This window comes from uncultured Eudoraea sp. (genome assembly GCF_947490415.1).
In the GTDB taxonomy this organism is placed as follows: domain Bacteria; phylum Bacteroidota; class Bacteroidia; order Flavobacteriales; family Flavobacteriaceae; genus Eudoraea.
In genome coordinates this window covers 57672-115342 of the sequence record NZ_CANLGX010000005.1, presented here as the reverse complement: position 1 = coordinate 115342, position 57671 = coordinate 57672, and the positions used below count along the sequence as shown (strand labels likewise).

At 37.4% G+C, this 57671-nt stretch carries 56 protein-coding genes, 1 tRNA gene and 1 riboswitch (2 of these 58 cut by a window edge); of the genes, 44 read left to right on the top strand and 13 right to left on the bottom strand.

Features of this window, described 5'->3' with window-relative positions; all coding sequences use genetic code 11:
- From Q0874_RS14200 to Q0874_RS14165, 8 genes are all read left to right on the top strand, one after another.
- On the top strand, positions 1 to 1573 hold the 3' portion of the coding sequence (locus Q0874_RS14200) for a nitrite/sulfite reductase (RefSeq protein WP_299164143.1). 518 nt of this gene lie to the left of the window's left edge; only the last 1573 of its 2091 coding nucleotides appear in the window; its start codon lies off the left edge, out of view; the stop codon is at positions 1571 to 1573.
- Positions 1566 to 2330: a uroporphyrinogen-III C-methyltransferase gene (gene cobA, locus Q0874_RS14195; RefSeq protein ID WP_299164142.1), complete on the top strand. Its 765-nt coding sequence runs from the start codon at positions 1566 to 1568 to the stop codon at positions 2328 to 2330. The genes Q0874_RS14200 and cobA overlap by 8 nt, the downstream gene beginning before the upstream one ends.
- Positions 2330 to 2914 carry a bifunctional precorrin-2 dehydrogenase/sirohydrochlorin ferrochelatase gene (locus Q0874_RS14190; RefSeq protein ID WP_299164140.1) on the top strand — a complete coding sequence of 195 codons (585 nt, stop codon included), beginning with the start codon at positions 2330 to 2332 and terminating at the stop codon, positions 2912 to 2914. The genes cobA and Q0874_RS14190 overlap by 1 nt, the downstream gene beginning before the upstream one ends.
- A gap of 260 nt (positions 2915 to 3174) precedes the next feature.
- A riboswitch (SAM riboswitch) is annotated at positions 3175 to 3296 on the top strand.
- Positions 3297 to 3464: 168 nt separating this feature from the next.
- Positions 3465 to 4484: a homocysteine S-methyltransferase family protein gene (locus Q0874_RS14185; protein WP_299164139.1), complete on the top strand. Its 1020-nt coding sequence runs from the start codon at positions 3465 to 3467 to the stop codon at positions 4482 to 4484.
- 3 nt (positions 4485 to 4487) lie between these two features.
- Positions 4488 to 7256 (top strand): methionine synthase, encoded by a 2769-nt coding sequence (metH, locus tag Q0874_RS14180; protein WP_299164138.1) that lies wholly within the window; start codon positions 4488 to 4490, stop codon positions 7254 to 7256.
- A 105-nt stretch (positions 7257 to 7361) separates the two neighbouring features.
- A complete protein-coding gene (gene metF, locus Q0874_RS14175) occupies positions 7362 to 8315 on the top strand; it encodes a methylenetetrahydrofolate reductase [NAD(P)H] (RefSeq protein ID WP_299164136.1) in 954 nt (317 codons plus the stop codon).
- A 165-nt stretch (positions 8316 to 8480) separates the two neighbouring features.
- Positions 8481 to 9581, top strand: coding sequence for an acyloxyacyl hydrolase (locus Q0874_RS14170; protein ID WP_299164135.1), 1101 nt, complete (start codon positions 8481 to 8483; stop codon positions 9579 to 9581).
- A gap of 29 nt (positions 9582 to 9610) precedes the next feature.
- The gene (locus Q0874_RS14165) at positions 9611 to 10384 is read left to right on the top strand and encodes a head GIN domain-containing protein (protein WP_299164134.1); all 774 of its coding nucleotides are present in this window, start codon (positions 9611 to 9613) and stop codon (positions 10382 to 10384) included.
- 5 nt (positions 10385 to 10389) lie between these two features.
- Here Q0874_RS14165 and gldA read toward each other — a convergent pair whose 3' ends face one another.
- On the bottom strand, positions 10390 to 11286 hold the full coding sequence (gene gldA, locus Q0874_RS14160) for a gliding motility-associated ABC transporter ATP-binding subunit GldA (RefSeq protein WP_299164133.1): 897 nt from the start codon (positions 11284 to 11286) through the stop codon (positions 10390 to 10392).
- A 399-nt stretch (positions 11287 to 11685) separates the two neighbouring features.
- Here gldA and Q0874_RS14155 point away from each other — a divergent pair, with 399 nt between their 5' ends.
- The 5 genes from Q0874_RS14155 (at position 11686) to Q0874_RS14135 (ending at position 16594) form a co-directional block, all read left to right on the top strand.
- Positions 11686 to 12513, top strand: a complete 828-nt coding sequence (locus Q0874_RS14155; RefSeq protein WP_299164131.1) for a prephenate dehydratase — start codon at positions 11686 to 11688, stop codon at positions 12511 to 12513.
- Complete coding sequence (locus Q0874_RS14150; protein WP_299164130.1) at positions 12510 to 13655, top strand: aminotransferase class I/II-fold pyridoxal phosphate-dependent enzyme; 1146 nt, start codon at positions 12510 to 12512, stop codon at positions 13653 to 13655. The genes Q0874_RS14155 and Q0874_RS14150 overlap by 4 nt, the downstream gene beginning before the upstream one ends.
- Before the next feature lie 187 nt (positions 13656 to 13842).
- Positions 13843 to 14694: a prephenate dehydrogenase gene (locus Q0874_RS14145; RefSeq protein WP_299164129.1), complete on the top strand. Its 852-nt coding sequence runs from the start codon at positions 13843 to 13845 to the stop codon at positions 14692 to 14694.
- Positions 14695 to 14709: 15 nt separating this feature from the next.
- Complete coding sequence (locus Q0874_RS14140; protein ID WP_299164127.1) at positions 14710 to 15807, top strand: bifunctional 3-deoxy-7-phosphoheptulonate synthase/chorismate mutase type II; 1098 nt, start codon at positions 14710 to 14712, stop codon at positions 15805 to 15807.
- Positions 15808 to 15919: 112 nt separating this feature from the next.
- Entirely contained in the window at positions 15920 to 16594 is a 675-nt protein-coding gene (locus Q0874_RS14135; RefSeq protein ID WP_299164125.1) for a head GIN domain-containing protein, read from the top strand.
- Between the two features lie 185 nt (positions 16595 to 16779).
- Here Q0874_RS14135 and Q0874_RS14130 read toward each other — a convergent pair whose 3' ends face one another.
- Positions 16780 to 17043 (bottom strand): hypothetical protein, encoded by a 264-nt coding sequence (locus Q0874_RS14130; protein ID WP_299164124.1) that lies wholly within the window; start codon positions 17041 to 17043, stop codon positions 16780 to 16782.
- A gap of 144 nt (positions 17044 to 17187) precedes the next feature.
- Here Q0874_RS14130 and rsgA point away from each other — a divergent pair, with 144 nt between their 5' ends.
- The 10 genes from rsgA to Q0874_RS14080 all read left to right on the top strand — a co-directional run bounded on the left by rsgA (position 17188) and on the right by Q0874_RS14080 (position 26141).
- On the top strand, positions 17188 to 18138 hold the full coding sequence (rsgA, locus tag Q0874_RS14125; protein ID WP_299164122.1) for a ribosome small subunit-dependent GTPase A: 951 nt from the start codon (positions 17188 to 17190) through the stop codon (positions 18136 to 18138).
- Positions 18135 to 18590 carry a D-aminoacyl-tRNA deacylase gene (dtd, locus tag Q0874_RS14120; RefSeq protein ID WP_299164120.1) on the top strand — a complete coding sequence of 152 codons (456 nt, stop codon included), beginning with the start codon at positions 18135 to 18137 and terminating at the stop codon, positions 18588 to 18590. Before rsgA ends, dtd begins: the two co-directional genes overlap by 4 nt.
- On the top strand, positions 18587 to 18913 hold the full coding sequence (locus Q0874_RS14115; RefSeq protein ID WP_299164118.1) for a nucleotide pyrophosphohydrolase: 327 nt from the start codon (positions 18587 to 18589) through the stop codon (positions 18911 to 18913). Before dtd ends, Q0874_RS14115 begins: the two co-directional genes overlap by 4 nt.
- A 36-nt stretch (positions 18914 to 18949) precedes the next feature.
- Entirely contained in the window at positions 18950 to 20179 is a 1230-nt protein-coding gene (aroA, locus tag Q0874_RS14110; RefSeq protein WP_299164117.1) for a 3-phosphoshikimate 1-carboxyvinyltransferase, read from the top strand.
- An 86-nt stretch (positions 20180 to 20265) separates the two neighbouring features.
- Positions 20266 to 21315, top strand: coding sequence for a tRNA preQ1(34) S-adenosylmethionine ribosyltransferase-isomerase QueA (queA, locus tag Q0874_RS14105; protein ID WP_299164115.1), 1050 nt, complete (start codon positions 20266 to 20268; stop codon positions 21313 to 21315).
- Between the two features lie 78 nt (positions 21316 to 21393).
- The gene (rlmN, locus tag Q0874_RS14100; RefSeq protein WP_299164113.1) at positions 21394 to 22437 is read left to right on the top strand and encodes a 23S rRNA (adenine(2503)-C(2))-methyltransferase RlmN; all 1044 of its coding nucleotides are present in this window, start codon (positions 21394 to 21396) and stop codon (positions 22435 to 22437) included.
- 160 nt (positions 22438 to 22597) lie between these two features.
- A complete protein-coding gene (locus Q0874_RS14095) occupies positions 22598 to 23575 on the top strand; it encodes a polyprenyl synthetase family protein (protein ID WP_299164111.1) in 978 nt (325 codons plus the stop codon).
- A 115-nt stretch (positions 23576 to 23690) separates the two neighbouring features.
- Positions 23691 to 24254 carry an RNA polymerase sigma factor gene (locus Q0874_RS14090; protein WP_299164269.1) on the top strand — a complete coding sequence of 188 codons (564 nt, stop codon included), beginning with the start codon at positions 23691 to 23693 and terminating at the stop codon, positions 24252 to 24254.
- Positions 24241 to 24984: a hypothetical protein gene (locus Q0874_RS14085; RefSeq protein WP_299164109.1), complete on the top strand. Its 744-nt coding sequence runs from the start codon at positions 24241 to 24243 to the stop codon at positions 24982 to 24984. Before Q0874_RS14090 ends, Q0874_RS14085 begins: the two co-directional genes overlap by 14 nt.
- 89 nt (positions 24985 to 25073) lie before the next feature.
- Positions 25074 to 26141 carry a hypothetical protein gene (locus Q0874_RS14080; RefSeq protein WP_299164107.1) on the top strand — a complete coding sequence of 356 codons (1068 nt, stop codon included), beginning with the start codon at positions 25074 to 25076 and terminating at the stop codon, positions 26139 to 26141.
- Positions 26142 to 26230: 89 nt separating this feature from the next.
- Here the strand turns inward: Q0874_RS14080 and Q0874_RS14075 are convergent, their stop codons facing one another.
- Positions 26231 to 26425, bottom strand: coding sequence for a zinc-ribbon domain-containing protein (locus tag Q0874_RS14075; protein WP_299164268.1), 195 nt, complete (start codon positions 26423 to 26425; stop codon positions 26231 to 26233).
- 167 nt (positions 26426 to 26592) lie between these two features.
- On the opposite strand from Q0874_RS14075, the gene dnaG reads away from it, so the two are divergent.
- Positions 26593 to 28572 (top strand): DNA primase, encoded by a 1980-nt coding sequence (gene dnaG, locus Q0874_RS14070; protein ID WP_299164105.1) that lies wholly within the window; start codon positions 26593 to 26595, stop codon positions 28570 to 28572.
- Positions 28573 to 28665: 93 nt separating this feature from the next.
- Here dnaG and Q0874_RS14065 read toward each other — a convergent pair whose 3' ends face one another.
- Both Q0874_RS14065 and nadE read right to left on the bottom strand, forming a co-directional pair.
- Positions 28666 to 29295 carry a response regulator transcription factor gene (locus Q0874_RS14065; protein ID WP_299164104.1) on the bottom strand — a complete coding sequence of 210 codons (630 nt, stop codon included), beginning with the start codon at positions 29293 to 29295 and terminating at the stop codon, positions 28666 to 28668.
- Between the two features lie 166 nt (positions 29296 to 29461).
- On the bottom strand, positions 29462 to 30250 hold the full coding sequence (nadE, locus tag Q0874_RS14060; RefSeq protein WP_299164102.1) for an NAD(+) synthase: 789 nt from the start codon (positions 30248 to 30250) through the stop codon (positions 29462 to 29464).
- Positions 30251 to 30341: 91 nt separating this feature from the next.
- Between nadE and gldB the strand changes: the two genes are divergently transcribed.
- Positions 30342 to 31304: a gliding motility lipoprotein GldB gene (gldB, locus tag Q0874_RS14055; RefSeq protein ID WP_299164101.1), complete on the top strand. Its 963-nt coding sequence runs from the start codon at positions 30342 to 30344 to the stop codon at positions 31302 to 31304.
- 3 nt (positions 31305 to 31307) lie between these two features.
- On the top strand, positions 31308 to 31646 hold the full coding sequence (gene gldC, locus Q0874_RS14050; protein WP_299164099.1) for a gliding motility protein GldC: 339 nt from the start codon (positions 31308 to 31310) through the stop codon (positions 31644 to 31646).
- Here the strand turns inward: gldC and Q0874_RS14045 are convergent.
- Positions 31643 to 33259: an alkaline phosphatase D family protein gene (locus Q0874_RS14045; protein ID WP_299164098.1), complete on the bottom strand. Its 1617-nt coding sequence runs from the start codon at positions 33257 to 33259 to the stop codon at positions 31643 to 31645. The two genes, gldC and Q0874_RS14045, sit on opposite strands and share 4 nt — an antisense overlap.
- A gap of 97 nt (positions 33260 to 33356) precedes the next feature.
- On the opposite strand from Q0874_RS14045, the gene Q0874_RS14040 reads away from it, so the two are divergent.
- Positions 33357 to 33746 (top strand): GTPase, encoded by a 390-nt coding sequence (locus tag Q0874_RS14040; RefSeq protein WP_299164096.1) that lies wholly within the window; start codon positions 33357 to 33359, stop codon positions 33744 to 33746.
- An 11-nt stretch (positions 33747 to 33757) separates the two neighbouring features.
- Here the strand turns inward: Q0874_RS14040 and yihA are convergent, their stop codons facing one another.
- Positions 33758 to 34369 carry a ribosome biogenesis GTP-binding protein YihA/YsxC gene (gene yihA / locus Q0874_RS14035; protein WP_299164094.1) on the bottom strand — a complete coding sequence of 204 codons (612 nt, stop codon included), beginning with the start codon at positions 34367 to 34369 and terminating at the stop codon, positions 33758 to 33760.
- Positions 34370 to 34382: 13 nt separating this feature from the next.
- Positions 34383 to 35147, bottom strand: coding sequence for an alpha/beta hydrolase (locus tag Q0874_RS14030; protein WP_299164092.1), 765 nt, complete (start codon positions 35145 to 35147; stop codon positions 34383 to 34385).
- A 268-nt stretch (positions 35148 to 35415) separates the two neighbouring features.
- On the opposite strand from Q0874_RS14030, the gene mraZ reads away from it, so the two are divergent.
- The 17 genes from mraZ to Q0874_RS13945 all read left to right on the top strand — a co-directional run bounded on the left by mraZ (position 35416) and on the right by Q0874_RS13945 (position 53084).
- Positions 35416 to 35880, top strand: coding sequence for a division/cell wall cluster transcriptional repressor MraZ (gene mraZ, locus Q0874_RS14025; protein ID WP_299164090.1), 465 nt, complete (start codon positions 35416 to 35418; stop codon positions 35878 to 35880).
- Positions 35858 to 36763, top strand: coding sequence for a 16S rRNA (cytosine(1402)-N(4))-methyltransferase RsmH (gene rsmH / locus Q0874_RS14020; RefSeq protein ID WP_299164088.1), 906 nt, complete (start codon positions 35858 to 35860; stop codon positions 36761 to 36763). The genes mraZ and rsmH overlap by 23 nt, the downstream gene beginning before the upstream one ends.
- Positions 36764 to 36800: 37 nt before the next feature.
- Positions 36801 to 37121: an FtsL-like putative cell division protein gene (locus Q0874_RS14015; RefSeq protein WP_299164086.1), complete on the top strand. Its 321-nt coding sequence runs from the start codon at positions 36801 to 36803 to the stop codon at positions 37119 to 37121.
- A complete protein-coding gene (locus Q0874_RS14010; protein WP_299164084.1) occupies positions 37122 to 39128 on the top strand; it encodes a penicillin-binding protein in 2007 nt (668 codons plus the stop codon).
- Complete coding sequence (locus Q0874_RS14005; RefSeq protein ID WP_299164082.1) at positions 39125 to 40588, top strand: UDP-N-acetylmuramoyl-L-alanyl-D-glutamate--2,6-diaminopimelate ligase; 1464 nt, start codon at positions 39125 to 39127, stop codon at positions 40586 to 40588. The genes Q0874_RS14010 and Q0874_RS14005 overlap by 4 nt, the downstream gene beginning before the upstream one ends.
- A 20-nt stretch (positions 40589 to 40608) precedes the next feature.
- A complete protein-coding gene (gene mraY / locus Q0874_RS14000) occupies positions 40609 to 41829 on the top strand; it encodes a phospho-N-acetylmuramoyl-pentapeptide-transferase (protein ID WP_299164081.1) in 1221 nt (406 codons plus the stop codon).
- Complete coding sequence (gene murD, locus Q0874_RS13995) at positions 41829 to 43163, top strand: UDP-N-acetylmuramoyl-L-alanine--D-glutamate ligase (protein ID WP_299164079.1); 1335 nt, start codon at positions 41829 to 41831, stop codon at positions 43161 to 43163. The genes mraY and murD overlap by 1 nt, the downstream gene beginning before the upstream one ends.
- A gap of 2 nt (positions 43164 to 43165) precedes the next feature.
- The gene (locus Q0874_RS13990; protein ID WP_299164077.1) at positions 43166 to 44365 is read left to right on the top strand and encodes an FtsW/RodA/SpoVE family cell cycle protein; all 1200 of its coding nucleotides are present in this window, start codon (positions 43166 to 43168) and stop codon (positions 44363 to 44365) included.
- Positions 44352 to 45443, top strand: a complete 1092-nt coding sequence (murG, locus tag Q0874_RS13985) for an undecaprenyldiphospho-muramoylpentapeptide beta-N-acetylglucosaminyltransferase (RefSeq protein WP_299164075.1) — start codon at positions 44352 to 44354, stop codon at positions 45441 to 45443. Before Q0874_RS13990 ends, murG begins: the two co-directional genes overlap by 14 nt.
- Before the next feature lies 1 nt (position 45444).
- Positions 45445 to 46797 (top strand): UDP-N-acetylmuramate--L-alanine ligase, encoded by a 1353-nt coding sequence (murC, locus tag Q0874_RS13980; protein WP_299164074.1) that lies wholly within the window; start codon positions 45445 to 45447, stop codon positions 46795 to 46797.
- Positions 46787 to 47506 carry a cell division protein FtsQ/DivIB gene (locus Q0874_RS13975; RefSeq protein ID WP_299164072.1) on the top strand — a complete coding sequence of 240 codons (720 nt, stop codon included), beginning with the start codon at positions 46787 to 46789 and terminating at the stop codon, positions 47504 to 47506. Before murC ends, Q0874_RS13975 begins: the two co-directional genes overlap by 11 nt.
- 6 nt (positions 47507 to 47512) lie before the next feature.
- Entirely contained in the window at positions 47513 to 48835 is a 1323-nt protein-coding gene (ftsA, locus tag Q0874_RS13970; RefSeq protein ID WP_299164071.1) for a cell division protein FtsA, read from the top strand.
- A gap of 40 nt (positions 48836 to 48875) precedes the next feature.
- Positions 48876 to 50780, top strand: a complete 1905-nt coding sequence (gene ftsZ, locus Q0874_RS13965; protein WP_299164070.1) for a cell division protein FtsZ — start codon at positions 48876 to 48878, stop codon at positions 50778 to 50780.
- Between the two features lie 103 nt (positions 50781 to 50883).
- Positions 50884 to 51333, top strand: coding sequence for a GatB/YqeY domain-containing protein (locus Q0874_RS13960; protein ID WP_299164069.1), 450 nt, complete (start codon positions 50884 to 50886; stop codon positions 51331 to 51333).
- 7 nt (positions 51334 to 51340) lie between these two features.
- Entirely contained in the window at positions 51341 to 51664 is a 324-nt protein-coding gene (locus Q0874_RS13955; protein ID WP_299164068.1) for a TraR/DksA C4-type zinc finger protein, read from the top strand.
- A 7-nt stretch (positions 51665 to 51671) separates the two neighbouring features.
- A tRNA-Arg gene (locus tag Q0874_RS13950) sits at positions 51672 to 51745 on the top strand.
- 541 nt (positions 51746 to 52286) lie between these two features.
- Positions 52287 to 53084: a transporter substrate-binding domain-containing protein gene (locus Q0874_RS13945; RefSeq protein WP_299164067.1), complete on the top strand. Its 798-nt coding sequence runs from the start codon at positions 52287 to 52289 to the stop codon at positions 53082 to 53084.
- Positions 53085 to 53284: 200 nt separating this feature from the next.
- On the opposite strand, the gene Q0874_RS13940 is transcribed toward Q0874_RS13945, so the two are convergent.
- The 5 genes from Q0874_RS13940 to Q0874_RS13920 form a co-directional block, all read right to left on the bottom strand.
- On the bottom strand, positions 53285 to 55102 hold the full coding sequence (locus tag Q0874_RS13940; protein ID WP_299164066.1) for a hypothetical protein: 1818 nt from the start codon (positions 55100 to 55102) through the stop codon (positions 53285 to 53287).
- Between the two features lie 275 nt (positions 55103 to 55377).
- Positions 55378 to 55725 (bottom strand): hypothetical protein, encoded by a 348-nt coding sequence (locus tag Q0874_RS13935; protein WP_299164065.1) that lies wholly within the window; start codon positions 55723 to 55725, stop codon positions 55378 to 55380.
- A gap of 58 nt (positions 55726 to 55783) precedes the next feature.
- Positions 55784 to 56542: a flavodoxin family protein gene (locus tag Q0874_RS13930; protein ID WP_299164063.1), complete on the bottom strand. Its 759-nt coding sequence runs from the start codon at positions 56540 to 56542 to the stop codon at positions 55784 to 55786.
- A gap of 10 nt (positions 56543 to 56552) precedes the next feature.
- Positions 56553 to 56840 (bottom strand): hypothetical protein, encoded by a 288-nt coding sequence (locus tag Q0874_RS13925; protein WP_299164061.1) that lies wholly within the window; start codon positions 56838 to 56840, stop codon positions 56553 to 56555.
- Positions 56841 to 57221: 381 nt separating this feature from the next.
- Positions 57222 to 57671, bottom strand: the 3' portion of a protein-coding gene (locus tag Q0874_RS13920; protein WP_299164059.1) for a sugar porter family MFS transporter. It continues 894 nt past the right edge of the window; 450 of the gene's 1344 nt are visible here — the last part of the coding sequence; the start codon falls outside the window, past its right edge; its stop codon occupies positions 57222 to 57224.

Below are 57671 nucleotides of genomic sequence, written 5' to 3'. Positions count from 1 at the left end.
TTCTTCAAGTGATGCAGATACGGGACTTTCGTATATGCACGACCTTGGTTTTATCGCCAAAATTCGGGAAGGTGTTAAAGGTTTTAAGGTAATGCTGGGAGGTGGCCTGGGATCTCAACCTCGTCATGCAGATGAGCTGTTTTCCTTTCTTCCTGCCAATGAAATTATTCCCATGATGGAAACTGTAGTTCGAGTTTTTGACCGATATGGTGAAAGAAAGAGCAGGGCTAAAGCAAGATTAAAGTTTCTTTTAAAGGATTTTGGGCTTGAAGCCTTTAAAGACTTATTAATTGCGGAGAAGAAAGCGGTCCCTTTTAAAAAATACCCTATTGATAGTAGTACTTATCCCAAGGTGCTAATTTCAAATAAGCAGGCTCATGATGCAATTATAGTTGATAACAAAGCTTTTGAACAATGGAAAACAACTAACCTGGTTTTACAAAAACAATCCGGATATGTAGCTGTTGGTATAAAGGTAATGTTAGGGGATTTTTATACGGATAAGGCCAGATTGTTAGCGGATTTGGTTGAAAAATATGCGGCGGGTGAAATTCGCTTAACATTAAGACAGAATATATTAATCCCTCATGTAAGGGAATCCCTGATTCCATTTTTCTATACCGAGCTTAAGAAAATGGGATTTGCAGATGCCGGCTATAATAAGGCATTAGACATTACAGCTTGTCCGGGTACCGATACCTGTAACCTTGGAATTGCAAGCAGTACGGGGATAGCTTCGGAATTAGAGCGCATTATCAGGGAAGAGTACCCCCAATATGTAAACAATGCCGATGTGGTCATAAAAATTAGTGGATGCATGAACGCCTGTGGTCAGCATTCAATGGCCAATATTGGTTTTCAGGGGATGTCTATACGCACTAAGGAGAAGCTGGTGGCTCCAGCTTTGCAGGTATTACTTGGGGGAGGTAATTTAGGAAATGGCCGGGGTTTATTTGCAGATAAGGTTATTAAGATTCCCAGTAAACGAGGGCCCGAAGCACTCAGACAAATACTCAATGATTTTGAGGTCAATGGCAAAGGAGCGTCTTATGAGGCTTATTATGCAGAAAAAGGTGAATATTATTTTTATGAACTTCTTAAGCCACTTGCAGATATAGAAAATTTATCTCCTGCGGATTATTTGGATTGGGGAAGTAATAAGCGCTATCAAAAAGCGATAGGAATAGGTGAGTGCGCAGGAGTGGTAATAGATTTAATAGCTACATTATTATTTGAAAGTGATGAAAAGATAAAAAATGCGAAAGAAGCTATTAACATGCAAAAGTGGTCTGCAAGTATTTATTATTCATACTCTTCTATGGTAAATACGGCGAAAGCACTTTTAACTGCCGAAAAAACCAAAACAAATACCCATACCAGTATTATAAAGGATTTTAACATGCATTTTATAGAAAATGGTAGAATAGCACTGAATTCCTCATTCGAAGATTTGGTATTGCAATTAAATAAAAATGAACCAAGTGAGGCCTTCGCTATAAGTTATCTGACCAATGCTGAGAATTTTTTAAATAAAGTAGAATCCTACAGAAAACTTGAACTTACAAATGCATAAAAGAGCCAGGTTAACGGTCGTAGGTGCAGGTCCGGGAGATTTGGAACTCATAACTTTGAAGGCAATTAAAGCATTACAGGATGCTGACGTGGTTCTTTATGATGCACTTGTAGATTGCGCCTTATTAGAATATGCCTTCAAAGCAGAGTGCATTTTTGTAGGCAAGCGAAAAGGTTGTTATGCCTTTCAGCAAGATCAGATTAATGAATTAATAGTGCAAAGAGCACAAAGCCAGGGACATGTTGTGCGATTAAAAGGTGGTGATCCATTTGTTTTTGGACGTGGGGCAGAGGAAATGACTTATGCAGCTAAATATGGTCTGGAAGTAGCTATAGTACCCGGGATATCTTCATGTATTGCAGTTCCAGCAATTCAGAATATCCCTGTTACCAAACGTGGGTCTGCAGAGAGTTTCTGGGTAATTACAGGAACTACAAAAGAACATAAACTCTCAGCAGATATTTACCTCGCTGCTAAATCAAATGCTACAGTGATCATATTAATGGGCATGTCAAAACTCTCAGCTATTGTAGAATTATTTATTAAAGAGAACAAATCAGATACTCCCGTTGCAATTATTCAAAATGGAACAAAAGAAGAAGAACAGATTGGCATTGGAACAATTAATTCTATAGAAAGTATAGTTCAAAAACAGAAATTAACCAACCCGTCGATCATTGTCATAGGCGAAGTAGTTAACCAAAGAGCCCAAATAATTCAGATAAGCCACCAACATCAATTTCAAATCACAAAATAATGGAAAGGAATAATTTATATCCCATTTTTTTGAAGACAGGATCTCTCCATATTTTGATAGTAGGAGGGGGTAATGTGGCGGAAGAAAAACTGTCCTTTTTAACTAAGTCCAGTCCGGATGCTAAAATCACTATGGTATCCCCTTTGTTTCGAGAAAACACTTTAAAGTTAGCTGCAAATTATAATGTGGAACTTATCAGAACCACTTACAATACTGAATTTCTTAATGGGAAGCATTTGGTTATTGCTACCACAGATAAACCTGATATTAACATACAGGTTTATAATGATTGCAGAAGTATGGATAAACTGGTAAACGTTGCGGACAATCCTCCTTACTGTGATTTTTATATGGGTGGGATTGTTACCAAGGGGAATGTTAAGATAGCTATATCTACTAACGGTAAATCTCCCACAACCGCAAAGAGGTTGAGACAATTTTTTGAAGAGGTTATACCGGAAGATATTAGCAGGATGGTTCAGAATCTAAATATATATCGAAAAACAATTAAAGGAAATTTTGAACAGAAGGTTGATAAAATGAATGAAGTAACACAGACTTTGGTTTCAAATATTGAAAAATAACTCTGTTTCCATTTTTGATTTGCAGGCAGTCTTTAGCAGGCATAATTAGAAGTACTGGTTTACGGCAAAAAGAAATAAATAAGTATTTTATAGTAGTCTGATGGTGAGGTTTAGTAATGACCATATTTATGCTTGAAAGTAAAGAGAAAGATCTCAATAGACCTCTCGATAAATATGAATTCAAGCCAAAAAAAGTAAATTTTCCTTGTTTTTAAATGACACGTGGCGTTTCTTTGCACAAGTTCATTACAACATTGACATTGTTATCAAGAAAGGTGGAGGGACTAGACCCGTTGAAACCTTAGCAACCCTTTAACTATAAAGAAGGTGCTACATTCTACCACTATGTTGCTTGTTTACGGCAATTAAGGCTAGATAACACAAAGTAAAGGCTATAGTCTTTACCTATTTTTTCTTGATAATATTTATAGAATAGTCCGACAATCACATTTAAGAATAAGATGTTGATTATGCCTTTTCTAAATGTTAATGGTTAGGTGTGGCGAACATGCCAATTGAAGCGATGTAATTCCTAAAAAAAAGGAAACATATGAAGAAAATACAGGATATACTAAAGGAACGGATTATGATACTGGATGGTGCTATGGGTACCATGCTGCAACGTTATAAATTTACGGAGGAAGACTTTAGGGGAAACCGTTTTAAAGACTGGCCTTTTCCACTACAGGGTAATAACGACCTATTGACGCTAACCCAGCCAGAAGCTATCGCTGAAATTCATGGAAAATATTTTGAAGCAGGTGCAGATATTGTGGAAACGAATACATTCTCTGGCACTTCTATTGCCATGGCTGATTATCATATGGAAGATTTGGTTTATGAACTTAATTATGAGTCCGCCAAAATAGCAAAGCAGGTAGCCGAAGAGTTTACCAAAAGGGAGCCAGATAAACAAAGGTTTGTAGCCGGAAGTATAGGTCCAACCAATAAAACTGCAAGTATGTCTCCAGATGTAAATGATCCTGGTTTTAGGGCAGTTTCATTTGATACACTGCGATTAGCTTACAAACAACAGGTGGAAGCCCTGCTGGATGGAGGAGTAGATATCCTGATGGTAGAAACAATTTTTGATACACTTAATGCAAAAGCCGCACTTTTTGCCATTGAAGAGGTAAAACAGGCATGTAATATTCAAACGCCGGTCATGGTTAGCGGCACAATTACAGATGCCTCGGGGCGAACTTTATCCGGGCAGACCGCAGAAGCATTTTTAATATCTATAGCTCATATTCCTTTATTGTCTGTTGGATTTAATTGCGCTCTGGGAGCAAAGCAGTTAGTACCCCATTTAGACGCTATTGCGTTTCGCACAGAAGCTGCTATTTCAGCACATCCTAATGCAGGTTTACCTAATGCTTTTGGAACTTATGATCAAACGCCTGATCAGATGGCTGAAGAAATCAAGGAATACCTTGATAAAGGCCTGGTAAATATAATTGGAGGATGCTGTGGATCTACACCCGCACATATTACAGCAATTGCTGAATTGTCAAAGGACTATAAACCTAGAAAATTTATTTTTTCTGATACAGAAGGAGTTCAATTGTAAAAAATGAGTAATAAAACTAACATAGAATTGAATTCAGAGAATGAACTGGTGGCTGGTATCGGTTCCATTTCAAAACCAAGATTTCTTAAGTTGGCTGGTCTGGAACCACTGGTTGTTACTCCGGAAAGCAATTTTATAAATATTGGGGAAAGAACTAACGTTGCTGGTTCAAGAAGGTTTCTTCGATTAATTAAAGAAGAAAAATATGAGGAAGCCCTGGACATAGCCAGGCACCAGGTGGAAGGTGGAGCCCAGATTATTGATATAAATATGGACGATGGCCTGATAGATGGAAAGCAAGCCATGATCAGGTTTTTGAACTTGGTAATGGCCGAGCCAGACATAGCACGGGTTCCTATAATGATAGATAGCTCAAAATGGGAGATTATTGAGGCCGGATTACAACTTGTTCAGGGAAAATGTATTGTCAATTCTATTAGTTTAAAGGAAGGAGAAGAAGAATTTATACGCCAGGCAAAATTAATTCGTCTTTATGGGGCCGCAGTAATAATCATGGCGTTTGACGAAAAAGGCCAGGCAGATAATTTTGAGAGACGGATTGAAATAGCCAAACGATCATATGATATATTGGTAAATAGGGTAAATTTCCCACCTGAAGATATCATTTTTGATCTTAATATTTTTCCTGTTGCAACCGGAATGGAGGAGCACAAACAGAATTCTGTAGATTTTTTTAAAGCTACTGCCTGGGTACGGAAAAACCTTCCTTATTGCAGTGTTAGCGGTGGGGTGAGTAATGTATCTTTCTCATTTAGAGGCAATACACCAGTTCGTGAGGCTATGCATTCGGTTTTCTTGTACCATGCTATTCAAGCCGGTATGAATATGGGAATTGTTAACCCTGCCATACTTGAAGTCTATGACGATATTCCAAAAGATTTATTGGATAGGGTTGAAGATGTCATATTAAACCGAAGGGATGACGCCACAGAACGTCTGCTCGATTTTGCTGAAACTGTGGTGGGTAAAGCAAAGGATAGCAAAGTGGATGATTCATGGCGAAAAGATCTGCTTCAGGAAAGAATTACCCGGGCTTTGGTTAAAGGAATAGACCAATATATTGTAGCCGATATGGAAGAGGCAAGATTGGCCGTCACAAAGCCTATTGAGGTAATTGAAGGTCATTTAATGAAAGGGATGAATGTTGTTGGGGATCTCTTTGGAAGTGGAAAAATGTTTCTACCACAGGTAGTTAAGTCTGCAAGGGTAATGAAAAAAGCAGTTGCCTATTTATTGCCTTATATTGAAGAGGACAAAGACAGTGTATCACAGTCTGCAGGTAAAATCTTAATGGCTACGGTTAAGGGTGATGTACATGATATAGGCAAGAATATTGTTAGTGTGGTACTGGCTTGTAATAATTATGAAATTATTGATTTGGGCGTAATGGTTCCACCTGAAAAAATAATTCAAAAAGCTAAAGAAGAACAGGTAGATGTAATAGGGTTAAGTGGCCTTATAACCCCTTCTCTGGATGAAATGGTTCATCTGGCTCGTGAAATGGAACGCCAGGGGTTTAACATACCCTTATTAATAGGCGGGGCAACAACAAGTAAGGCACATACTGCAGTAAAGATTGACCCACATTACAGTGCCTCCGTAGTGCATGTAAATGATGCCTCTAGGGCCGTAACAGTGCTAGGCAACCTCTTACAGAAAGATTCTGCAGATGAGTATAAGGCACTGGTTAAAACTGACTATTCTTCGTTTAGGGAGAAATTTCTAAGTAGAGGGAAACAAAAGGAATACCTAAGTCTGGAAGAAGCAAGAAGGAATAAGTTTCATATAGACTGGGATTCCTCTGATATTATAAAACCCAATAATTTAGGGATAGAGGTCATAAAGGATATGGACCTTCAACTTTTAGAAGAATTTATAGATTGGACCCCATTTTTCCGAAGTTGGGACTTGCATGGAAAATATCCCGCAATATTAAGCGATAAAATTGTCGGTGACCAGGCTACGGAGTTATATGAAGATGCGCGGTCAATGCTGAAAAAGATCTTCAAGGAAAAATTACTGACTGCAAAAGCGGTTTTCGGACTTTTTTGCGCTAATACCATTAATGATGATGATATTGAAGTAATTGCTCACCCTTTAAATACCGAAACTGCTGGCAAAAAAGAGGAAAATAGGCTTTTTGTTTTTAGGACTCTGCGCCAGCAATCCAAAAAAAGACAAGGTATTCCAAATATAGCCCTGGCAGATTTTATTGCGCCCAAAGAATCAGGATTACAGGATTATATAGGCTGTTTTTGCGTTTCTGCCGGTTTTGGCACGAAGGAACTTGCTGAAGAATACGAGAAAAATCTTGATGATTACAATGCTATTATGATCAAAGCATTGGCCGACAGACTTGCCGAGGCCTTTGCTGAGTATTTACATAAAGAAGTAAGAACAACATATTGGGGATATTCAGCCAAAGAACAACTCTCCAATGAAAATTTAATAAAAGAGGAGTACAAGGGAATAAGGCCGGCACCGGGCTACCCGGCTTGTCCCGATCATACTGAAAAATTGACCATTTGGGAATTACTGGATGTGGATAAGGAGATTGGAGTTATATTGACAGATAACCTGGCTATGTTCCCTGCGGCCAGTGTAAGTGGATATTATTTTGCACAGCCGGATGCTCGATATTTTGGATTGGGTAAGATAACAGAAGACCAGCTTGTAGATTATGCAGGGAGAAAAGAAATTAAGTTGGATAAAGCCAGGAAATGGCTTGCTCCAAATATAGCAGATGATTAAGTGAAATATCCTGTTGGATGTGAGCTAAATCAACAGTTTTCCGGAATTACAAAATAGATATTCAAAAATAATTGAATTAAAAATATTGAAAAGTAGTAAGCATAAATGAAAGTTACCGAACATATAGAAAGGGCTAAGGGGAATACGCTATTCTCTTTTGAAATTATTCCTCCAATTAAGGGTAGAAACATACAGGAGCTATACGATAATATAGATCCTTTAATGGACTTCAACCCACCCTTTATAGATGTAACTACTTCCAGGGAAGAGTATATTTATATAGATAAAAATGGCCTTTTAGATAAAAAACTTACACGAATGAGGCCCGGTACTGTCGGGATTTGTGCTTCAATAAAGCACAAATATGATGTAGATACCATTCCACATGTACTCTGTGGTGGATTTACAAAAGAAGAAACGGAATATTTATTGGTAGACTGTCATTATTTGGGGATAGACAACATCATGGCTCTTAGGGGAGATGCGCTGAAAGAAGAAAAGTATTTTGAACCTTCTAAGGGGGGGCACGTATACGCATCAGAACTCGTAGAACAAATACATAACCTAAACTGTGGACAGTATTTACATGAGGTTGTGGAAACCGATTATTGTGCAGATTTTTGTATTGGTATAGCCGGTTATCCCGAAAAACACATGGAAGCTCCTTCTTTACTAACAGATTTAAAATGGCTAAAGAAAAAAGTGGAGCTTGGAGCCCATTACGTGGTAACACAAATGTTTTTTGATAATAAAAAGTTTTTTGATTTTGTTAAAGCGGCTAGAGATATGGGTATTACCGTACCGATAATTCCCGGAATAAAGCCGATTGCAGTCAAAAGGCATTTGCAATTGTTACCTCAGGTATTTAGAATTGATCTCCCACAGGATTTGATTGATGCAGTAGAAACTTGTAAGAATAATAAGGAAGTAAGACAAATTGGGATTGAATGGGCAATTGAGCAATCTAAAGAATTAAAAGCGGCAGGAGTTCCGGTGTTGCATTATTATTCCATGGGTAAGTCGGATAATATTAAAGCCATTGCCCAAGCAGTGTTTTAATTGTATATTGACTCAATATAGATTCCTTTAAAAGCAACGTAACTGCAACGAGATACCGCGAGAATAAATATCAATATTTGTAATAAGCGCCTTTCTTCAATTCTCTAAAGTTATCCCTTGAAATTCAGAATTAATTACTCGTATTATTTGCTATTTTTACACCCAATGGACAGCAGATTTTTTTACGCATGCCTACTTTCCTGTGTGTGGTGTTTTTCCCAAAAAGAAGAAACACATAAAAGGTTTACAATAGATGTCAATCCCTTTTATGGTTCTGTACTTCTTCACAACCCGGATATTTCTCATTTAATAAATGCACATCCTGCAGGGGTTATTCTTGGGTTTAATAAGAAAAATTTTGGATCTAAGGAATGGCATCAGGAATATAACTATCCTGATACCGGAATTTCATTTATTTATCAGGATATGAGGGATGAAACCTTAGGCAAAAATTATAGTTTGTACGCACATTATAATTTTTATTTCTTTAAGCGAAATATGCAATTCAGAATTGGTCAGGGCTTAGCCTATAACACTAATCCGTACGATAAGAATGAAAATTTCAGGGGTAATGCTTATGGTTCACATATCATGAGTGCTACGTATATAATGCTCAATTATCATAAAGAACAAATATTTAAAGGTTTGGGCTTTAAAGCAGGAATATCTCTTATTCATTATTCCAATGCAAATGTAAAAGCGCCTAACACATCTACGAATACGTTTGCTTTTAATGCAGGACTTATCTATGATTTAGATGGGAATGAGGAAATGGTTTATATAAAAAACCCCGAAAAGACGAAGGTCACACAACCCATTAAGGCTAATCTGGTTTTTAGATCAGGAATCAATGAGAGTGATGTACTTAACTCGGGCCAGTTTCCATTTTATATTTTCTCGGTTTATGCAGACAAGCGCTTATCCCGAAAAAGTGGAATACAGCTGGGAGCGGATACGTTTTTTTCAAATTTTTTAAAAGAACTTATTCGTTACCAATCCATTGCTTTTCCTGAGTTGGATGTTGACCCTGATACAGATTATAAACGAGTGGGGATGTTCCTGGGATATGAACTCTATATTTCTAAATTAAGTGCAATTGCTCAGCTGGGTTATTATGTTTATTATCCTTTTGATTTTGAAGGTAAAGTGTATAACAGAATTGGTTTAAAATATTATTTTGGAAAAAAATTATTTGGAGCAGTTACTTTAAAATCCCATGGTGCTGCAGCCGAAGCGGTAGAATTTGGACTTGGCATACGTTTATAGAAGTTACAGGCAATAAATTTGTTTAAGGCATGAAGTATTTAAAAAGTATATATATGAAAGCGATGATGGCCATTGGATTCATTTTTTTGATAAGTTGCAATGGAGATAGTGTGCCAGATTGCTTCCAAAACGCAGGGGACATCATACGTGATGCGATTCCGGTAGAAAACTTTACAAAAATAACAGTTAATGAAAATACCAAATTGGTCCTTAAAGAGGGAAGTACCATATCAGTAGAAGTTGAAACCGGGGAATTTTTGCGTAACCAGGTAAATGCTGAAGTTAAGGACGGGAGGCTTTTACTAACCGACACTAATAATTGTAATTTTTTCAGGCCTTACGGCCTTACTACTTTTTATGTAACAGCGCCAAATATCACAGAAATCAGAAGTAATACAGGCTTTTCTACAGTTAGTGATGGGGTGTTGGCTTATCCTCAGATTACTCTTATTTCTGAGAGCTTTAATGACCCTGAAAACCTGACGACAGATGGTGCGTTTAACTTGGAATTGGCATCACAGAGTGTAAATGTAGTAGTTAACGGTATCGCATATTTTAAATTACGCGGTAGTTCTGAAAATTTTAGTGTGGTTGTTGCAGCCGGGGATTCCAGAGTTGAAGCGGCAGCACTAGTAGTTCCAAATGTTATTGTAAATCATAGAGGAAGCAATGATATACTAATTAATCCACTGGAGTCATTAAGAGGAACAATTAGGGGGACCGGGGATGTTCGGAGTTATAATCGTCCGGATATTGTAGAAGTGCAGGAACTCTATAAAGGGAGGTTAATTTTTGATGACTAACTGATTCATTTGCCGGTTAATTCAGTAAACAAACCTTCCAGATTTTTATTCTTTCGACTGAGTTGCAGCGTTTTTAGTTTATTGTCATGGGCAAAATCAAAAACAACTGACCTCATATCTTTAGAAGTGTCAAAGGTAATTTCGTATATAAACCCGCCGGTATTAACCACGCTGGTAACGTTCGGTAGTCTTTTCAGGAATGCCTCTTCCACACGATAATCAAATTCAACTTCTATTATCTGTTCATTCTCTTCCCTTAGATCGGCAAGTTTTTTATCTGCCACTAAAATTCCCTCGTTAATAATAAGTACCCTGTCACAAACAGCTTCTACTTCTTTCATAATATGAGTTGATAACAGGATGGTCTTTTCTTTGCTTATCTGCTTAATAAGTTTTCTAATTTCAATAAGTTGATTAGGATCTAAGCCTGTCGTGGGTTCATCTAAAATAAGTACTTCCGGATCATGAAGAAGAGCAGAGGCAAGGCCCACTCGCTGTTGATATCCTTTAGATAATGCGCCAATTTTTTTGTGGGCTTCCGGGCTCAAACCGGTTTGTTCTATTACTGTGTTTATTCTTTTTTTGGATATTTTATAAACCTCGGCATTAAAAGCAAGATATTCCTTTACATACATGTCCTTATAGAGCGGGTTATGTTCCGGTAAATAACCTATACATTTTTGTACCTCTCTCGGCTTCAGGAGAACGTCATATTGATTTACCAAAGCTTCGCCTTTGTCGGCTTTACTGTAAGTGGTCAGAATCTTCATCATGGTAGATTTCCCTGCTCCGTTTGGACCTAAGAAACCTACAATCTCCCCTTTTTTTATCTCAAACGACACATTATTCAGTGCTTTTTGCGAACCAAAACTCTTAGAGATATTTATGACCTTTAAAGACATGTGCTAAATTTTTGGTAAAAATAAACATTGCAGGTTTAAGCTGGAATTTCATTTATGTAATTTTAATCAATCCATTAAAAAATTCTGGAATTTGAAGTATGACCTGGCTTAAAGTAATGATAAATTCTCAAAAAAAATTTACATTCAAGTAATTATCCGCAAAGAAATCGGAGATATTGTGAATATTCAAAAAAATATATTTATAAACATCGATTTTTAAATTTAATATTTACCTTAGCCACAGATTTATAGGAAAATGACTCGTAATTATTTTTGGAATGGTTTCTATTTTTATTTCTTTTTTAAAAGAAGTACGGGACTGTTTTAGAATATTGTGAACAATATATCAGATAAGGTCCCGTGAAATACGGGATTTTTTTTTGAAAGAAACTTAACTATATGGGTTTAAAAATAGCCATACAGGGAATTAAAGGTTCTAATCACCATCAGGTGGCTTTGAATTATTTTGGGGATGATATAGATTTAGTGGAATGCATGTCATTTCATACGTTAGTAGACCAATTGCTTAATAGGCAAGCGGATAAGGGTGTAATGGCTATTGAAAATTCAATTGCAGGATCAATAATACCTAATTATGCCCTTGTGTATCATAATAATTTGCACATAATTGGGGAATATTATCTGAATATCCATCACAATTTGATGGTTTTAGATGGGCAGCAATTGTCAGACATTAAGGAAGTTCGATCGCATCCAATGGCGCTATTACAATGTAGAGAGTATTTAAAGTCTCAACCCCATATAAAAATGGTTGAAGATGTTGATACTGCCGAAACAGCAAAACAAATTCAAGAAAACCAGTTGAAAGGGATAGCTGCCATTGCTCCGGCAGTGGCTGCAGATCTGTACGATTTAAAAATTATTGAACCCGAAATACAGACCATAAAGAATAATTCCACAAGATTTATCATTGTAAAGACACAGAATAAGGAAATGCCAAAAGAAGAGATCAACAAAGCCTCCATACGTTTTATTACGGATCATAAGAGAGGAAGTTTAGCTGCGGTTCTAAATGTTATGAGTGATTGCAATTTGAATTTGACCAAAATACAGTCGTTACCAATTATTGAAACACCATGGAAATATGCATTTTTTGTGGATATAACTTTTGATGATTACAATCATTTTGCCAAAGCGAAATCATTAATGGATATCATGTCCGAAGATTTCAAGGTTTTAGGTGAATATAAAAATGCTCGTTTATGATACAAACCGCTGATCGTTTACAGACCATAGAGGAGTATTATTTCTCAAAAAAATTACGTGAAGTCAGAGAAATGGCAGCTGCGGGAAAACCAATAATAAATATTGGTATAGGTAGTCCGGATCTTCCACCATCTGAAGCTGTTATTACTTCTTTCCAGGAATCTGTAAGACATGCGGGCGCCCATCAGTACCAGAGTTATCAGGGGCTTCCTGAACTAAGAGAAACAATAGCGCAGTTTTACAAGGAAAAATTTAATGTAGATGCAGATCCTTCTAAAGAAATATTACCCCTTATGGGTTCCAAAGAAGGGATAATGCACATTAGTATGGCTTTTTTAAATCAGGGTGATGAGGTATTAATTCCCAATCCGGGTTACCCCACCTATACGTCAGTTACAAAATTGGTCGGAGCAGTTCCAAGGCAATATGACCTTGTTGCTGATAACGGATGGTTCCCAGATTTAGAAAGATTAATGCAGGAAGATTTGTCTGGTGTAAAGTTAATGTGGGTAAGTTATCCGCATATGCCCACTGGGGCTATGGCAAATTCTTCTCAATTGGAAAAACTGGTTGCCTTTGCGAAAGAGCATAACATCTTATTGGTAAATGACAACCCTTACAGTTTTGTTTTAAGTAAGAGTCCATTGAGCATTTTAAGTATAAAGGGAGCCAAGGATACAGCTTTAGAACTCAATTCTTTGAGCAAAACTTTCAATATGGCAGGTTGGAGAGTTGGAATGGTTTTGGGAAATAAAGAGAATATAAATGCGATTTTAAAAGTTAAAAGCAATATGGATTCCGGAATGTTCTATGGTATTCAGAAAGGTGCTATTGAGGCATTAAAAAGTGGAAAGGAATGGTTTGATCAATTAGATACCACATATAAAGCTCGCAGAAAGTTGATGTTTCAATTGGCAGATAAATTGCAATGCACCTATGACACTAATGCTGTAGGGATGTTTGTGTGGGCTAAACTGCCGGATGGATCACCGAATTCAGAAGATTTTATAGATCGAATATTACATGATAAAAACATTTTTATTGCACCTGGGACTATTTTTGGAAGCAATGGAGAGGGTTATATCAGATTTTCACTTTGTGTGGGAAAATCAAAGATAAAAGAGGCTATCGAAAGGTTTTAAGCTGTTAAACAGAATAAAAACAAGAACTGGAATTTAGTAAAGGCATATCTTAAGAATTGTGAATAGCGTAAAGGGTTATAAGTTAAAAGAACAATCGGCTCATTGACGATGGTTTAAGGGATTTTATCCGAAATATTACAATGCAATCCAACTTAACCCGGATATTTGTTTTGATTAAGTTAAAAGGATGAATGTAATAATAGTAGGTATCGGATTAATTGGGGGTTCAATGGCCAGGGATCTGAGATGCAAGTATCCGGAGGTGTCAATCTATGGGATGGATGCAAGTGCAGCCCATCTTGAAGAAGCTGTTAGGCTGCAAATTATAGACGGTATAGCGAGCTCAAAAGAATTATCTGAGGCAGATGTGGTTATAGTTAGTATCCCTGTGGATGCTATTGTAGAGGAACTTCCTAAAATATTGGATGTCATTGGTGACGATTCATTGGTCATAGATGCAGGGTCTACAAAGTCTGAAATTTGCAGGATAGTAGCAGATCATCCGAGAAGACGAAATTTTCTGGCTTGTCACCCTATTTCAGGAACCGAATTTTCCGGTCCCTCTGCTGCTGTTTCAGAACTGTTTGCAGGTAAAACAAATATAATTTGTGAAGTAGAAAAAACAGCTTTTAAACTCCAGGAAAGGGCTTTGAGTATTTTTAGCAGCCTGGGCATGCGAATAAGATACATGAATCCAGAAGCACATGACAAGCATATTGCCTATGTCTCCCACCTGTCACATATAAGTTCGTTTATGCTTGGTAAAACGGTAATTGAAAAGGAGAAAAATGAGCGGGATATTTTTGACATGGCGGGCAGTGGTTTTGAAAGTACGGTTAGATTAGCAAAAAGTTCACCAGCCATGTGGACCCCTATTTTCGAACAAAATAAAGAAAATGTCATAGAGACATTGGATGAATATATTCAGAATCTGGCAACCTTTAAACAAAAACTAATTGATAATAATTTTCAAGGCATCTATAAAGAAATGGACAATACAAATAAGATAAAAGCAATATTAAAAGGAATACCAAAATAATAAAGACAGATAATAATGGAGAATTCAAAAAATTTAAGATCATGGTTAGATAATATGAATTTATCACATCCTCTGGTAATTGCAGGACCATGCAGCGCAGAAACTGAAGATCAGGTATTGGGAATAGCCCATGAGCTTAAAGATACAGATGTAAACTATTATCGCGCTGGTATTTGGAAACCGAGAACCAGGCCCGGAAACTTTGAAGGAGTTGGAGCTATTGGTCTCAAATGGTTACAAAAAGTAAAAGAAGAAACCGGTCTTAAGACAGCTACAGAAGTGGCCAACAGGGCTCATGTTGATCTTGCATTGGAACATGATGTGGATTTGCTTTGGATAGGCGCACGTTCTACAGTTAGCCCATTTATAGTTCAGGAAATTGCAGACGCTTTGGAAGGTACAGATAAAATTATTCTTGTTAAAAACCCGGTAAACCCAGACCTATCCTTATGGATGGGTGCCGTGGAGCGATTATCAAAGGCCAATATTAAAAAGTTAGGGGTAATACATCGGGGTTTTTCTACCTATGAGAAAACCAAATATCGGAATATCCCGGAATGGCAAATGGCTATTGAATTGCAAACTAAATTTCCAGACCTGCCTTTGATTAATGATCCTTCACATATTAGTGGCAATAGGGAATTGATCTTTGATATTTCACAAACTGCTCTAGATCTGAATTTTGATGGATTAATGATTGAAACACATCATGATCCTGATAATGCCTGGAGCGATGCTGCGCAACAAGTAACTCCTAAAAGATTGGTGCAAATCATGGAAGACCTAAAAATTAGAAAGGAAACTGATGAGGAAGCAGAATACAACCAAAAAATTAATAATCTCCGCACCCAGATTGATATTATTGATAATCAGCTAATTGACATTCTTAGCAAAAGAATGAAAGTTTCTGATGGGATTGGTGAATTAAAAAGGCAGCGCAATGTGGCCGTTCTTCAAACGAACCGTTGGAATGCAATATTGGGTAAAATGATCCTTGAGGGGGAATCTAAAGGATTGAGTGAAGAATTTGTTCTTCGCATGTTTAAAGCTATACACCAGGAATCAATAAATCATCAGGAGAAAATAATTAATGCCGAGGTCTTAAAGAAATAGAGGTTGGATTTTTTAACAAACTTTATTTTTAAAACTGGTATGTAACTGGTATGTAAAGTGTAACAAAAAAAGAATAATGTTGTCTTTAAAAAAACGTGTAACACAAATAAATATGAAAACAATAATGTCGCTTTGCCTCGTGCTTATTTCCCTTAATTCCTTTTCACAAAGCATGCTGGAGAAGGAGGTTGGTGACTTTCAGGAAATAAAGGTATATGACTTAATTGAAGTGAACCTGATTAAGTCTGATGATAATCGGATAATGATAAAAGGTCATAACGTTTACGATATCAAATTCGTAAATAAGAATGGTGTTTTAAAATTACGCATGGAGCTAGATAAAAAGTTCCAGGGAGAAGATACTTTTGTAGAAGTTTATTATACAGATCTTCGGATTATTGACGGCAATGAAGGAGCTAAAATTGTTTGTAATGAACTTATTGAGAAGGAGAAGATTGAGATAAGGGCTCAGGAAGGATCGCATATCAAAATTGGAATGGATGTAAAAGATGTGGAAATGAAGGCGGTGACGGGAGGTATAATTGAGGCATCGGGATTAGCAAAAAATCAAATAATTGTTTTGAATACAGGCGGAGTTTTTGAAGGCAGGGAGTTGTTGACAGAAGTAGCAAGTGTAAAAATCTCCGCAGGTGGAGAGGCAGAGCTTTATGTTTCAGAAAAAGTAGATATCAATGTTAAGGCAGGGGGTGATGTTTATGTTTATGGGAATCCAAAAGATGTAAATAAAACAACTTTAGCCGGTGGCAGAATAGTTTTTAAAAACTAATAAGTTAACCCAATAAAAAAAAGCCCGGTATTTTGCCGGGCTTTTTATTGCTGTAAATTATTTTTTGAAAATATTGTGTGTTATAAAGTATCCATTATTGTCAACTTTACCGGTACTTTAAACAGCACCGCTCATAAATGATAATTCCTTGTCATCTATTATAATATTTTAAAGCATGGAGGTAATCATGCTGTCGTTACAGCAATATTCCGGAGCCGGATACCCGCAATATTATAAAGGTTAAGGAGTTTTGATTCCTGGTAATTTCTTATTCGAATTTCATCACGCTCAGATTTATTTCTGGTCTTATCCTTATCTGCTTGAACAGAGGTATATGCTTTATAGTCTTTTTCTTCCATAGTATTCACAATAGGAGATCTGCCCATACCATTAGGCAAAATAGATTCTACATTGGCAATTGCCTTAAATTGTTGAGCGTTTACTTCCATGGCCTCAGTTAGAATAAGCAAGGCAATAAGAGTGATATTTTCATAAAATGTTGCTTAGATAACTATTTTTTGGGTCTTTCCTAACCAATTATACTCTTCGAAATTAAAGTATTATCGTTTCTTTGTATTGAAATACAAACATTTATGCTTGGAATTGTTTATAAGTCTACCGGTAGTTGGTACACCGTAAAAACTAACGAGGGAGATATTTATGAATGCCGTATAAAGGGAAAGTTCCGAATTAAGGGAATTAAAAGTACAAATCCAATTGCCGTGGGCGACGTGGTGGTATTTGAAATTGAAAAAATTGGGGATGAGACTTTAGGTGTTATCTCTAAAATAGAAGATCGTAAGAATTATATAATTCGAAAATCGGTTAAACTTTCCAAACAAACACATATTATAGCTGCTAATATTGATCAGGTTTTTTTATTGATTACGCTTAAGAATCCAAAAACGTCTACTATTTTTATAGATCGGTTTCTGGCTACCTCCGAAGCTTATGATATAAAAACAGTACTTCTTTTCAATAAAGTAGATATGTATAATGAGGATGAGTTGGCAGAAGTAAAGTATTTGGCTGCCTTATACAGGGAAATTGGTTATACCTGCATTGGGATTTCTGCAAAATCGGGAAAAAATGTTGATAAGGTAAAAGACAGGATGAAAGATCATACGAGTATGTTTGCCGGGCATTCCGGAGTGGGAAAATCCACACTTATTAATTTTATAGCACCCGAGTTGAATTTAAAGACTACTGAAATTTCCGATCAACACTTTCAGGGACAACACACTACTACTTTTGCAGAAATGTATGACCTGAATTTTGGAGCCCGGATTATAGATACTCCCGGGATTAAGGGTTTTGGGGTAGTTGATATGGATAAATATGAAATTGGCGATTATTTTCCCGAATTTTTTAGACTTAAAATCAATTGTAAGTTTAATAACTGCCTTCACTTAGACGAACCCAAATGTGCAGTTAAAGCCGCATTGGATAAAGATGAAGTGTCATGGAGCAGGTATCGGAGTTATGTTCAGATTGTAACCGGGGAGGAAGATACCTATAGAATAGACAATTACGAAGAATTATGAGGGCGGTAATACAAAGAGTATCCTCTGCGAGCGTTGTTGTAAATAACGAAACAATTTCTCAAATTGGATGGGGTTTTTTGGTATTGTTAGGAATTGAGGATTCTGATACCTCAGATGATATTGCATGGTTATCAAAGAAAATAGTAAACCTGAGAATTTTTAATGACGCATATGGTGTGATGAACCAATCATTATTGGAAACCGGGGGAGATGCTATTGTGGTGAGTCAGTTTACCTTACATGCAGCAACCAAAAAAGGGAACAGACCATCCTACATCAGGGCAGCAAAACCCGATATCGCCATTCCTCTTTATGAATCTTTCGTGAATCAGATGGAAACAGAATTGGGAAAACAGATAGGCACAGGTGTTTTTGGTGCCGACATGAAAGTCGCCTTGGTAAATGATGGTCCGGTTACTATAATAATTGACACAAAAAATAAAGACTTATGAAAATTGAAAATGCACAATTAGCTGTTGACAATTGGATAAAAGATCATGGCGTTCGCTATTTTAATGAATTGACAAACATGGCCCAGCTCACAGAAGAGGTAGGGGAAGTTGCTCGTATTATTGCCAGACGGTATGGAGAACAAAGTGAGAAGGAATCGGACAAAGAAAAGGATTTGGGAGAAGAATTAGCCGATGTTCTTTTTGTTGTTCTATGCCTGGCAAACCAGACCGGAATTGATCTGCAGCAGGCTTTTGATCGCAAACTGGATATGAAAGCAAAACGCGATCATGACAGGCACCAAAACAATAAAAAACTGAAATAGTAGTATCTTTGCATTCGGTTTTAAAACAGCACCAATTTGAAATTACACCTCTTAGGCCCGTCAAGTAATCTCCTGAACTCTCATATAAAGGTCACAGGTTCCAAGAGTGAATCTAACAGACTTTTGTTGCTAAATGCTCTTTATCCCGGAATTACAATTAAAAATCTATCCAATTCCGATGATGCTGCTGTAATGCAGAAAGGCATTCAGGTAAAAGAAGGAAAGGTGGATATTCATCATGCGGGTACGGCCATGCGTTTTTTAACAGCCTTTTTTGCTTCCCAGGAAGGAGCGAATGTTACCCTTACTGGATCACAGAGAATGCAGGAACGACCTATAAAAATATTGGTTGATGCATTGAAAAATTTAGGCGCTGATATCGATTATTTGAAAAATAAGGATTATCCCCCCTTGAGGATAAAAGGAAAATCCCTCAATGCATCTAAGGTGAGCCTTCCCGCAGATATTAGTAGTCAGTACATTTCTGCTTTATTGCTTATTGCTCCAAGTTTGGAGCATGGGCTGGAATTGCAACTGGTAGGTACTGTTACATCTGTTCCCTATATTAAAATGACGCTGGGCTTGTTGGACCAAATAGGGATAGCCAGTTCATTTGAAGGGAATACGGTAAGTGTCCTTCCAAAAAAACAAATAGGTGAAATAACCATAACAGTAGAATCTGATTGGAGTTCGGCTTCCTATTTTTACAGTATTACAGCTCTCTGTGCAGTAGGGACCAAAATTGGTTTGGCGTCCTATAGAAAAGATAGTTTGCAGGGAGATAGCATCCTTAAGGAAATATATAAAGATTTTGGGGTTAAGACTGAATTTAAAAAGGATAGTGTTATTCTGTCTAAAACTAAAATCCATCAAAAATCAGAAGTTTACTACAATCTGGCAAATGCACCTGATTTGGCACAGACTGTCGCTGTTACTTGTTTTGGATTAGGAATTGGTTGTCACCTTACCGGTTTACACACCTTAAAAATAAAGGAGACAGATAGGTTGGTTGCATTAAAAAATGAACTCACAAAACTCGGAGCTAAGGTTTCAGTAAGCAACAACTCACTTACCCTGGAATCTTCCAATAAAATAAATTCCGGGGTGGCAATTGATACTTATAACGATCACAGAATGGCTATGGCATTTGCTCCACTGGCTTTGAAAACAGCAATCGTGATCAACGATGCAGAGGTGGTTTCCAAATCATACCCGGATTTTTGGAAAGACCTGGAACAGCTTGGATTTAAGATTAAAGACCTATAAAGGTATTTAATACCACTTTTACTTGACAAGGCCTACTTCAGGATTGTATATTTGCAGCCGTCAAAAAGACGAACTAAAATTCATATATGAAATTATCACACTTTAGTTTTGAATTGCCAAAAGAATTGATGGCAGAGTATCCGGCAGAGCACAGGGACGAATCCAAATTAATGGTCGTTCATAAAGATACCGGCAAAATTGAACATAAAATGTTCAAGGATCTTATTGATTATTTTGATGAAGGAGATGTAATGGTTCTTAATAATACCAAAGTATTTCCAGCCAGGTTATATGGTAATAAAGAAAAAACTGGTGCCAGAATAGAAGTTTTTTTACTTCGTGAGTTGAATGAAGAACAAAGGTTATGGGATGTTTTAGTCGATCCTGCCAGAAAGATCAGAATTGGCAATAAACTTTACTTTGGAGATGATGAGAATTTAGTGGCCGAAGTTATTGATAATACTACTTCAAGGGGAAGAACACTTCGCTTTCTTTATGATGGGTCTTATACCGACTTTAGAAGGAAATTAAGAGAACTCGGTGAGACACCTCTTCCAAAATATATTAAAAGAGAAGTGGAACCTGAAGATGAATCGCGATATCAAACGATATATGCAAAGCACGAAGGTGCAGTAGCGGCACCTACAGCCGGCCTGCATTTTTCCAAGCATTTGTTAAAACGATTGGAAATTAAAGGGATTAAATTTGCAGAGCTCACACTTCATGTAGGTCTGGGTACTTTTAATCCCGTAGAAGTAGAAGACCTTTCCAAGCATAAAATGGATAGTGAAGAATTGGTGATTGATGAAAAAGCCACAGAGATTGTAAATTCAGCTCAAATTAAAAAGAAAAGAATTTGTGCCGTTGGAACAACGGCTATGAGAGGCCTGGAAAGTGCCGTTTCATCTGAACATACTCTGAATACCTATGATGGCTGGACCAATAAATTTGTATTTCCACCCTATGACTTTAGTATTGCCAATGCAATGGTAACTAATTTTCATCTGCCAAAATCTACTCTTTTAATGATGGTTTCGGCATTTATGGGTCATGATCTTATGAAAAGGGCCTACAAAGAAGCAATAATTGAAGGATATAAATTTTACTCATACGGTGACGCCATGCTCATCATATAAATAATGTATTATTTAAATAAAGAATCCTGCCATTACCTGTTTTCTGATAGGTGCGGCAGGATTTTTTTTACTTAAGAAATGGTTTCAAATAAGAAGGATATTCGGGCGCTCACTAAGGAGCAACTTCGTGAGTTTTTTAAAAATCAAGGGGAGCAGCCATTCCGCGGAAATCAGGTGTATGAATGGTTGTGGCATAAATCTGCACATTCATTTGACGCAATGACTAATCTATCCAAAGAAACCCGTCAAAAACTGGAAGGTTGTTTTGTAATTAATCACATTAAAGTAGATCAATTACAGAAAAGTTCTGATGGTACAATAAAGAATGCCGTTCGATTGCACGATGGATTAGTAGTAGAATCAGTTCTAATCCCTACAAAAGAAAGAACCACAGCCTGTGTCTCCAGTCAAGTGGGCTGCAGTTTGGATTGTAAATTTTGCGCCACAGCAAGATTAAAAAAGATGCGCAATCTTAATCCGGACGAGATTTATGATCAGGTGGTTGTCATCAATAATGAAAGCGAGCTATATTTTAATAGGCCTTTGAGTAATATTGTCTTTATGGGAATGGGTGAACCCCTGATGAATTATAATAATGTTTTGAAGGCTATAGAGAAGATAACTTCCCCTGAAGGCCTTGGGATGTCTCCAAAAAGAATTACAGTTTCCACCTCGGGGGTCCCAAAAATGATCAGGAAACTTGCCGATGAGGAAGTCAAATTTAAACTTGCCGTTTCTCTTCATTCAGCAATCGAGGAAGTACGTACGTCTATTATGCCCTTCAATGCCACCTTTAATCTTAAGGAGCTGCGAGATTCTTTGATCTATTGGTATTCCAAAACAAAAAGCAGGATTACGTACGAGTATGTCGTTTGGGAAGGTATTAATGATAAGGATAAGGATATTAAGGCTTTAATAGCGTTTTGCAGATTTGCACCTTCAAAGGTAAATCTGATAGAGTATAATCCGATAGATGATTCCTACTTTAAGCAGGCATCTAATGATGCGATTAATAAATATGTGGAGGCTCTGGAACAAAATGGAATAACCGTCACAGTTCGCCGGTCAAGAGGCAAAGATATTGATGCAGCTTGCGGACAATTGGCAAACAAATCTATATAATTAGGGGCGTAATTTAGTATTGCACTTTGCCGTCAGTTCAGGTATAATAAAACTGAGTCGGACCAGGGATCAGAATGAGTTTCTTATTTCTTTATTCTCACTTCATTCCCCTTGTTATTTTCCCTAAATTTATCGTTCATCATTGATAAAATCAATACTATTGAAAATTGTCGCGCAAATAACGGAACCGATCAATGAAGAAATGGAGCTCTTTGAAAAAAAGTTCCGTGATTCCATGTCCACCAAAGTGGCACTTCTTAATAGAATCACCTATTATATCGTAAACCGAAAAGGAAAACAAATGCGGCCAATGTTTGTGTTTCTGACGGCCAAGCTTGTTAATAATGGGGAAGTTAATGAAAGGACATATCGTGGGGCATCGGTGATAGAATTAATACACACAGCTTCTTTGGTGCATGATGATGTAGTTGATGATAGTTACAAACGCAGGGGTTTCTTCTCCATAAATGCACTGTGGAAAAATAAAATCGCTGTCTTGGTTGGAGACTATCTGCTTTCAAAAGGAATGCTGCTTTCTGTGGAGTATGAAGATTTTGATTTGCTTAAAATTATTTCCGTTGCTATCCGTGAAATTAGTGAGGGAGAATTACTTCAGATAGAAAAAGCCAGAAGATTAGATATAACCGAAGAGGTATATTACGAAATTATCAGACAAAAAACGGCAACCCTTATTGCTGCCTGTTGCAGCCTTGGAGCATGTTCCGTAAAGCCCGATAGCACAGATGTTGAAACCTTTCGAAAGTTTGGAGAGCTTTGTGGGATGGCATTTCAGATTAAGGATGACCTTTTTGATTATGGAGAGGAAAAAATTGGTAAACCCACAGGAATAGATATTAAGGAGCAAAAAATGACCCTGCCTTTAATTTATGCGCTCAATAACAGTACCCCCAAAGAGAAAAAATGGCTTATAAACTCAGTAAAAAATTATAACAAGGATAAGTCGCGCGTTAAAGAAGTAATCGCCCTTGTAAAAGAAAAGGGAGGTCTTTCTTACGCAGAAACTAAAATGAACGAGTTTAAAAATAAGGCCTTGGAACTTTTAAATACCTACCCGGATTCTGAGTATAAAGATGCTCTTAAGCTTATGGTAAGTTATGTGGTTGATAGAAAAAAGTAACTCCTAACCATAACATTTACAAAGAGTTATTAATTAATTCTAAAATATTTCAGATCTCGGGCAACGTTTTTGATTTCCAGAACGTCTTTATCTATAGAAGGCTAAAATGAAACGCTTGAAAATTATTTCTTTTTACAATAATGAAAAAGTGCTGATCAGGAAAGCAATTGCAGGTCATCCTAATGCACAACAGGCTATTTATGAGAAATTTGCACCTAAGATGCTGGGAGTATGCAGACAGTACATTAAGGACCTGCATTATGCCGAAGATGTAATGATCAATGGTTTTGTGAAAGTATTTAAAAGTTTGAATTCATTTCGGCATGAAGGAAGCTTTGAAGGTTGGATCAGGCAAATCATGGTTAGAGAAGCTATCTCTTATCTCAGGAAAAAACAATTTGTGGTCTTTGATGATGAGGTTTATGAGTATAATATTCCAAACCAAATTACCTTCTCTTCTTCAATGGATATTGAATATATTCAGCGGTTGATTGACAATTTGCCCGAAGGTTATAAAATGGTTTTTGTGCTTTATGCGATAGAAGGGTATAAGCATTCAGAAATAGCTGAAATGTTGGATATAACAGAAAGCACATCCAAATCCCAGTTGTTTAAGGCCAGGAGATTATTGCAGGATAAATTAAAAGAACAAAGTATACTCGGTTATGGAACCCACTAAATTTGAAAATCATATTAAGGAAACCTTAAAGGGAAGTGAAATTAAACCTTCAGAGGCTGCCTGGCATAAAATTAAAGGACAGATCAATATTGAATACAAGCCGAAGAGAACCGGATATTTCTGGTATGGGATTGCAGCAGGTTTTATTGGAATATTGATATTATCTGTGTTCTACTTTACAACTGATGATGTGACTTTAAATCAAGAGATTCAGGTTGCTGCTAAACCATCAACGCCTTTTGTTGACATAGAAAAAGAAGAACTTTTGAAAGCACCCGTTCCGGAGGAAGAAAGCTTAATGACTGCGGTTGAGGATTCCAATGAAGCGGACAAAGAAAAGTCAACGACAGTGCCAAAAAAGGAATCTAAAGAAGAATTGGTTATATCAGAAGATGCTAAACTGGCAGATACTGAAGAACTCCAAAATAAAACATCGGAAGATTCAAATGAACTATTTGATACTAAAATAGCGGAGGTATTGGCCAGAGTAAATGCATTGGAAGAAAACAACAAAGAGCTGACAGATTTGGAAGTAGATTCCCTCCTAAGACAGGCGCAAAAAGAACTTTTGACACAAAACCTTTTAAATGCTGACAACACAGTTAATCCATCGACATTGCTTTCACAAGTAGAGGAAGAGTTGGATCAGTCATTCCGGGATCAGATTTTTGGGAAACTTAAGTCTGGTTATAATAAAGTTAGAACTGCTGTTGCGGTTCGTAATGATTAACCTTTAGTACATATTTATATATAATTTCTTCAATTGAGTTTGAGGAAGCAGTAAGGAGTTTATTCATCAATAATTAATCAAAAATCAAAATGAAAACAATCAGCACCTATTTAGTACTTCTTTTAATTTCTTTTATAGCCAATACGATGGAGGCACAAGACAATTATAAAGACAAGATCGAAACACTTAAAGAACAGAAAGAAAAGATTACACTTGAGGAAAAAGAAGCCTTAAAAGATGAAGTGGATGCTATTAATAAACGTGCGGATAAGGGCGAAATTAGCGCTGATGAAGCAAATAAGCTCAAAGAAGACGCTGCCAGGAAACGAGCCTTAAATATTGAGAACAGACTGGCAATAATAGATAATGAAATTGCTTTATTGGAGCGCAATAAAGACGAGGTATTGAATGATCAAAAAGATGATAAATCCCGGGATGACGACGATGGTCTTACTATAAGAATAGACGGGGATGAATGGGAAATAACAGATAATAAGTATGGTTGGCCAAAATATGGCCGTCGAACATATTCAGACCTTATTATTGCCTTTGGTTTAAACAATGCAATTATAGAAGGACAATCTCTCAATGATACACCCTATAAGGTATGGGGAAGCAGATTTTTTGAAATGGGTTGGGGATGGAGAACAAGGGTATTTAATAAAACGAATGCAGTGAGGTTTCATTATGGATTTTCATTTCAATTCAATGGATTAAAATCGAAGGATAACCTCTATTATGTTGTTAATGAGCAGGGAGAAACAGTACAGGAAGAGTTCCCGTTTAATCTCAGCAAGTCTAAATTAAAATTGGAAAACCTGGTATTCCCTATTCATTTTGAATTTGGCCCTTCCAGAACAAGGGTATCCGGAAATCACGTAAAATACTCCTTAAGACATCAATTTAGAATTGGTTTAGGGGGATACGGAGGTTTTAATTTGGGGACTCGCCAGAAACTTAAATACAATGAAAACGGATCGAACCAAAAGTTAAAAATAAAAGGCGGTTTAAACAGTAATCCTTTCATCTATGGCCTAAGTGCATACATGGGAGTGGATTGTTTTCTGCTTTATGTTAAGTACGACCTAAATCCTATTTTCAAGAGCCCATCAGTTGAGCAAAGGAATATTTCAATGGGACTACGTTTTGATATTTAAAATTAGAAAAGCCGGAATTCTGTCTCATGCATATTTCCTCTATGTTTGATTATGCCTGAGACAGCTATTCTGTTTTTTAAAACTATGAATTAATTTTCAAAGGCAGCTTGCATTTCTTTTGTAAAATCCTCCTTGTAATAACCTTTTTTACAATGATTACAACGTATTATCTGCGTTGTTGACACCCGAAATATCGGAATCCAGAATAAATGAAAAAAATTGGGTGTACTTTCACCTGAAAGCGTATCGTTCTGATTACAATGAGTACATTTTATATGTCTCATATTTATGGTTGTTGTATTTCCCGGCCGAATTCCAAAAAATAAGATCATATTAAATTTTTTTATGTTACTAAAGTAAATTAATGAATCACATTCAGTTGGTATTCTAAAAATACTTTATTTTAAAGCATTCAATTTTCTTATTTTTATAGGGAAAATATTTAACCACATTGATTTCAAAATTCAGCATAGATCAAGTTTATGAAACCGCCCGCCTGGAGGAGGTTATTGGGGATTTTGTACAATTAAAAAAATCTGGTTCCAATTTTAAAGGTTTGAGTCCCTTTACAGATGAACGCACCCCAAGTTTTATGGTATCACCCGTAAAACAAATCTGGAAGGACTTTAGTAGTGGTAAGGGCGGAAACGTTGTGGCTTTCCTAATGGAACACGAACATTTTACCTATCCCGAGGCTATTAAATATCTGGCAAGGAAATACAATATTGAAATTGAAGAAACAGAGCGCACCGATGAGCAAAAGGTACAGGCCGATGAACGTGAAAGTATGTATCTGGTTTCTGAATATGCCCAGCAATATTTTGAGAAGACCCTTTGGGAGAAGGAAATGGGTAAGGCTATTGGACTTAGCTATTTCAGGGAAAGAGGTTTTACAGATGACATCATTAAAAAATTTGGACTTGGCTATTGCCTGGACCTTTGGGATGCTTTTACCAATTCGGCCCTTGAAGAAGGATATCAGCAGGAATTTTTACAAAAAACCGGGCTGACAATAGTGAAAGAAGATGTAAACATGCCCGGAGTCTCCAAAAAATTTGACAGATTTAAGGGCAGAGTAATGTTTCCTATCCATTCCATGAGCGGCCGTGTTCTTGGATTTGGGGGCAGGATACTTTCAAATGAAAAAAAAGCGGCCAAATATCTGAATTCCCCTGAAAGTGAAATATACCATAAGAGCAAAGTGCTATACGGTATATATTTTGCCAAACAAGCGATCGCTAAGGAGGATAACTGCTATTTGGTTGAAGGCTATACAGATGTTATACAACTGTATCAAAGGGGAATACACAATGTAGTAGCCTCCAGTGGTACAGCACTTACGCCAGAGCAAATTCGATTAATAAACAGGCTTACTAAAAATATTACAGTTTTATTTGACGGTGATGCAGCAGGTTTACGGGCATCCTTGAGGGGTATTGATCTTATTCTTGAGCAAGGAATGAATGTAAAAGTCTGCACTTTTCCCGAAGGAGAAGACCCCGATAGTTTTGCAAAGAACAATGAAGTAGAGGAGATTGTACTTTACCTGCGGGAGAACTCTAAGGATTTTATACAGTTTAAAACTTCCTTGCTGGCCAAAGATGCGGCAAATGATCCAATAAAAAGGGCCGATACTATTCGCGAAATTGTAAACAGCATCTCTAAAATCCCGGATAGGATAAAACGTGAGATCTATATTCAGGAGTGTGCACATATAATGAATATTTCAGAAGATGTTTTATTTAATACTCTGGCGCAGATTGGAAGGAAAGAACGCAAGGATGCGGCCACAACAGCCAGACAGGAGAATAAAGCATTCGAGGTTGTTAAGCATAGCCAGAAAGAGGAAAAGCTGGATGTGCAATATGAGTTGGAAAAAAAGATAATTGAAATGCTCCTGCTTTACGGGAATGAACTTCAGGAATTTGAGGACCTTATTCTAAAAGAGAATGAGGAGGGCGATCTTGTTCTGGAACCTGAAAATATGGAAGCAAGAGTATATGAAAAGGTATACCTGGACCTTCAGGAAGATGAAATAGAACTTACCCATGATAAGTTCAGAAATATCTATTACAAATTAATAGAAGGGCTAAATGAAAAAGAAGATTTTTCCATCTCTACGTTTATGACTGAACTAGATCAGGAAATGGTAGCCCAAATTTCTTCGATATTAATGGAAGAGGAAAAGTATGAGTTGCATCACTGGGAGCGAAAGGACATCTATCCAAAAGACAAAGAAAAAAGTATTTCCCAATTAGTAAGTGAAACAATTTTAACTTTAAGATGCTTTCTAATTCAAAAGAGGATTACATCCCTGCAGGAAAACACGGAAGATTTAAATGGTGATCATAAGGAAACCTTGGAAGAGATAATGAACTACCTTCAATTAAACAAACTCTTAAATAAGAAGTTAAATAGGGTGCTCTCATAATACATTTGCCCGGGTAGCTCTTTAAATTGAGTCTCAGGGGTATAAAAAACCCCGACACTTTGGCCAGGGTTACAATAATTTACAAATCTGAACTTAGTACAACTCCAAGGCCTTTGCTTGTTGAAGCAAATCCACAAGATTATCAACATTTAATTTTTTCATTAAACGAGCTTTGTACGTGCTAACAGTTTTTTCATTTAGATTCAAGCCTAGGGCAACGTCTTTGTTTCGCTTTCCGCTGGCCAGAAGCTTAAGAACCTCAACTTCTCGGGTAGACAACTTTCTGAAAAACCTACGGGGTTTTTGAGTTCCTTCATCGAAGGCCAGTCGCTGAGCCAATTCATTAGTGATAAACATATTACCCTCACTTACTTTTCTAACCGCAGTAATTATGTAATCCAAATCTGCAGTTTTTGAAAGATAACCAAATGCACCTGCCCTTATTGTGCTAAGTGCATATACGTCTTCAGATTGACCACTATAGATCAATACCTTTATGTCCGGGTATTCCTGTTTAAGCTTTCTCAAGCTAGCTATTCCATTAATTTCCGGAATGTCCATTTCAAGTATAACAACATCCGGATTCAAGGTCTCTAATTTTGTAAAAAGTTCAGTAGTAGTGGCAGCATCATCAATAACTTCAAAACCGGAAGACGAATTAAGTACATTCTTAATTCCCATTCTGACTATTGGATGATTGTCTGCGATTAAAACTTTGATCATTTTGATTGGTTTTCTAGATTTTAACGCTAACAAACGTCTAAAAATACTGACATGCAATGTAAGGTTAAATTATCTAATTTCTTAAACAAAAGTGTACTTTTTTTCTCGATTATTGGGAATAACAGGGCCATTATTCGTCTTAATTAACTGATTCTTAGTCAAGATGTTATTTTAGGCTTACGGGAATTCTGCAAACCGGTATAGGGAGCATCTTATGTTGATTCATCGTGTTGTACCTTTTAAAGATGAGAAATACTTCTTTTTCTCTTCCGTTGAAATCATCGGCCTTCTTCCCGGCATTATTCATTTCCATGGCCCATTCTAATTCCGGATAGGAAGCCCCAATCTGATCCTCATCCGTTCGTGAGTCACCCCACAAGCCATCCGTAGGGGGAGCAATAATAATTTCTTCATTAATACCCAAATACTTAGCAATTTCATAAACCTCAGTTTTGAGAAGATCTGCAATTGGACTAAGATCAACTCCACCATCGCCATACTTAGTGTAGAAACCAATTCCAAAATCCTCCACCTTATTTCCTGTACCTGCAACCAGATAATTCTCTAAAGCGGCAAAATAGTAGAGCGTTGTCATGCGAAGTCTCGCTCGGGTGTTCGCTAAAGACATAAACCTGTCTTCTTCATTGTCAACCGATGGCAATGATTCTACAAGATTATCAAATACCGAAGTGAGATTCACAGCTTGTCTGGATACATTGTCAAAGTTCTGCTGTAACCATGCAATATGATTGGACGCCCTGGTCACTTGTTTTGCACTTTGATGGATTGGCATCTCTATGCATAACAGGTCTAAACCTGTTTTTGCACATAAAGTTGAAGTAACCGCAGAGTCTATCCCACCCGATACACCAATAACAAATCCTTTGATTTTTGCCTCGGTGGCATATGTCTTTAACCAATTTACAATATGAGCTACTACCTTTTCTGTTTGCATAGGGTACATTATTATAGGGAAATACTAACTTTGCTGCGATAAAAATAAAGCCTATACCTTTAATAATAAAACTGAAGAGTAATTACTTTATATGAAAACAAGATTTATTGCGGTTTTAGTTATTCTTATTAGTCTCCATTCTTGTAAAAATGAAACAAGGGTTTCCGAAGATGTTTCAAAGATTCAATTAAATCTGACTGTACAGCGTTTTGACCGGGAATTTGCGGAGGCTAAACCCGGAGACATACCCAAACTAAAACAAAAATTCCCTTACCTGTTCCCAAAGCAGTATTCAGATAGTGTTTGGATTGCAAAATTGAAAGATACCTTGCAGAATGAAATATTCAGCGAAGTAAATAAGACTTTTCCCAATTTTGATAAGGAAACAGAAGATCTCGAGCTTTTCTTTAAGCATGTTGTGTACTACTTTCCAAAATACCGGACGCCAGAGGTAATTACAGTTATTTCAGATGTAGATTATTCGAATCGTGTAATTCTGGCGGACACACTTCTGCTTATCGGTTTGGACAATTATCTTGGTAAAGGCCATAAGTTCTATGGAGGAATAGAACAGTATATTGCTGCCGGACTTGACAAAACCTTTTTAATAAGCGACGTTGCAAGTGCTTTTGGCAAAACCAAGCTCCGCTTCCCTTCTGACCGTACTTTTTTAGCACAGATGATATACTATGGGAAAGAGCTATATCTTAAAGACAAGTTAATGCCTCTTGCTACTGATGCACAAAAAATTGTATATACGCCTGAGGAAATGGAATGGGCCCAGGCCAATGAGGAACAGATTTGGCGTTATTTTATTGAACGGGAAATACTTTACAGTACAGACAATATGTTGGCTCCCCGTTTTTTAGATCCGGCTCCGTTTTCAAAATTCAGGTTAGAGCTGGATAATGAATCTCCGGGTAGGCTGGGCCGCTATATGGGATGGCAAATAGTAAGGGCATTCATGAATAACAATGATGTTAAACTTAATCAATTACTGGCCCTGTCCGCCGATGAAATTTTTAAAAAATCAAATTATAAACCGAAAAAATAAATCATGGGAAAATTACATACTTCTCAAATAACGCTTAAAGTAGGCCTGGATGAAAATCGCGTTCCGGAAGAGCTTACCTGGTCCGCAGAAGATGGCGGCATTGTAAACGAGGAGGCAAAAGCCATGTTATTGTCGGTGTGGGACAGTAAGAACCAGGAATCCTTAAAAATAGATCTATGGACTAAAGATATGCCTGTAGATGAAATGAAAATTTTCTTTCATCAAACCTTGCTGGCAATGTCCGATACTTTTATGAAGGCCACGCAGGACGAAAAAATGACGACAACCATGAAGGATTTTTGCGCCTATTTTGCGGAAAAGCTCGATTTGAAAAAGGATTAGTCCAAGGTTATTGTAATTGGCCACCCCTCAAATTGAGTTGCTTTACCTGATGTAACATCAGTATTCCTGGGCCAGCATTCAAAGGTTACATTCTTCTTATTTTTGTTAAATCTGATTAGGCCATAACCTCCTCCACTGGAAGGACTTTCAGGATTTACATAGGCCATCATACTTATTTTATTGCCAAACCCATCCAAATAATCGCCAGTCCATGGTAGTGAAGTGTTCGTGTTAGGATTACCGCCGGCTTGTTCATCTTCAGGCCACCACCACCGGCTATAATAGTCATTTACAATTGCAGGTACAATAAAGGCCCATGGTCCTTCCCTAAAGTCATTGATGCCATGTTGTATAACGGTAGCCAGGTGTTGGTCTCCTGCTATATGTACCGCATTTGCGTTTTTAATTAGGCGCAATGCTTTATTTCTGCCACTTTGTGGCCAGCCATTGGAATCCAAGTCTGCATGCAATCTGTTGTCCAATGACCCATGGATATGGGCACCTCCACAAAATCCTGTTTGAGACAACACCACTTTCATGGACTCAGTATTTTTACTGCCCCAGTCCTTTAAAAAGATTAGTTGTCTTTCACCTAATAAACTCAAACCTTGCAAATCAATAGAGTTAGGATCGTACTCAGGATTCCTTATATGGTCAGGGCGCGGACCTTGCTGTGGAATCTTGCCTTCAGGTCCCGATTTAAATTTTCTGTCTTCTAATATCGCAAAGTCAATACCTCCCAAAGTAAGATTTGTGTAGTATACTCCGATGCCCTGTTCAACAGGTTTTGGATCATAAGGGTCGGGAAGATGTGCGGTTTGGCACCTTTCAACCATTTTTACATATTCGGGATGATAGGTATACCCACCATCACTGCCTCCTTTTGCGGTAGATATTTTACCATTTTCTCCCCAAAGATTACCCTGGCCAATATCGTGGTCATCAGGAATAGTAATACAGGGCCTGTTCCTGAAAGTTTCCCTGAATTGAAGCCCGAATTTAAGCCAAGCAGCCGTATGCTCCGTATGATCATAAGACTGATCACCAGCAAAAAAGATGAGATCTGGGTCCTGGTAATTAATATTCCTTACATAATATTCCCTCAAACCCCTGTCCCTGTTAGAATTGCAGGAAAGTGCTGCCATTACAATTTCATTTTTATAATCAGGATTTTTTCGAATTGTTCCTTCAAAATAAGCGCGTTCCCCATGAGTAATTCTATATTTTGTATCTTTTGAATGGTCCCAATCTTCTATCCTGAAAAGTGCAGACCAGCCTAATTCGTTTACATTTTGTCTTTGGACTACTTTCCATTTGCCATCCTGGTAAAGAGCTAAACTAATTGTCCTTGATTCGTTGGGATAAAGCGGAAAAAGCTGAGCAGTTAATTTAAGGACATGGGCATGTACGGTATAAAGACCGAAAGCCACAACACTATCTCTGTTTACTTTGAGATTGATAATTTCATTAGGAGCTCTGTTCCACCAGTCGTTGGTGGCAAGAGTATCTATATTTTTAAAAGGGGAGGGTAATGGCGTAGATTGCTGCTGAGCAAAGCTTATCTGCCATTGTATGGCAAACAATAGCAGGCAACAGTTTATAAGTTTACGCATAGAAGAACTGATTAAAGATATAAGGTGTAAGAATTGAGTATTTTTGTTGACTAAAAAGTATGCTGTAAAGTACTTAATTAAATGTATAAATTTATTTATGGAAAACCACCACGAAGCCCGGTTAATTTTTATTTATAATGCCAATTCAGGATTGAGAAATGCCCTTTTGGATGGTGCTCATAAAGCATTAAGTCCGAATACATATCAGTGTAATCTATGTGATTTAACCTTTGGCGTATTTAATGAAAAAAAAGCCTGGAAGAAATTTCGGGAAGAAGAGCACTGGATCATGGAGTTTCTGCATAAGGATGAATTTAAAAAACAATACGCATCTAAATTCGGGCATAAGTTTGAGTTCCCGATTGTTCTGATAGCCTTAAATGATGAATTACAGGTATTTATTTCTGCGAAAGAACTCAATGAATTGGAAGAAATGGAAGCCTTAATTGATTTAGTCAAAAAAAGAGGCAAGGAAATTACAGCATAGGGCAGTGAGTTTTATTTTCCCTCAAAGAACCCTTTATTTATTTCTTCTATATAATTTAAAACCTCTTCCTTGCCCAAGCCATTTGAAGAAGAAGTGACAAAATGATTTGGAACTTCTTCCCATGCGCCTAAAAGTAGTTGATCTAAGTAATTCTTTACATTTCTTTCAATTGCTTTGGGTTTAAGCTTGTCTGCTTTGGTAAATATTATTGAAAAGGGAATGCCGTTCTCACCCATCCATTGCATAAACTCAAGATCTATTTTCTGGGCTTCGTGTCGTATATCAATTAATAGAAAAGCACTTACTAATTGCTCTCTTTTAAGGAAATAATCAGTAATATATTTCTGAAAAGTTTTCTTGTCCTTCTTAGATACGCGAGCGTATCCATATCCGGGAAGATCAACCAGGAACCATTGATTATTTATTTTAAAATGATTGATAAGTTGCGTTTTTCCCGGTCTCCCTGATGTTTTTGCCAAACTCTTGCGAGAAGTAAGCATATTTATCAGTGAAGATTTTCCAACATTTGATCTTCCTATAAAGGCATATTCGGGTAAAGCCTGCTTGGGGCACTTCTCTACACTGGAGTTGCTCATCAAAAAGTCGGCAGACTTTATCTTCATGACAATATGTAAGTTAGAATTTACGCTTCTGTAACCATTCGTCCAGAATGACATTGAATTCATTGGGATGTTCCATCATAGGCGCATGACCACACTCCTTTATCCAGAATAGTTCTGAATCCGGCAGTAATTCATGAAATTCCCGAGCAACATTTGGTGGGGTTACGGAATCATTTTCTCCCCAAATTATACAGGTTGGAGTCTTCATATTCGGTAAATCCTTAGACATATTGTGTCTTATGGCACTTTTGGCGATGGCCAGTGTCTTCACCAATTTCCTTCTGTCATTTACAGTGGCAAATACTTCATCCACAATTTCTTTAGTAGCTACTGCAGGGTCATAAAAAACATCCTGCGCCTTCTTTTTAATAAATTCATAATCCCCTCTTTTGGGATAGCCATCTCCCATGGCGCTTTCGTAAAGACCCGAACTTCCTGTAATTACAAGAGCTTTTACCATTTTAGGATAAAGTTTTGTATGTAATAAACCTACATGACCTCCAAGAGAATTACCTAATAAAATCACATCTTTAAGTCCTTTGAATTCAATAAATTTTTCAAGGAATCTGGCAAAGTTTTTTACATTGGTTTTTAACAATGGCAAAGAGTAGATTGGCAATTCAGGTATTAAAACTTTATAGCCTTTGTCTGGAAAATAATTGGTTACCCCGTGAAAATTACTGAGTCCTCCCATAAGACCATGAAGAATAATCATAGGAGTTCCTTCTCCTACCTCAATAAACTTATATTTTCCTTCTTTTTTAATGTGTTCTTCCATTAAATACTGCTTCTGGCTTCAGTGGGCAAATATAGACATTTCCTAATAATACAATTACTTATGCAAAAAAGAAGGTACCTTTACAATACCATATTTTTTTTCAAAAATAAAGACATCCCGCTATTAGCAGCAGCTTCTAAAATGGCCGGTCTTGGCACTATATTTCTCTACGTGCATGGATTTTTTTTCAACAAAGTGGTAAATTGTGGTAAATTGTGGTAATAATTTCTATATATTTGAGTTTATATTAGAAAACCAGCCGATTTAAGTGATAAGTTTTATAGGGACATATGATTGCAAAGCTGATGTTAAAGGGCGGATAATGATACCCGTCACCCTCAAAAACCAGATGGCCCCTGTTCTCAACAAGGGCTTTGTCATAAAACGCTCCGTGTTTCAGCCTTGCCTGGAACTGTATCCAATGGATGAATGGAATCTGTTGATGGAAAAAATGAATAAGAAGAACAGATTCAAGAAGAAGAACAATGATTTCATCAGGCGGTTTTCAGCGGGTGTGAAACCCATAGAAATAGATGGGACAGGCAGATTGCTTATACCTAAAAACCTAGTTTCCATTGCTGGGATTGGCAAGGAAGTTGTTTTGAGTTCGGCTATAAATATTATTGAGATTTGGGATAAGGATAGCTATGAAAAAGTAATTGATGAAACTGCTGAAAATTTTGCAGAATTAGCGGAAGAGGTAATGGGTGATGATGGAGACGAACTATCATAACCCGGTTTTATTAAAGGAGTCTGTTGACGGTCTCAACATATTGGAAAATGGAATTTATGTAGATGTGACTTTTGGCGGGGGTGGACATTCCAAAGAGATTTTAAGAAGATTGGGCAGTGGGGGTGAATTGTTTGCTTTTGATCAGGATGAAGAAGCTTTGAAAAATGTAATAGCAGATGATAGGTTTACTCTGATCAACGAAAATTTTAGGTATATAAAGCAGTTTTTAAAGTTCTATGGCATTCGGAAAGTAGACGGAATCTTAGCAGATTTTGGAGTTTCTTCCCATCAGTTTGATAAGGCTGAGCGGGGCTTTTCTACCCGTTTTGACGCCGATTTGGATATGAGGATGAGTTCTAGAAATAAGAAGAGTGCTTATGAAGTGATTAATTCTTATACCTATGATGATCTTAGAAATATATTGTTTCGTTATGGCGATTTGCGACGCGCAGATGCAATGGCGAAAACTATTATAGAACATCGGATAAAAGAGCCTGTTAAAACAACAGCAGACCTAAAAATGGTATTGAAGGAATATCTGCCAAAGTTTAGAGAGAACAAGATTTTGGCACAGGTATATCAGGCAATACGCATTGAAGTAAATCAGGAATTAGTGGCGATAGAAGAATTTTTATTGCAAACTCCTGAGTTAATGGATAAAGGTGGCCGGCTGAGTTTAATTAGTTACCACTCATTGGAAGATAGATTGGTTAAAAGATTCATTAGAGCAGGTAGTTTTTCGAGTGAACCGGAAAAGGACTTTTACGGAAATATTAATGTTCCGTTTAAAAAGGTAGGCGGATTAATTGTTCCCTCTGCCAGTGAAATTTCGAAGAATAGCAGAGCACGCAGTGCAAGACTGCGGATAGCAGAACGGATATAATTTGTGGATTTGGATAATTTAAAACAATATAAAACTCATGAGAAAAGGGATCATCGATATTTTAAAAGGCAAGTTCTTGGTGAGTGGAGATGCACCAAAAAATTGGCTCTTTATAATTTTTGCCTCCGTTTTGGCAACCATAATGATTGCAAGTTCTCACAGTGCGGATAAAAAAGTACACCAGGTTGCTGCACTGAATGAACAGGTCAAAGAATTAAAAAACGAATTCGTAGATATGCGCTCAGACGTACAACGATTGAAATTAGAATCAACCATCACGGCAAATGTAATGGTTGAAGGTCTTTTTCCATCTGAAGTACCACCAAGAAAAATAAAAGTAAAAACCAATAAAAAATAAGTGGCCATCACTGATAAAAAAATATTAACCAGACTTTATATAGTATCAGCATGTCTGTTCCTGTTTGCGGTTGCAGTGGTCGTAAAACTTGTGAGTATTCAGATGGTTCATGGTAATAAGTACAAGGAGATGGCGCTTCAACGTACGGAAAGGCTTTTTACCATTGCTCCCAACAGGGGAAATCTCTATTCAGATGACGGAAGTTTGTTAGCTACATCGGTCTCAAGGTATACGATACGTTTTGATGCGGTCACTGTGAAAAGCTCAGATTTTGAAGAAGAAGTGCAGCCTCTGTGTGATGCTCTTTCAAAGCTATTTGGAAAACCATCCGCTTATTATGAACAAATTTTAAGAAAAGCTAAAGCAAATAAAAACAGATACGCCTTGGTAGCCAGGAATCTTGATTATTCTGACTATATAGAGGTTAAAAATTTTCCACTTTTTAATAAAGGACCAAATAGGGGAGGCTTTATAGTAGAGCAAAAAACTGTAAGGGAACATCCTTTGGGCAAAATAGCAGAAAGAAGCGTAGGGTATGAACGATTTGACGAAAATGGCTATGCAACCAGGGTAGGACTTGAAGGCGCCTTTGGTAATTATTTAAGAGGAGTAGAAGGAAAAAGACTAAAGCAGAAAATTGCTAAAGGTCAGTGGAAACCTATTGGCTTAGACAATATTGTTGAACCAAAAGACGGGTATGATGTAGTGTCGACCATCGATATCAATATTCAGGATATTGCGCATCATGGGCTCTTAACACAATTAGAAAAGTATAAAGCCGATCATGGATGTGTAATTGTAATGGAAACCAAAACTGGCGAAATAAAGGCAATTTCTAATCTTGGAAGGACTGAGGATGGCAAGTATTATGAAAGATTAAATTATGCGATAGGCGAATCTCATGAACCCGGATCTACCTTTAAATTAATGTCGCTGGTTGCTGCCCTGGAAGATCATAAAATTGACACCAGTACGGTTATTGATACTGAAAAAGGACATTGGAGAATATACGATAGGATAGTAAGGGATTCTAAGCACGGAGGTTATGGCAAAATTTCAATGGCAAAGGCTTTTGAAGTTTCTTCAAATACAGCTTTCGCCAAAATGATTCATAACAGTTATAAAGAAGAACCATCAGTTTTTGTAGATCGGCTTATGTCTATGGGGCTACATCAGGAACTGGGAATGCCAATAAAGGGTGAAGGTAAGCCTGTAATTAGATACCCCGGAGATAAGGGATGGTCCGGTATTTCATTGGCATGGATGTCTCATGGCTATGAAGTATCCTTAACCCCTTTACAGACGCTTGCTTTTTACAACGCTATTGCTAATGATGGTCAATTATTGCGCCCCAGACTTATAAAAGAGGTTAAGGAATGGAACAAAACCATTTATACCTTCGATAAAGAAATTATTAATGAGGCTATTTGCTCTAAGGAAACCGCTAAACAGGTGCGTTACTTATTGAAAAATGTAGTGGAAAAAGAACACGGAACAGGTCATCGTCTTTATTCTCCAAACTTTTCTATGGCCGGTAAAACCGGAACAGCACAAAAAAACTATGTAACCCGAGACCCGGACAAACTGAGGTACATATCAACTTTTGCCGGGTATTTCCCTGCAGATAACCCAAAGTACTCCTGTATAGTGGTGATCCATGAACCAGATAAAAGTGTTGGCTACTATGGTGCCGACGTGTCAGGGCCGGTATTTAAATCCATAGCCAGAAAGATTTATGCCAACAACCCATTAATAGACGAAATAGAAACCTTAGAACCTTTGAATGAAGATTTAGACGCAAGTTTTCAAAGCTACTATGCAGAATCACAAAAGAATCATAATCAGATGCCAGATGTAAAGGGAATGAGTGGAATGGATGCAATTTCTATTCTCGAAAACATGGGTCTGGAGGTAGAGGTCAAAGGAAATGGCAAAGTAAAAAAGCAATCAATTTCTAAGGGAACAGATTTAGAAAAAGTAAAGAAAATAATTTTAGAACTTTCATGAAGCCCCTAAAAGATATACTATTTGGAGTAAGCCTTACCGCTGTGAGCGGATCTACCGGGGTTATGGTGAATACCATATGTTTTGATTCCAGAAAAGTAGCTGAGGGTAGTGTTTTTGTGGCTATCAAAGGTACTTTAACGGATGGGCATAAATATATTGATAAAGCAATAGCTGCAGGAGCCAATTCGATAGTGTGTGAAAATCTTCCGGGAGATTTGATCAACGATATAACCTATGTGGAAGTTCTTGATGCCAACCAGGCTCTGGCTATAATGGCGTCAAATTTCTATGATAATCCATCCAAAAATTTAAAGCTTGTAGGTGTCACAGGTACGAACGGCAAGACTACGGTTAGCAGTTTGTTGTATCAATTGTTTAAAAAAGCGGGGTATAAAGTTGGCCTGCTATCTACTATTAGAATAATGGTGGATAACGAAGAATTTCCTACGAGCCATACGACCCCGGATGCCATGACCATTAATCAATATCTCTCTCTAATGAATGAGGCAGGTGTTGAATTTTGTTTTATGGAAGTAAGTTCCCACGGGATTCACCAAAAAAGAACAGAAGGATTGGTCTTTGAGGGCGCTATATTCACCAATTTATCACATGACCACCTGGATTATCACAAAACATTTGCTGAATACAGGGATACTAAAAAGAAATTATTTGATGATTTGCCTAAAAGAGCATTTGCCTTAACAAATATTGACGATAAAAACGGGCTTGTAATGTTGCAAAATACTGCAGCTAAAAAATACACCTATGCTCTAAAAAGTTATGCCGACTACAGGGCCCAGGTTTTGGAAAATCAATTTAACGGACAGTTATTAAAAATTGATGATAATGACCTTTGGACCCGGTTAATTGGTCATTTTAATGCTTATAATATATTGGCTATATATGCTACAGCTGACCTATTGGGATTAGAAAAACTTGAGACCCTGAGATTACTGAGCGAATTGGAAAATGTAGACGGAAGGTTTCAATACTATATATCTAAAGAAAGAATAACGGCTATTGTTGATTATGCCCATACGCCGGACGCCTTAAAAAATGTACTTGAGACAATCAATACATTGAGGACTGGAAATGAAAACGTCATCACCGTAGTGGGGTGTGGTGGTGATCGTGACAAGTCTAAGCGTCCGGTAATGGGTCATATCGCTTCAGCGATGAGTAGTAAAGCCATTTTTACATCAGACAATCCACGATCCGAACCACCTCTTATAATCATTGAAGAGATGGAAGCCGGCGTAGAACCACAGAATCTCAGGAAAGTTTTATCAATTGAAAATCGAAATCAGGCAATAAAGACGGCCTGTCAGTTAGCAGTACCCAATGATATAATCCTGGTTGCGGGTAAAGGTCATGAGACCTATCAGGAAACCAACGGTGAGCGCATGGATTTTGATGATTTTAAAATTATAAAGGAAGTGCTGACAAGTTTAAATAAGTAATAAGAAATAGATAACATAATATGCTGTATTATCTGTTCGAGTATTTAGAAAAGCAATATCAACTGCCGGGAGCAAGTCTGTTTCAGTTTCAGACATTCAGGGCAGCTATGGCAGTGCTACTTTCTTTATTATTGGCAACAGTTTATGGTAAGCGCATTATTCTTTTTCTGAAGCACAAACAAATAGGGGAGACCATCAGGGATTTGGGGCTTGAAGGACAAAAGCAAAAGACAGGTACTCCAACAATGGGTGGCTTGATAATAATAATGTCCACTTTGATTCCGGTTTTATTGTTTGCCGATATAATGAATATTTATGTCATTTTATTGATAGTTACCACAATATGGATGGGTATCATCGGATTTGTAGATGACTACATTAAAATATTCAGAAATAATAAAAAAGGGCTCAAAGGCAGGTTTAAAGTGATAGGTCAGGTGGTACTTGGACTTATCGTGGGTGCAACACTATACTTCCATCCGGAAGTCACCATGCGGGAAAGGACCAACACTATAATTACGGAGCAATATAAGGTTGAAAACGTTAAAGGGGAAGATATTAAATCTACAATGACTACCGTACCGTTTTTTAAGAATAACGAACTGGATTACAGTAATCTGATCTCCTGGGCCGGTGAGAAGGCAGTTTCGTATGCATGGCTAATTTTTATTCCAATTGTCATCTTAATAGTCACTGCGGTTTCTAATGGAGCCAATCTTACAGATGGTATTGATGGTTTAGCGGCTGGCTCATCTGCGATAATTGTTCTTACTCTGGGCATTTTTGCATGGGTCTCCGGTAATATAATTTTTTCCGAGTACCTCGATATCATGTACATTCCCAAGGCTGGTGAACTTTTGGTCTTCATTGCCGCTTTTGTAGGGGCATTGGTAGGTTTTTTATGGTACAATGCATTTCCTGCCCAGGTATTTATGGGTGACACCGGAAGTCTTACCATAGGAGGAGTTATAGCAGTAATTGCATTAATTGTAAGAAAAGAATTGTTGATTCCCATACTGTGTGGAATATTCTTCGCGGAGTCCATTTCAGTGATGTTGCAGGTGGGTTATTTCAAATACACGAAAAACAGATCAGGTGAAGGGAAGCGAATTTTTTTAATGGCACCCTTACATCACCATTATCAAAAAAAGGGATATCACGAAAGTAAAATAGTCACAAGATTTTGGATTATAGGAATACTATTAGCCATAATTACAATTGTGACACTCAAAGTGAGATAATGAAATTAATGGTTGTACTCGGCGCTGGTGAAAGTGGAGTTGGAACGGCCATTCTGGCAAAAAAAAAGGATTACCAGGTTTTTGTCTCAGATAAGGGTAAGATTAAAGAAAAATATAAAAACGTTCTTGAACATTTTGATATTGATTGGGAGGAAGAACAGCATTCGGAAGACAAAATTCTAAATGCTGATCTGGTAATGAAAAGCCCCGGTATTCCGGATACGGTACCTCTTGTAAAAAAACTTGTCAAAAAAGGTATTCCGGTTATTTCGGAGATTGAGTTTGCTGCTAAACACACAAATGCCAGAATAATTGGGATTACGGGAAGTAACGGTAAAACCACTACTACGATGCTTACCTATCACATTTTAAAAAATGGAGGTTTAAACGTGGGAATGGCAGGAAATATTGGCGACAGTTTTGCCAAAATGGTAGCGGAACGCGATTATGACTTCTATGTACTTGAAATAAGCAGTTTTCAGTTAGATGGAATTGTAGATTTTAAACCAAATATAGCGGTAATAACAAATATTACCCCGGACCATTTAGATAGGTATGATCATTCTTTTGAAAACTATGTGTCTTCAAAATTCAGAATTGTACAAAACCAGGACACCGAAGATAGTTTGATTTATGATTGTGATGATGATGTAATTGTAAGTTGGCTGGAGAAGAACCCAATTAGATCAAAATTATTGCCTTTTACAATTAATGATAAACTCAAAGAAGGGGCATGGTTAGAGAATGACAAAATATTAATTAGGACAGAAAATAAAACAATTGAAATGGAAGCAGATTCTTTGGCACTAGAAGGTTTACATAACCTTAAAAATACAATGGCGGCATCAACGGTCGCAAAATTGGTTGGTATTCGCAAGGATACTATCCGTGAAAGTATTCAGAATTTTCAAGGAGCTGCACATCGTTTGGAAAAGGTTTTAAAAATTCATCATGTACAATATATAAATGATTCAAAGGCCACCAATGTAAATGCCACCTATTATGCTTTGGAAAGTATAAAAACACCTATTGTCTGGATTGTTGGCGGCGTGGATAAAGGCAATGACTATAAAGTTCTGATGCCCTTAGTAAGGGAAAAAGTAAAAGCAATCATTTGCCTGGGGATGGATAATTCAAAAATTAAATATGCTTTTGGTAACGTGGTAGATTTAATCGTTGAGACTTACGCTATGAGCGAAGCTGCAAAAGTTGCCTATAAAATTGCTGAAAGAGGAGATACCGTTTTGCTATCTCCGGCATGCGCTAGTTTTGATCTTTTTAAAAATTATGAAGACAGGGGAAATCAATTTAAAGAAGCAATAAAAAACTTGTAAAAATGTCTGGGTTTGTGGGAAATATAAAAGGGGATAAAGCCATTTGGGGCGTAGTTGCTCTGCTAGCTCTTTTTTCCTTTTTACCTGTTTACAGTGCCAGCAGTAATCTGGTTTATGTAGTTGGAAATGGCACAACAATTGGTCATTTGGTTAAACACGGGATGTTGCTGCTTTTGGGATTTGGAATAATTTATGGTGTTCATAAAATTCCTACCCATTTTTTTAAGGGGTTATCTATTATTGCTCTGCCCATAGTGTTGGTCCTGTTGGCATATACTCTGGCTCAGGGCACTACAATAGACGGTGCAAATGCCAGTAGATGGATACGCCTTCCTTTGGTAGGAATAACTTTTCAAACTTCAAATCTGGCAGCGGTGGTTTTAATGATCTATGTAGCGAGATACCTGACCAGAATTAAAGATAAAACAATCACTTTTAATGAAAGCCTGGTACCCTTGTGGCTGCCTGTTTTTATGGTCACCATTTTAATTTTACCCGCCAATTTCTCTACAGCGGCGATACTTTTTTTTATGGTACTGATGCTATGCTTTTTAGGAGGTTATCCACTAAAATATCTTTCAGGGATAGTAGGTACGGGTTTGTTAATACTTACCATTTTTATTCTTACGGCAAAAGCTTATCCGGATCTTTTTCCAAACAGGGTGGACACCTGGATAAATAGAGTAGAAAGTTTTTGGGATCCGGCAGATACAGAGTCGGACTATCAGATAGAAAAAGCAAAAATAGCCATTGCAAGTGGTGGAATAGTTGGAAATGGAGCAGGCAAAAGTGTAATGAAAAATTTTCTACCTCAGAGTTCATCAGATTTTATTTATGCAATTATAATTGAAGAGTACGGCTTGGTGGGAGGGTTTGTGCTAATGTTCTTTTATATGCTTTTGTTATTCCGAATTGTAGTAGTAGCAAATTCAAATGAGACTGTATTTGGCAAATTATTAGTAGTTGGTGTTGGGTTGCCTATAGTTTTTCAGGCCCTTATAAATATGGCGGTGGCAGTAGAGTTATTTCCGGTGACCGGGCAAACTTTGCCACTAATTAGTAGCGGAGGAACATCTATTTGGATGACTTGTCTGGCTATTGGAATTGTGTTAAGTGCGAGCAGAAAATTTAAATCGGTTGATGTTAAAAAATCTGATGTTGATGATACTAACCCCTTAGAAGTGCTAAGTGGACAATTATAGGTTTATATTATCTGGTGGTGGAACAGGAGGGCATATTTATCCGGCAATAGCTATAGCCGATGAATTAAAATTAAGACATCCGAATGCAGCGTTTTTATTTGTTGGTGCAAAAGACAGGATGGAAATGGAAAAAGTGCCGGGGGCAGGTTACAAGATAAAAGGTTTGTGGATTAGTGGAATACAAAGAAAGTTGACATTAAAAAATTTAATATTCCCATTTAAACTAATTAGTAGTTTGATTAGCGCAGGAAAAATAGTGAAGAAGTTTAAACCCCATGTCGTTATAGGTACAGGTGGGTTTGCCAGTGGCCCTGTATTAAAAATGGCTTCCAGAAAAGGAATCCCTTGTGTGTTACAGGAGCAGAATTCATATGCAGGGATCACGAATAAATTACTGGCTAAACACGCAGCAAAAATATGTGTTGCCTACGATGATATGGAAAGGTTTTTCCCAGCAGATAAAATTGTAAAAACAGGGAATCCTGTCAGAGCAGATTTGATAGCTCCTTTGCAGCATAATGACAAAGCGTATGAATTCTTTGGTTTGAACCCGGAAAAAATAACGCTGCTTGTCCTGGGAGGAAGTCTGGGTGCGCGGAGAATAAATCAGCTTATAGAAAAGGAATTGGATTTCTTTTCAAAATTAGGTATTCAACTTATTTGGCAATGTGGCCGTGGATACTATGAAGAATATAAAAAATTTCATGCTACAGATGTGAAAGTCCACGATTTTTTGAATAAAATGAATTTTGCTTATTCCGCTGCGGACATAATCATTTCAAGGGCTGGAGCCAGCTCAGTTTCTGAATTATGCATAGTTGGAAAACCGGTGATATTTATTCCCTCGCCAAATGTAGCAGAAGACCATCAATCCAAAAATGCGAGAAGTCTTGTTTTAAAACAAGCGGCATTAATGGTGGAGGAAAAAGATCTGGCTGACAAATTTGAAAGCGTTTTTTCAGATCTGAATAATTCCGGGGATAGTAAGAAATTGTTGGGCGAAAATATAAAAGCACTGGCACAGCCTGATGCCACTAAAAACATTGTAGATGAAATAGAACATCTGCTGAAAATTTAATATGAGGCTAAGAGACATACATAACATTTATTTTATTGGGATTGGAGGAATTGGTATGTCTGCTCTTGCGCGATATTTTAAGCTATTAAAAAAGAATGTAGCCGGTTATGACAAAACGGAGACGCCTTTGACTCGCGAGATTTCTGATTTAGGAATTGAGATACATTATACAGATAATATCTCTGAAATTCCAGCAGACTTTAAAAATGTTGGGAATACCCTTGTTGTCTACACCCCGGCAATTCCTGATGACCATAAAGAATTCCATTTTTTTGCCTCAGGAGGTTTTGAAATAAAAAAACGATCGGAGGTATTAGGAATTATCACCAGGGATACTTTTTGTTTGGCAGTGGCAGGAACCCATGGTAAAACAACAACAAGTAGCATTCTAGCGCATTTGTTAAAAGAAACAGGGACACCGGTCACCGCGTTTCTTGGTGGTATTTCGGAAGATTTTAATAGTAATTTTTGGTTCGGGGGCAGTGAATATTCTGTTGTGGAAGCCGATGAATATGATCGTTCATTTTTACAGTTATCGCCTGATGTTGCCTGTATTACTTCGATAGATGCAGATCATTTGGATATTTATGGTGATAGTACAGAACTAAGAAAATCTTTTAGGGAATTTGTTGATAAACTAAAGCCCGGCGGGAAACTGTTTATAAGAAATGGTTTGCCTTTAGAAGGGATAACATATGGAATAGAAGATGACTCGGATTATTGTATAAGAAATTTAAAAATAATACATGGCGCCTACGTTTTTGATTTGGAAACTCCAGACACTACCCTTAAAGGGGTTAAGTTTAACAAACCAGGAAAGCATAACTTGCTTAATGGTCTGGTGGCTTTTGCGATGGCAATACAGGTTGGATCCCCACCTAATCGACTTGCTAAAGCATTGGAAACCTTTAAGGGTGTGCAACGGAGATTTTCATATCGAATAAAGAATGTCGACTTTGTCTTTATAGATGATTATGCGCACCATCCGACGGAAATAAATGCCGTATATGATGCCATCTCCGAGATGCATAAGAGTAAAAAAATACTCGCCGTTTTTCAACCCCATTTATTTTCGAGAACAAGAGACTTCGTCGATGATTTCGCACTCAGTCTTGCGCAATTTGATAGTGTTTTATTATTGGATATCTATCCGGCAAGAGAAAAACCGATTGCTGGGGTGACTTCGGCATGGCTAATGGGAAAAATAAAGATTCAGAATAAGAAATTAATCCAAAAAGCGGATCTGATTGAGGAAATAAAAAGACAAGAACCGGAAGTATTGGTTACCATGGGTGCCGGTGATATTGGATTGGAAATATCAAAAATAGAAAAAGAACTAGAGCATGAAAATTAATTGGAATTACATCAAATTTGTTGGTTTAATAATTTGTATTACAGGGCTTTATGCATTTTCAGGTCATAGAAGTGATTCAAGAACTGTAGAAGGCATTACGCTAAAATTCACAGGAGAGAACAATCTCTACATTACCCAGTCTATGGTTAATAAATTGTTAATACAAAATTATGGTATCATTAAAAACATGCCTAAAGAAAAATTAGATTTGGATACTATAGAAAAGGTCATAGAGGCCAATGAAATGGTAAAAAGTGCCCAAGTTTATCTTACTATAAGTGGTGAGCTTACATCAAACATTGTACAAAGGCAGCCAATAGGACGTGTGGAGGGAATAACAAAATTCTACCTGGATGAGGAGGGTAAAAACATGCCGTTATCCAGTAATCACTCTGCACGAGTGCCAATCATTACTGGCAATATTACCGGTAAAAGTTTAGAAGATGTTTATGTGATATTAAATTATATAAACAGGGACAACTTTTTAAGGAAAAATGTAATTGGAATTCACATTGAGGATGAAGAAAATTATCAATTGAAATTCCGACTGGAAAACTTTGTTGTGAATTTAGGTAATGTGGATGATTTAGAACAGAAGTTCAATAATTTCAAAGCTTTTTATACCAAAGCTGCCAAGGATAAAACATTAGAAAATTATAATATAGTAAGCTTAGAATTTAATAATCAAGTAGTGTGCACCAAAATTTAAAATAATATGGAACAAAGTAATTATTCAGTTGGATTAGATATAGGTACTACAAAAATTGTTGCCATTATCGGAAAGGAAAACGAGTATGGCAAAATTGAGGTTTTGGGCATTGGCAGGTCAAAAAGCCTTGGTGTGCATCGGGGTGTGGTAAATAACATAACACAAACCATAAAATCTATTCAACAGGCTGTTGAACAAGCGGAAGCCGATTCAGGTTTAAAGATTGGGTCTGTTGTTGTTGGGATTGCCGGACAACATATCAGAAGCCTCCAGCATAGCGATTATATTACAAGAGCTAATTCTGAAGAAGTAATCAATGAGGACGATCTGGATAAACTTTGTAATCAGGTATATAAATTGGTCATGCTACCGGGAGAAGAAATCATCCATGTTTTGCCTCAGGAATATAAGGTAGACGGACAGGCTGAAATTAAGCAACCTATAGGAATGTACGGTGGAAGGCTTGAAGCTAATTTCCACGTGGTTGTCGGCCAGGTTTCATCTATTAAAAACATTGGCAGATGCATCAAAAGTGCCGGCCTTGACCTGGGTAATATTACCCTTGAACCCCTCGCATCTTCAGATGCGGTTCTTAGCCAGGAAGAAAAGGAAGCAGGAGTTGCCTTAATAGATATAGGTGGTGGTACAACCGACCTCGCTATTTTTAAAGATGGCATCATAAGGCATACAGCTGTAATTCCGTTTGGCGGGAATGTTATTACCGAAGATATTAAAGAAGGTTGTTCAATTATCGAGAAACAGGCGGAGCTTCTCAAAATGAAATTTGGTTCTGCATGGCCAGGCGAAAACAAGGACAATGAAATAGTTTCTATCCCCGGATTACGTGGAAGAGAACCAAAGGAAATTACACTAAAAAATCTTTCCAAGATCATACATGCAAGAGTCGTTGAGATTGTTGAGCAGGTTTATGTCGAAATCAAAAATTACGGACATGAGGAGCAAAAGAAAAAACTAATTGCGGGGATTGTATTAACAGGTGGAGGAAGCCAGTTGAAGCATCTGAAGCAGTTGGTAGAATATATTACAGGTATGGATACCAGAATAGGATACCCTAATGAGCATTTGGCAGGAGATTCCGATCAGGAAATTGCCAGTCCTTTATATGCCACCGCCGTAGGATTGCTGATGAACGCAATTGAAAATAAAGGAAGAAATCCTATTTATCAAGAGGAAACCAGTAATGAAGAAGAATTGGTTTTAGAAGGTCATCCTGAAGGTAGAACAACCGAAAAGTCAAGAGGAGAGAGAAAATCTGTATTTGATCTCTGGTCAGAAAAACTTAAAGATTTTTTAGATAACGCAGAGTAAACCTAAATCGTAGCACATATTAACCAGTAACACAAAAAACATGAGCAAGAACACCGAATTTGAAAATATAGCCTTTGATTTACCGAAAAATCAAAGTAATGTAATTAAAGTAATTGGCGTTGGAGGGGGTGGAAGTAATGCAATTAATCATATGTTCCAGGCCGGAATTAACGGAGTGGATTTTGTGATTTGCAATACAGATTCACAGGCTTTGCAAAATAGCCCTGTTCCCAATAAAATCCAATTAGGTGTTACTCTTACAGAAGGACTCGGAGCTGGTGCCAATCCTGAAGTAGGTGAACAAGCTGCCCTGGAGAGTATGGAAGAAATTAAGAATATGCTTGATAACACTACCAAAATGATTTTCATAACCGCAGGTATGGGCGGAGGAACAGGCACCGGAGCAGCCCCTGTTATAGCTAAGCAAGCAAAAGAAATGAATGTCCTTACTGTAGGGATTGTAACTATGCCTTTTCTGTTTGAAGGTAAGATGAGATGTCAACAGGCTCAAATAGGGATTGAAAAATTGCGTTCTAATGTAGACTCCTTAATTGTAATCAATAACAATAAACTAAGGGAAGTTTACGGGAATTTAGGTTTTAAAGCGGGTTTTTCAAAGGCAGATGAAGTACTTGCAACTGCGGCCAGAGGCATTGCCGAAGTAATTACCCATCATTATACTCAGAATATTGACCTACGTGATGCTAAAACAGTTCTTTCAAATAGTGGAACTGCAATTATGGGTTCCTCAATGTCATCAGGGTCAGCAAGAGCTCAGGAGGCTATTATGAAAGCGCTGGATTCTCCATTATTGAATGATAATAAAATTACGGGGGCCAAAAACGTGTTATTACTTATTGTTTCGGGATCCCAGGAGATTACTATTGATGAAATAGGAGAAATTAATGATCATATTCAAATAGAGGCAGGTCATGGGGCTAACATTATTATGGGTGTGGGCGAAGACGAAAGCCTGGGCGAAGCTATAGCTGTAACTGTAATTGCCACAGGTTTTAACATTGACCAGCAGGATGAAATTGTTAATACTGAAACCAAAAAAATTATACACACTCTTGAAGATGAGCAAAAGGCCGAACAAGATTTGAGTGAAGAAAATGTCGTTTACCAACTGGAAGAGGAAGAAGAGGTTTTTGAACCGATAATAAAACATTCTTTAGAGGTTGAAGAAACAATAGATCTTATTCCAACAACCAATTATATAAGAAATTTTAATGTTTTCTATGAAGAGGTTATAGCAGAAGAAATTGCTGAAGAGGATTTTATAATAATTGATTCTAAAAAGTCCCTGAAGGACATTGAGGTAATTGACCCAGAAGAATTAGCCGGCAAAATAGATGAAAAGGAACAGATTGCACTTCGTTTTGATATGCCTTTGACGGATGAGGTTGAAGAAGAGAATGAAAATGTTATCACATTTAGTCTGGATGAAGACATAAACGATCTTGATGTTAGTGAGCATATAGAGGTAATACCTGTTTTGGAATACAACAAAGAAGGAGAAACCCGCTATAGCCTTGATGATTATATGGAACTGGAAAATAAGTTAACAGGCGCAAAATCCAAAGCGGAAGAGTTTGATCCTAAACTTATTGAGGATGAGTTGGTTTTCGAGAGAAAGACTGTGGCAGGGAAAGAAGAAGTTAAAACAAACGACGGGGACCCCATGAATACTCCAATTGAAGAAATACTAAGGGAAAGGGCGGATGAGCGCAGGAGAAAACTAAAAGATTTCAATTACAAGTTTCAGAATAGTGTTAATAATATTGATGAAATAGAAAAGGAACCGGCTTATAAGCGTCAGGGCATCGATTTAAATGAAAGACCCAAAGAGGGTAAAGTGTCCAGAACTACTTTAAGTGAAGACAGTAATGATGAAATTCAGTTACGTTCTAACAACTCCTTTTTACATGATAATGTAGACTAGTCAGAATGCGGGATGATATGCCCAAGCTTAGAATAGACCCGAAAATACATTACATTTTCGGGTTTATTTTTTTTATCTTGTGCGCTCCTAAAATTCACAAAATATGAGCTTACAGAATCAAGTTATGGAAGAAATAAAAGCAGCAATGAAAGCAAAAGACACCATAGCTCTGGAGTCTTTGAGGGCAATAAAATCTGCTTTACTACTGGCGCAAACTGAAAAGGGCGCCGGAGACGAAATGTCTGATGCTGATGAAATAAAATTAATACAAAAGCTGGTAAAACAACGAAAAGACAGTGCAGCGATTTTTAAGGAACAGGGAAGAGAAGATCTTGCAGAACCTGAATTGGCACAGGTAGCCGTAATTGAAAAATTTTTACCAGCTCAGCTAAGTGTGGATGAGGTAGAAAAGATTGTTGTCCAGATTATTGAAACTACTGGTGCCAGTGGCATGAAAGATATGGGAAAAGTTATGGGGATGGTATCCAAACAATTGGCAGGGCAAGCCGACGGAAAAACAATTTCCGGTATTGTTCGTACTAAACTTACTTAATTATAAAATGAATGTTCAAGAAATTCGTGAGCTCTTTGAATCTGATATTGCCAGTACTGAAAAGAAGATAAAGCAATATGCAGAACTATCCCAACCCATTGCTCCCGACAATGCTATCGGGCGGGTATCGCGGATGGATGCTATAAACAATAAAGGGGTTATGAATGCAGCCCTTATTAAAGCTAAAGAACGTCTTGAAGGTCTAAAGCGTAACCTGGACAAATTAGGAACGAATGATTTTGGTGTCTGTCCAAAATGTAAAAAGAAAATACCAATTGAGCGTATTTTATTAGCTCCAAATAGCTCTTTTTGCGTAAATTGCGCTCGCTAAAGCAAATGGCCCCGTGGCGCAACTGAATAGCGCATCAGATTTCGGCTCTGAGGGTTGGGGGTTTGAATCCCTCCGGGGTCACGAATAAGTAAAAATCCCAAACGGCAAATCAAGCTTGCTTGAATTTGTATGTTTGGGATTTTTACTTTCAAGGCGGAGCCTTGTAGGGAAGAACGTTAGTTAATCCAGGTTACTTTCAAGGCGGAGCCTTGTAGGGAAGAACGTTAGTTAATCCCGGTTACTTTCAAGGCGGAGCCTTGTAGGGAAGAACGTTAGTTAATCCCGGTTACTTTCAAGGCGGAGCCTTTTAGGGAAGAACGTTAGTTAATCCCGGTCACTTTCAAGGCGGAGCCTTTTAGGGAAGAACGTTAGTTAATCCCGGTTACTTTCAAGGCGGAGCCTTTTAGGGAAGAACGTTAGTTAATCCCGGTTACTTTCAAGGCGGAGCCTTGTAGGGAAGAACGTTAGTTAATCCTGTATCCATCCTGAACAAAATAAATCCAAAACAGTGGCATGAAATTTTCATTTTACACTTCAATTACGAGCATCTTTGCTTGTAAAAGAATAAGTACTATCTTCAATGACTTAATATTTTAAGTAACCAACTAAAAAACAAGAAAGTATGAAAATAAAATACACAACTGTTGTTTTGCTGTTTTTTATCGCTTTGGCCCTTCCGGTCCATGGACAAAAGACACTTGCTAAAATTCTTAAAAACGGAGAGATCAGGATTGGTCTGACAGGGAATCAACCACCTTTTAATATGAAATCAAAGTCTGGAGAATTAATGGGCTTTGAAGTGGACCTTGCTAATGTATTGGCTAATGGTATTGGTGTAAAATTGACGACTGTAGTAATGCCATTTTCAGAGCTTTTACCGGCACTTGAGGCTGGCAAAATTGATGCGGTTATGTCAGGAATGACAGTTACTTCCGAACGCAGTTTAAAAGCCTTGTTTGCTGGTCCTTATACGATATCCGGCAAATCAATTCTTGCAAAAACGTCAGTCTTATCCAAATTGAAGGGGACCGAAGAAGCCAATAATGAAGCCTACAAAATAAGCTGTTTAAAGGGATCTACCAGTGAGGCTTTTGTTAAAAAATATATGCCCAGGGCACAGGCTATTCCAGTTAGCAATTATGATGAAGGAATTGCCATGATACTTAATGATCAGGCAGATGCCATGGTAGCAGATTACCCGATTTGTGTAATTACCATCATGCGTAACCAGGGGAAAGATTTAGTAACGCTTGATGGCCCTATGAATATAGAACCGATAGGGATGGCACTTCCGGCAGATGATCTCCATTTTCATAACCTGGTGGAAAATTACCTAAAGGCCTTCGATTTAGCGGGAGCGCTAAAAGTAATTGACGACAAATGGTTAAAGGATGGCAGCTGGTTGTTTAGTATGGAATAGGTGATGCAAACTGAAACAGTAGCATCTTTAGCCATTTTATAGTCTGTTCAGAGATTTGTTAAAATTGTTATAATACGGCAGATGCACTGTAACGTTTCAAATGTCTTTATCTCTTAATGTCTTCTATTACATTATAGCAGGCCATAAGAAAATAATGAGCCTTGATATTTTAGATTATGTTGTCAAATATAAATGACCAGCTATTGGATTGCCAGGTTATTTTCCAGACTTTCGATTTCTTGAACTAAGCTTTTCAAAGTCTTTCTTCCCTCGTCCAGTAGTTCCAATATTTGTTGTTTGGACCCTGAAAATTCGTCTTTTAGGTTGTTGAACAAGGTCTGATAATAATCTATTCCATCGCTTAAATTACTGGCGAAGTTCAACAAATACTTCCTTTGTTTATCGGTTGGCGAAAACCGGGTTTCGCCAATTCTTGTTGCCAGATAGTCCAAATAAATATGGAGTTCTTTTATAAACATATGTGGACGGTCTTCTCTTGTGATCACATTGGTTCTTCCATAAATATGGTCTATCATTTCACTCAGTTCCATGGTTTTGGAAAAATAAGCCATATTAGGACCCGGGCATACCGAAACCCCTTCGCCTTCAGTTTTTGTATCCAGTCCATAAGTGAGCAGAGCAGATGTTCCAAGGCCAACACAGGTACAGGATTTTTCGGTAATCTTATTGTAGTAGTATGTATAGGCCTCGTTAGAAAGTTCTTGCTTCTCCAACTCCATTATTTTAAGATGTTGGTATTGTCTTGAAGCCGTACAGATACCAGTATCCAAAAAGTCTTTGTTCATAGCCACAAATTTTTTCGGGCAAGGGCTTCCTGGTCTTCCCTTTTCAATCAATTCGGATTTTTCCAAATCTTTGGTATTTCCTTTTAAGCTATGGAAGGGAATGCCCAGAGGGGAAGTGTTACTGAGATACAAATCATCTTCTTTGGCCTCGACTAATTTTGAGATGGTCGACTTGTCGACGGTTGTTGCTTCCGGCACCAGAAGAAATGGTGTTCCCCAGCCCACAGAGTCTACCTTGTAATGATTCAAAATAAAGTTGTGTTCCTCTTTAGTGCCTACGCCACCCTGTGCCGTTATTTTTAATGGTAAGTTCATTGTTGGAACAATCCGATTTTTTTGGGTTAAAGCACCCACCAAAATCTCATGAACCGATTGCCTCAATTCTTCTTTCTCTTCTTTAAACTGATTTAGGATAGGACCCATAAGGAAACCATCGGTGGCAAAGGCATGTCCGCCGCAATTAAGACCGGATTCAATTCGATATTCTGATACCCACAATCCTTTTTTTGCCAGGAATTTACCTTGGATCAAAGCCGATCTATAATCGCTTACTTTTAATACTATTTTCTTTTTAATGATTCCGTTTTCATCTGGATAAAAATCTTCGAACTGTTCCAAATAACTATATAATCTAGGGTTCATTCCAGCGGAGAGGATCAGGGAAGAATGTAGAACACTGTTGGCGTAACCTCTCAGTGCAGCATGGGCATCATTGAATTCTGCAGGCAATTTCACCTTTTTACTATAATTTTCCTTATCAACCTTGGTCATAATGTTCACATCAATACTGCCCATTGAGAGGTTTTCCGCTACCCAGGTTTTGATTTCCTGTAAAACAAAAGAATCCTTCGTTAAATTCTGGAATTCCTGTTTTAAAATGGACGAATCAGGCAGCATTGAAAAATATTTCTTGACTTCAGATGCGGATTCAGCCGTAACATCTTTGAGGGCTTCGAATTTCTTTACGCTTTCATCATAGATAAGGTTAAGATAGGAAGTGATTCTTTTTGCTCTAAAATCATCCATTTTTTCAGTAATCTCAGAATAGGGACGCCCGAATTTATCACAATACATCTTTCTCAATTTTTCGATAAGGATATCATCCACTAAAGAAATAACGGAGTCTATGCCATATTGGGATACCTTTAAAGGGGTGTCTATGGTAAAGCCTATTCCCATTACGGGAATATGAAATGAATGGACATTTGTCATGCTAAGATTTAATTTATGACAAACGTGAATCAAAATTGAACATAATTTGCCATTACAAAATTCGAAATTAAAAGGGTCTTAAAACATGATATTTGTCAGTTGGATCTTTTAAAGGTAGAATAGGTTTCCGAACTACCTATGATAATTATTAAACTAAAAAGGCTTATCCAAATTGGCCTATTTTTCGAACTTAGTAACAAAATAGCTAGAGTTTACAGCCGGTAATCTGCAAGGGATATTAATAGGTTTATTGGGTATTGGATGCTATATGCTGTTTAATTTTTATATTGGATGAATACCTCAGACAAAAAGGCGACACCCTTGTTTTTGTCAATTTCTGTGGCTGATAAGATTGCTCCCTTAAATCCATTTACACTCCAGGATCCCAGAGATAATGGTTTAAAATCTGAGGTATCTATTACCTTATCTCCTTTGTATCCAATAATGTAGAAATAATTATCCCTGCATATATTATCTGGGACCGCAAGACCTAATCCAATTGCCTCACCTGACATATCATTGTATATAGCACAAGCCCCGGTGTCAAAGTGGTGGGGCCATATCCGAATTTCAGAGTTTAAGTTTTGGGCCTCTATAAAAGTTTCCAGAACTGATTGGGCCAAAATTCTTAGATTCAACAATTCGTTAAGCCTATTGGCGTCTAAAAGTTTAAAAACAAAATTATCTTTTATGTTCCGGGCTGTCAAACCCTGCCTTGCATCCGGCAGCCCACTCATCGGGTTGGTTGCCGTGTGCAGGAATGCCACCGTTATCTTTCAGCATTCGGGCAAGATGCAAACAATTCCAAACAAGGAAAGTAGTATTTCTATTGGTAAAGTCGTTCTCTGGGCCTCCTGAACCTTCGTCTCTGTAAGAAGGTCCTGGTCCGGCTTCACCCATCCAACCCGCATCCGCTTGTGGAGGTACTGTATAACCTATGTGTGAAAGAGAAAATAGAATATTCATGGCGCAATGTTTTACCCCATCCTCGTTTCCTGTAATCAAGGTAGCACCAACTTTACCATAATCCCTGTATTGTCCTTTTTCATTAAACAAATGGGTATATCCATACATCCGTTCCAATACCCGGTTACATACCGAGGATTTCTCTCCCAACCAGACAGAAGTGCACAGTATAAGAATATCACAGGCATCCACTTCTTTTTGAAGCATAGGCCAGTCGTCCTTTTCCCATTCCGGGGTTTTAGACATATCCAGTCCTAAACCGGCTGGGATAACATAATCTACAGGCCGGATTACTTTAGTCGCCGCCCCATTTGCTTCAAAAATACGCTGAGCGACACCTATGAGCCCTTCAGTATGCGAAAGGACGGGTGTTCTGTTTAGCGTGCAGTTAAGGAATAAAACTTTTAGATCATTGTATTTGGCAGGAGGATTGGAACAGTGCTGTTCCGTCATTTTTGAAAGTTGTTTTGACATTATAGATTGTTTAGAATTTAGATTTTGATTCTTTATATTTTATTTTACAAGTAGGGCATTCTGTGCCATGCACAGCACTTTTTAGTTTTATTCCATCTAAATGGGTTACTACAAAGTCCTGTATAAAAGCATACTTACTTTCTTTATTATTTACATCTATTTGTGCGTCCTTAAATTTTTCACGAATGACGTTGCCGTACTCCTGATCTCCCCAACAATTGGGACATACCCCATTGGGGATCTCATCAAATTCATCTGTTTTTTTCTTTTTGAATAGATTACTAAAAAAATTTCTCATGGCTGTATTGTTTTTGAAATGGAAATATATTCTGTACCATACTCTAATAGTCCATTATTTCCAAGATTACTTACAGTTTTGCAACAATTTGTTTTGGTGAATAAGTCCGTATGGCAATGTGATTGTATGACAATAAATATGTATGCACTAGGTCACAGAGCCTTCTCAACAATCATTTTAAATTTATGTCAAAAAACTCAAATACTTTTTTTTAGGAGACTTAAATTCTTCCCTAATTTCCTTCATGTCTGATTCAATATAGCCTATTATATTATTCTCCTAGGCCATAGCGTATTCTTTGTTAATCCCGGACTGAAAGTGCATGGTAAATAAAACTGTTTTCATTTTCTATACCTTACAATTAATCTTATTTGAAATTACTTATTGTATACTCTTAGGTTTAACCTTCCTGGTTCTTGTAAGCGACTTGCTTAATTCTTCAAGTGACACTCCTTTGGTCTCAGGCATAATAAAGGCCACAAAAAGAAGCTGTAAAAACATCATAAATGCGAAAAATGTAAATACAATTCCGGGTCCTATAGTGGCAAAGAGAATAGGAATTAATGAAGGCACAACAGCTGCTAGAATCCAATGCACAGAACTTCCAAAGCTTTGGCCGTATCCCCTTAAATGATTAGGGAATATTTCTGAAATAAACACCCAAATGACAGTACCTTGTCCTATTGCATGAGCTGCTATAAAGAGGAATAAAAAGATTGCGACAGAAATTCCTTCCCAGTTTAAATAAAATGCACAGGCAACCAGAGATAGCGCTATAATATATCCAACAGAGCCAATATACATTAATTGTTTTCGCCCCATTCGGTCAAT

What these genes read in the sequence shown, in the direction of transcription:
- cobA (WP_299164142.1), top strand. Translation starts at nt 1,566, where the DNA reads ATGCATAAAAGAGCCAGGTTAACGGTCGTAGGTGCAGGTCCGGGAGAT.
- Q0874_RS14190 (WP_299164140.1), top strand. Translation starts at nt 2,330, where the DNA reads ATGGAAAGGAATAATTTATATCCCATTTTTTTGAAGACAGGATCTCTC.
- Q0874_RS14185 (WP_299164139.1), top strand. Translation starts at nt 3,465, where the DNA reads ATGAAGAAAATACAGGATATACTAAAGGAACGGATTATGATACTGGAT.
- metH (WP_299164138.1), top strand. Translation starts at nt 4,488, where the DNA reads ATGAGTAATAAAACTAACATAGAATTGAATTCAGAGAATGAACTGGTG.
- metF (WP_299164136.1), top strand. Translation starts at nt 7,362, where the DNA reads ATGAAAGTTACCGAACATATAGAAAGGGCTAAGGGGAATACGCTATTC.
- Q0874_RS14170 (WP_299164135.1), top strand. Translation starts at nt 8,481, where the DNA reads ATGGACAGCAGATTTTTTTACGCATGCCTACTTTCCTGTGTGTGGTGT.
- Q0874_RS14165 (WP_299164134.1), top strand. Translation starts at nt 9,611, where the DNA reads ATGAAGTATTTAAAAAGTATATATATGAAAGCGATGATGGCCATTGGA.
- gldA (WP_299164133.1), bottom strand. Translation starts at nt 11,286, where the DNA reads ATGTCTTTAAAGGTCATAAATATCTCTAAGAGTTTTGGTTCGCAAAAA.
- Q0874_RS14155 (WP_299164131.1), top strand. Translation starts at nt 11,686, where the DNA reads ATGGGTTTAAAAATAGCCATACAGGGAATTAAAGGTTCTAATCACCAT.
- Q0874_RS14150 (WP_299164130.1), top strand. Translation starts at nt 12,510, where the DNA reads ATGATACAAACCGCTGATCGTTTACAGACCATAGAGGAGTATTATTTC.
- Q0874_RS14145 (WP_299164129.1), top strand. Translation starts at nt 13,843, where the DNA reads ATGAATGTAATAATAGTAGGTATCGGATTAATTGGGGGTTCAATGGCC.
- Q0874_RS14140 (WP_299164127.1), top strand. Translation starts at nt 14,710, where the DNA reads ATGGAGAATTCAAAAAATTTAAGATCATGGTTAGATAATATGAATTTA.
- Q0874_RS14135 (WP_299164125.1), top strand. Translation starts at nt 15,920, where the DNA reads ATGAAAACAATAATGTCGCTTTGCCTCGTGCTTATTTCCCTTAATTCC.
- Q0874_RS14130 (WP_299164124.1), bottom strand. Translation starts at nt 17,043, where the DNA reads ATGGAAGTAAACGCTCAACAATTTAAGGCAATTGCCAATGTAGAATCT.
- rsgA (WP_299164122.1), top strand. Translation starts at nt 17,188, where the DNA reads ATGCTTGGAATTGTTTATAAGTCTACCGGTAGTTGGTACACCGTAAAA.
- dtd (WP_299164120.1), top strand. Translation starts at nt 18,135, where the DNA reads ATGAGGGCGGTAATACAAAGAGTATCCTCTGCGAGCGTTGTTGTAAAT.
- Q0874_RS14115 (WP_299164118.1), top strand. Translation starts at nt 18,587, where the DNA reads ATGAAAATTGAAAATGCACAATTAGCTGTTGACAATTGGATAAAAGAT.
- queA (WP_299164115.1), top strand. Translation starts at nt 20,266, where the DNA reads ATGAAATTATCACACTTTAGTTTTGAATTGCCAAAAGAATTGATGGCA.
- rlmN (WP_299164113.1), top strand. Translation starts at nt 21,394, where the DNA reads ATGGTTTCAAATAAGAAGGATATTCGGGCGCTCACTAAGGAGCAACTT.
- Q0874_RS14085 (WP_299164109.1), top strand. Translation starts at nt 24,241, where the DNA reads ATGGAACCCACTAAATTTGAAAATCATATTAAGGAAACCTTAAAGGGA.
- Q0874_RS14080 (WP_299164107.1), top strand. Translation starts at nt 25,074, where the DNA reads ATGAAAACAATCAGCACCTATTTAGTACTTCTTTTAATTTCTTTTATA.
- Q0874_RS14075 (WP_299164268.1), bottom strand. Translation starts at nt 26,425, where the DNA reads ATGAGACATATAAAATGTACTCATTGTAATCAGAACGATACGCTTTCA.
- Q0874_RS14065 (WP_299164104.1), bottom strand. Translation starts at nt 29,295, where the DNA reads ATGATCAAAGTTTTAATCGCAGACAATCATCCAATAGTCAGAATGGGA.
- nadE (WP_299164102.1), bottom strand. Translation starts at nt 30,250, where the DNA reads ATGCAAACAGAAAAGGTAGTAGCTCATATTGTAAATTGGTTAAAGACA.
- gldB (WP_299164101.1), top strand. Translation starts at nt 30,342, where the DNA reads ATGAAAACAAGATTTATTGCGGTTTTAGTTATTCTTATTAGTCTCCAT.
- gldC (WP_299164099.1), top strand. Translation starts at nt 31,308, where the DNA reads ATGGGAAAATTACATACTTCTCAAATAACGCTTAAAGTAGGCCTGGAT.
- Q0874_RS14045 (WP_299164098.1), bottom strand. Translation starts at nt 33,259, where the DNA reads ATGCGTAAACTTATAAACTGTTGCCTGCTATTGTTTGCCATACAATGG.
- Q0874_RS14040 (WP_299164096.1), top strand. Translation starts at nt 33,357, where the DNA reads ATGGAAAACCACCACGAAGCCCGGTTAATTTTTATTTATAATGCCAAT.
- yihA (WP_299164094.1), bottom strand. Translation starts at nt 34,369, where the DNA reads ATGAAGATAAAGTCTGCCGACTTTTTGATGAGCAACTCCAGTGTAGAG.
- Q0874_RS14030 (WP_299164092.1), bottom strand. Translation starts at nt 35,147, where the DNA reads ATGGAAGAACACATTAAAAAAGAAGGAAAATATAAGTTTATTGAGGTA.
- rsmH (WP_299164088.1), top strand. Translation starts at nt 35,858, where the DNA reads ATGATGGAGACGAACTATCATAACCCGGTTTTATTAAAGGAGTCTGTT.
- Q0874_RS14015 (WP_299164086.1), top strand. Translation starts at nt 36,801, where the DNA reads ATGAGAAAAGGGATCATCGATATTTTAAAAGGCAAGTTCTTGGTGAGT.
- Q0874_RS14005 (WP_299164082.1), top strand. Translation starts at nt 39,125, where the DNA reads ATGAAGCCCCTAAAAGATATACTATTTGGAGTAAGCCTTACCGCTGTG.
- mraY (WP_299164081.1), top strand. Translation starts at nt 40,609, where the DNA reads ATGCTGTATTATCTGTTCGAGTATTTAGAAAAGCAATATCAACTGCCG.
- murD (WP_299164079.1), top strand. Translation starts at nt 41,829, where the DNA reads ATGAAATTAATGGTTGTACTCGGCGCTGGTGAAAGTGGAGTTGGAACG.
- Q0874_RS13990 (WP_299164077.1), top strand. Translation starts at nt 43,166, where the DNA reads ATGTCTGGGTTTGTGGGAAATATAAAAGGGGATAAAGCCATTTGGGGC.
- murC (WP_299164074.1), top strand. Translation starts at nt 45,445, where the DNA reads ATGAGGCTAAGAGACATACATAACATTTATTTTATTGGGATTGGAGGA.
- Q0874_RS13975 (WP_299164072.1), top strand. Translation starts at nt 46,787, where the DNA reads ATGAAAATTAATTGGAATTACATCAAATTTGTTGGTTTAATAATTTGT.
- ftsA (WP_299164071.1), top strand. Translation starts at nt 47,513, where the DNA reads ATGGAACAAAGTAATTATTCAGTTGGATTAGATATAGGTACTACAAAA.
- ftsZ (WP_299164070.1), top strand. Translation starts at nt 48,876, where the DNA reads ATGAGCAAGAACACCGAATTTGAAAATATAGCCTTTGATTTACCGAAA.
- Q0874_RS13960 (WP_299164069.1), top strand. Translation starts at nt 50,884, where the DNA reads ATGAGCTTACAGAATCAAGTTATGGAAGAAATAAAAGCAGCAATGAAA.
- Q0874_RS13955 (WP_299164068.1), top strand. Translation starts at nt 51,341, where the DNA reads ATGAATGTTCAAGAAATTCGTGAGCTCTTTGAATCTGATATTGCCAGT.
- Q0874_RS13945 (WP_299164067.1), top strand. Translation starts at nt 52,287, where the DNA reads ATGAAAATAAAATACACAACTGTTGTTTTGCTGTTTTTTATCGCTTTG.
- Q0874_RS13940 (WP_299164066.1), bottom strand. Translation starts at nt 55,102, where the DNA reads ATGACAAATGTCCATTCATTTCATATTCCCGTAATGGGAATAGGCTTT.
- Q0874_RS13930 (WP_299164063.1), bottom strand. Translation starts at nt 56,542, where the DNA reads ATGTCAAAACAACTTTCAAAAATGACGGAACAGCACTGTTCCAATCCT.
- Q0874_RS13925 (WP_299164061.1), bottom strand. Translation starts at nt 56,840, where the DNA reads ATGAGAAATTTTTTTAGTAATCTATTCAAAAAGAAAAAAACAGATGAA.